The 54,188-nt window shown below is 68.7% G+C and carries 55 protein-coding genes and 1 pseudogene (2 of these 56 cut by a window edge); 38 read left to right on the forward strand and 18 right to left on the reverse strand.

The features are described from left to right. The 4 genes from scpB to tatC all read left to right on the forward strand — a co-directional run. Positions 1–583 carry the 3' portion of an SMC-Scp complex subunit ScpB gene (gene scpB, locus AC1DMQ_RS10585; protein ID WP_477033520.1) on the forward strand. 80 nt of this gene lie to the left of the window's left edge, so 583 of the gene's 663 nt are visible here — the last part of the coding sequence; its start codon lies off the left edge, out of view; it ends in the stop codon at positions 581–583. Between the two features lie 142 nt (positions 584–725). Then, on the forward strand, positions 726–950 hold the full coding sequence (locus AC1DMQ_RS10590; protein ID WP_007673643.1) for a twin-arginine translocase TatA/TatE family subunit: 225 nt from the start codon (positions 726–728) through the stop codon (positions 948–950). 98 nt (positions 951–1,048) lie between these two features. Further along, entirely contained in the window at positions 1,049–1,612 is a 564-nt protein-coding gene (gene tatB / locus AC1DMQ_RS10595; RefSeq protein ID WP_477033521.1) for a Sec-independent protein translocase protein TatB, read from the forward strand. Further along, the gene (gene tatC / locus AC1DMQ_RS10600) at positions 1,609–2,511 is read left to right on the forward strand and encodes a twin-arginine translocase subunit TatC (protein WP_477033522.1); all 903 of its coding nucleotides are present in this window, start codon (positions 1,609–1,611) and stop codon (positions 2,509–2,511) included. Before tatB ends, tatC begins: the two co-directional genes overlap by 4 nt. Positions 2,512–2,673: 162 nt before the next feature. On the opposite strand, the gene AC1DMQ_RS10605 is transcribed toward tatC, so the two are convergent. Next, a complete protein-coding gene (locus AC1DMQ_RS10605; RefSeq protein ID WP_477033523.1) occupies positions 2,674–3,138 on the reverse strand; it encodes a hypothetical protein in 465 nt (154 codons plus the stop codon). A gap of 342 nt (positions 3,139–3,480) precedes the next feature. On the opposite strand from AC1DMQ_RS10605, the gene serS reads away from it, so the two are divergent. From serS to dipM, 4 genes are all read left to right on the forward strand, one after another. Continuing rightward, positions 3,481–4,776 (forward strand): serine--tRNA ligase, encoded by a 1,296-nt coding sequence (serS, locus tag AC1DMQ_RS10610; RefSeq protein ID WP_477033524.1) that lies wholly within the window; start codon positions 3,481–3,483, stop codon positions 4,774–4,776. Between the two features lie 160 nt (positions 4,777–4,936). Further along, positions 4,937–5,746, forward strand: coding sequence for a 5'/3'-nucleotidase SurE (surE, locus tag AC1DMQ_RS10615; RefSeq protein ID WP_477033525.1), 810 nt, complete (start codon positions 4,937–4,939; stop codon positions 5,744–5,746). Continuing rightward, on the forward strand, positions 5,746–6,402 hold the full coding sequence (locus AC1DMQ_RS10620) for a protein-L-isoaspartate(D-aspartate) O-methyltransferase (RefSeq protein ID WP_029916533.1): 657 nt from the start codon (positions 5,746–5,748) through the stop codon (positions 6,400–6,402). The genes surE and AC1DMQ_RS10620 overlap by 1 nt, the downstream gene beginning before the upstream one ends. A 101-nt stretch (positions 6,403–6,503) precedes the next feature. Next, positions 6,504–8,423, forward strand: coding sequence for a cell division endopeptidase DipM (gene dipM, locus AC1DMQ_RS10625; protein ID WP_477033526.1), 1,920 nt, complete (start codon positions 6,504–6,506; stop codon positions 8,421–8,423). Between the two features lie 175 nt (positions 8,424–8,598). On the opposite strand, the gene AC1DMQ_RS10630 is transcribed toward dipM, so the two are convergent. Together AC1DMQ_RS10630 and AC1DMQ_RS10635 are read right to left on the reverse strand one after the other, a co-directional pair. Continuing rightward, positions 8,599–8,838 (reverse strand): hypothetical protein, encoded by a 240-nt coding sequence (locus tag AC1DMQ_RS10630; protein WP_477033527.1) that lies wholly within the window; start codon positions 8,836–8,838, stop codon positions 8,599–8,601. Between the two features lie 18 nt (positions 8,839–8,856). Beyond that, positions 8,857–9,696, reverse strand: a complete 840-nt coding sequence (locus AC1DMQ_RS10635; RefSeq protein WP_477033528.1) for an ATP-binding protein — start codon at positions 9,694–9,696, stop codon at positions 8,857–8,859. Positions 9,697–9,818: 122 nt separating this feature from the next. Here AC1DMQ_RS10635 and yajC point away from each other — a divergent pair, with 122 nt between their 5' ends. The 6 genes from yajC (at position 9,819) to AC1DMQ_RS10665 (ending at position 14,635) form a co-directional block, all read left to right on the forward strand. Continuing rightward, positions 9,819–10,130 (forward strand): preprotein translocase subunit YajC, encoded by a 312-nt coding sequence (yajC, locus tag AC1DMQ_RS10640; RefSeq protein ID WP_477033529.1) that lies wholly within the window; start codon positions 9,819–9,821, stop codon positions 10,128–10,130. A 56-nt stretch (positions 10,131–10,186) separates the two neighbouring features. Then, positions 10,187–11,785, forward strand: coding sequence for a protein translocase subunit SecD (secD, locus tag AC1DMQ_RS10645; RefSeq protein ID WP_477033530.1), 1,599 nt, complete (start codon positions 10,187–10,189; stop codon positions 11,783–11,785). A 9-nt stretch (positions 11,786–11,794) separates the two neighbouring features. Next, positions 11,795–12,745, forward strand: a complete 951-nt coding sequence (secF, locus tag AC1DMQ_RS10650; protein WP_477033531.1) for a protein translocase subunit SecF — start codon at positions 11,795–11,797, stop codon at positions 12,743–12,745. A gap of 2 nt (positions 12,746–12,747) precedes the next feature. Beyond that, positions 12,748–13,101 (forward strand): Mth938-like domain-containing protein, encoded by a 354-nt coding sequence (locus AC1DMQ_RS10655; RefSeq protein WP_477033585.1) that lies wholly within the window; start codon positions 12,748–12,750, stop codon positions 13,099–13,101. A 92-nt stretch (positions 13,102–13,193) separates the two neighbouring features. Next, positions 13,194–13,808 carry a urate hydroxylase PuuD gene (locus tag AC1DMQ_RS10660; protein ID WP_477033532.1) on the forward strand — a complete coding sequence of 205 codons (615 nt, stop codon included), beginning with the start codon at positions 13,194–13,196 and terminating at the stop codon, positions 13,806–13,808. Positions 13,809–13,891: 83 nt separating this feature from the next. Beyond that, a complete protein-coding gene (locus AC1DMQ_RS10665; RefSeq protein WP_477033533.1) occupies positions 13,892–14,635 on the forward strand; it encodes a squalene/phytoene synthase family protein in 744 nt (247 codons plus the stop codon). Positions 14,636–14,720: 85 nt separating this feature from the next. Here AC1DMQ_RS10665 and AC1DMQ_RS10670 read toward each other — a convergent pair whose 3' ends face one another. Next, positions 14,721–15,782 (reverse strand): hypothetical protein, encoded by a 1,062-nt coding sequence (locus AC1DMQ_RS10670; protein ID WP_477033534.1) that lies wholly within the window; start codon positions 15,780–15,782, stop codon positions 14,721–14,723. 60 nt (positions 15,783–15,842) lie between these two features. Next, positions 15,843–17,945: a S9 family peptidase gene (locus tag AC1DMQ_RS10675; protein ID WP_477033535.1), complete on the reverse strand. Its 2,103-nt coding sequence runs from the start codon at positions 17,943–17,945 to the stop codon at positions 15,843–15,845. A gap of 288 nt (positions 17,946–18,233) precedes the next feature. Here AC1DMQ_RS10675 and lpxC point away from each other — a divergent pair, with 288 nt between their 5' ends. The 4 genes and pseudogenes from lpxC (at position 18,234) to AC1DMQ_RS10695 (ending at position 22,263) form a co-directional block, all read left to right on the forward strand. Beyond that, positions 18,234–19,130 carry a UDP-3-O-acyl-N-acetylglucosamine deacetylase gene (gene lpxC, locus AC1DMQ_RS10680; protein ID WP_477033536.1) on the forward strand — a complete coding sequence of 299 codons (897 nt, stop codon included), beginning with the start codon at positions 18,234–18,236 and terminating at the stop codon, positions 19,128–19,130. Between the two features lie 154 nt (positions 19,131–19,284). Further along, on the forward strand, positions 19,285–20,319 hold the full coding sequence (locus AC1DMQ_RS10685; RefSeq protein ID WP_477033537.1) for an outer membrane protein assembly factor BamD: 1,035 nt from the start codon (positions 19,285–19,287) through the stop codon (positions 20,317–20,319). A gap of 127 nt (positions 20,320–20,446) precedes the next feature. Further along, positions 20,447–22,141, forward strand: a complete 1,695-nt coding sequence (recN, locus tag AC1DMQ_RS10690; RefSeq protein WP_477033538.1) for a DNA repair protein RecN — start codon at positions 20,447–20,449, stop codon at positions 22,139–22,141. 23 nt (positions 22,142–22,164) lie between these two features. Further along, a pseudogene (locus tag AC1DMQ_RS10695) lies at positions 22,165–22,263 on the forward strand (hypothetical protein). On the opposite strand, the gene AC1DMQ_RS10700 reads toward AC1DMQ_RS10695, so the two are convergent. Continuing rightward, on the reverse strand, positions 22,260–23,390 hold the full coding sequence (locus tag AC1DMQ_RS10700; RefSeq protein WP_477033539.1) for an acyltransferase family protein: 1,131 nt from the start codon (positions 23,388–23,390) through the stop codon (positions 22,260–22,262). The pseudogene AC1DMQ_RS10695 and the gene AC1DMQ_RS10700 sit on opposite strands and share 4 nt — an antisense overlap. Before the next feature lie 958 nt (positions 23,391–24,348). On the opposite strand from AC1DMQ_RS10700, the gene ligA reads away from it, so the two are divergent. The 4 genes from ligA to AC1DMQ_RS10720 all read left to right on the forward strand — a co-directional run bounded on the left by ligA (position 24,349) and on the right by AC1DMQ_RS10720 (position 28,306). Next, positions 24,349–26,697, forward strand: coding sequence for an NAD-dependent DNA ligase LigA (ligA, locus tag AC1DMQ_RS10705; protein WP_477033540.1), 2,349 nt, complete (start codon positions 24,349–24,351; stop codon positions 26,695–26,697). A 2-nt stretch (positions 26,698–26,699) separates the two neighbouring features. Next, positions 26,700–27,305, forward strand: a complete 606-nt coding sequence (locus AC1DMQ_RS10710; RefSeq protein WP_477033541.1) for a 3'-5' exonuclease — start codon at positions 26,700–26,702, stop codon at positions 27,303–27,305. A gap of 94 nt (positions 27,306–27,399) precedes the next feature. After that, positions 27,400–27,816, forward strand: coding sequence for a DUF2147 domain-containing protein (locus tag AC1DMQ_RS10715; RefSeq protein WP_477033542.1), 417 nt, complete (start codon positions 27,400–27,402; stop codon positions 27,814–27,816). A 97-nt stretch (positions 27,817–27,913) separates the two neighbouring features. Continuing rightward, on the forward strand, positions 27,914–28,306 hold the full coding sequence (locus AC1DMQ_RS10720; RefSeq protein ID WP_477033543.1) for an iron chaperone: 393 nt from the start codon (positions 27,914–27,916) through the stop codon (positions 28,304–28,306). On the opposite strand, the gene AC1DMQ_RS10725 is transcribed toward AC1DMQ_RS10720, so the two are convergent. From AC1DMQ_RS10725 to AC1DMQ_RS10735, 3 genes are read right to left on the reverse strand one after another with little or no spacing between them, the layout of a single operon-like run. Then, on the reverse strand, positions 28,303–29,094 hold the full coding sequence (locus AC1DMQ_RS10725; protein ID WP_477033544.1) for a TrmH family RNA methyltransferase: 792 nt from the start codon (positions 29,092–29,094) through the stop codon (positions 28,303–28,305). The genes AC1DMQ_RS10720 and AC1DMQ_RS10725 overlap by 4 nt on opposite strands. Positions 29,095–29,099: 5 nt before the next feature. After that, positions 29,100–30,002: an RsmD family RNA methyltransferase gene (locus AC1DMQ_RS10730; RefSeq protein ID WP_477033545.1), complete on the reverse strand. Its 903-nt coding sequence runs from the start codon at positions 30,000–30,002 to the stop codon at positions 29,100–29,102. An 18-nt stretch (positions 30,003–30,020) separates the two neighbouring features. After that, positions 30,021–31,484, reverse strand: a complete 1,464-nt coding sequence (locus AC1DMQ_RS10735; protein ID WP_477033546.1) for a glycosyltransferase — start codon at positions 31,482–31,484, stop codon at positions 30,021–30,023. 165 nt (positions 31,485–31,649) lie between these two features. Between AC1DMQ_RS10735 and AC1DMQ_RS10740 the strand changes: the two genes are divergently transcribed. From AC1DMQ_RS10740 to AC1DMQ_RS10755, 4 genes are read left to right on the forward strand one after another with little or no spacing between them, the layout of a single operon-like run. Then, complete coding sequence (locus AC1DMQ_RS10740; protein WP_477033547.1) at positions 31,650–32,285, forward strand: TetR/AcrR family transcriptional regulator; 636 nt, start codon at positions 31,650–31,652, stop codon at positions 32,283–32,285. 5 nt (positions 32,286–32,290) lie between these two features. Beyond that, positions 32,291–33,115, forward strand: a complete 825-nt coding sequence (locus tag AC1DMQ_RS10745) for an ABC transporter substrate-binding protein (protein ID WP_477033548.1) — start codon at positions 32,291–32,293, stop codon at positions 33,113–33,115. After that, positions 33,058–34,098 carry a FecCD family ABC transporter permease gene (locus AC1DMQ_RS10750; protein WP_477033586.1) on the forward strand — a complete coding sequence of 347 codons (1,041 nt, stop codon included), beginning with the start codon at positions 33,058–33,060 and terminating at the stop codon, positions 34,096–34,098. The genes AC1DMQ_RS10745 and AC1DMQ_RS10750 overlap by 58 nt, the downstream gene beginning before the upstream one ends. Next, positions 34,095–34,862, forward strand: coding sequence for an ABC transporter ATP-binding protein (locus AC1DMQ_RS10755; protein ID WP_477033549.1), 768 nt, complete (start codon positions 34,095–34,097; stop codon positions 34,860–34,862). The genes AC1DMQ_RS10750 and AC1DMQ_RS10755 overlap by 4 nt, the downstream gene beginning before the upstream one ends. A gap of 5 nt (positions 34,863–34,867) precedes the next feature. On the opposite strand, the gene AC1DMQ_RS10760 is transcribed toward AC1DMQ_RS10755, so the two are convergent. After that, positions 34,868–37,060, reverse strand: coding sequence for a transglycosylase SLT domain-containing protein (locus AC1DMQ_RS10760; protein WP_477033550.1), 2,193 nt, complete (start codon positions 37,058–37,060; stop codon positions 34,868–34,870). A gap of 270 nt (positions 37,061–37,330) precedes the next feature. On the opposite strand from AC1DMQ_RS10760, the gene dapA reads away from it, so the two are divergent. The 4 genes from dapA to AC1DMQ_RS10780 all read left to right on the forward strand — a co-directional run bounded on the left by dapA (position 37,331) and on the right by AC1DMQ_RS10780 (position 40,007). Next, the gene (gene dapA, locus AC1DMQ_RS10765) at positions 37,331–38,215 is read left to right on the forward strand and encodes a 4-hydroxy-tetrahydrodipicolinate synthase (RefSeq protein WP_477033551.1); all 885 of its coding nucleotides are present in this window, start codon (positions 37,331–37,333) and stop codon (positions 38,213–38,215) included. After that, positions 38,215–38,673: an SsrA-binding protein SmpB gene (gene smpB / locus AC1DMQ_RS10770; RefSeq protein ID WP_477033552.1), complete on the forward strand. Its 459-nt coding sequence runs from the start codon at positions 38,215–38,217 to the stop codon at positions 38,671–38,673. Before dapA ends, smpB begins: the two co-directional genes overlap by 1 nt. Positions 38,674–38,805: 132 nt before the next feature. Next, on the forward strand, positions 38,806–39,168 hold the full coding sequence (locus AC1DMQ_RS10775; RefSeq protein WP_477033553.1) for a hypothetical protein: 363 nt from the start codon (positions 38,806–38,808) through the stop codon (positions 39,166–39,168). Positions 39,169–39,173: 5 nt separating this feature from the next. Continuing rightward, positions 39,174–40,007, forward strand: a complete 834-nt coding sequence (locus AC1DMQ_RS10780) for a DUF2145 domain-containing protein (RefSeq protein ID WP_477033554.1) — start codon at positions 39,174–39,176, stop codon at positions 40,005–40,007. 10 nt (positions 40,008–40,017) lie between these two features. On the opposite strand, the gene AC1DMQ_RS10785 is transcribed toward AC1DMQ_RS10780, so the two are convergent. Then, positions 40,018–40,692, reverse strand: a complete 675-nt coding sequence (locus AC1DMQ_RS10785; protein ID WP_477033555.1) for a spermidine synthase — start codon at positions 40,690–40,692, stop codon at positions 40,018–40,020. A 129-nt stretch (positions 40,693–40,821) separates the two neighbouring features. On the opposite strand from AC1DMQ_RS10785, the gene AC1DMQ_RS10790 reads away from it, so the two are divergent. The 5 genes from AC1DMQ_RS10790 to AC1DMQ_RS10810 all read left to right on the forward strand — a co-directional run bounded on the left by AC1DMQ_RS10790 (position 40,822) and on the right by AC1DMQ_RS10810 (position 49,135). After that, entirely contained in the window at positions 40,822–41,598 is a 777-nt protein-coding gene (locus AC1DMQ_RS10790) for a class II aldolase/adducin family protein (RefSeq protein WP_477033556.1), read from the forward strand. Between the two features lie 101 nt (positions 41,599–41,699). After that, complete coding sequence (locus AC1DMQ_RS10795) at positions 41,700–42,389, forward strand: hypothetical protein (protein ID WP_477033557.1); 690 nt, start codon at positions 41,700–41,702, stop codon at positions 42,387–42,389. Positions 42,390–42,506: 117 nt separating this feature from the next. Next, positions 42,507–43,628 (forward strand): efflux RND transporter periplasmic adaptor subunit, encoded by a 1,122-nt coding sequence (locus AC1DMQ_RS10800; RefSeq protein WP_477033558.1) that lies wholly within the window; start codon positions 42,507–42,509, stop codon positions 43,626–43,628. After that, the gene (locus AC1DMQ_RS10805) at positions 43,628–46,765 is read left to right on the forward strand and encodes an efflux RND transporter permease subunit (RefSeq protein ID WP_477033559.1); all 3,138 of its coding nucleotides are present in this window, start codon (positions 43,628–43,630) and stop codon (positions 46,763–46,765) included. Before AC1DMQ_RS10800 ends, AC1DMQ_RS10805 begins: the two co-directional genes overlap by 1 nt. A 15-nt stretch (positions 46,766–46,780) precedes the next feature. Continuing rightward, positions 46,781–49,135: a transketolase gene (locus AC1DMQ_RS10810; protein WP_477033560.1), complete on the forward strand. Its 2,355-nt coding sequence runs from the start codon at positions 46,781–46,783 to the stop codon at positions 49,133–49,135. A gap of 13 nt (positions 49,136–49,148) precedes the next feature. Here AC1DMQ_RS10810 and AC1DMQ_RS10815 read toward each other — a convergent pair whose 3' ends face one another. Genes AC1DMQ_RS10815 through AC1DMQ_RS10825 form a run of 3 tightly spaced genes read right to left on the reverse strand, consistent with a single transcriptional unit; the run spans position 49,149 to position 50,379 of the window. Then, positions 49,149–49,502: a nuclear transport factor 2 family protein gene (locus tag AC1DMQ_RS10815; protein ID WP_477033561.1), complete on the reverse strand. Its 354-nt coding sequence runs from the start codon at positions 49,500–49,502 to the stop codon at positions 49,149–49,151. Then, on the reverse strand, positions 49,499–49,867 hold the full coding sequence (locus tag AC1DMQ_RS10820) for a nuclear transport factor 2 family protein (RefSeq protein ID WP_477033562.1): 369 nt from the start codon (positions 49,865–49,867) through the stop codon (positions 49,499–49,501). The genes AC1DMQ_RS10815 and AC1DMQ_RS10820 overlap by 4 nt, the downstream gene beginning before the upstream one ends. A 14-nt stretch (positions 49,868–49,881) precedes the next feature. Further along, positions 49,882–50,379, reverse strand: coding sequence for a c-type cytochrome (locus tag AC1DMQ_RS10825; protein ID WP_477033563.1), 498 nt, complete (start codon positions 50,377–50,379; stop codon positions 49,882–49,884). 292 nt (positions 50,380–50,671) lie between these two features. On the opposite strand from AC1DMQ_RS10825, the gene AC1DMQ_RS10830 reads away from it, so the two are divergent. From AC1DMQ_RS10830 to AC1DMQ_RS10840, 3 genes are all read left to right on the forward strand, one after another. Further along, on the forward strand, positions 50,672–51,163 hold the full coding sequence (locus tag AC1DMQ_RS10830; protein WP_477033564.1) for a GcrA family cell cycle regulator: 492 nt from the start codon (positions 50,672–50,674) through the stop codon (positions 51,161–51,163). Between the two features lie 40 nt (positions 51,164–51,203). Further along, on the forward strand, positions 51,204–51,437 hold the full coding sequence (locus AC1DMQ_RS10835) for a hypothetical protein (RefSeq protein ID WP_477033565.1): 234 nt from the start codon (positions 51,204–51,206) through the stop codon (positions 51,435–51,437). Between the two features lie 258 nt (positions 51,438–51,695). After that, positions 51,696–52,220 (forward strand): MarR family winged helix-turn-helix transcriptional regulator, encoded by a 525-nt coding sequence (locus AC1DMQ_RS10840; RefSeq protein WP_477033566.1) that lies wholly within the window; start codon positions 51,696–51,698, stop codon positions 52,218–52,220. Here AC1DMQ_RS10840 and AC1DMQ_RS10845 read toward each other — a convergent pair. The 4 genes from AC1DMQ_RS10845 to AC1DMQ_RS10860 all read right to left on the reverse strand — a co-directional run. After that, entirely contained in the window at positions 52,217–52,747 is a 531-nt protein-coding gene (locus AC1DMQ_RS10845) for a GNAT family N-acetyltransferase (RefSeq protein WP_477033567.1), read from the reverse strand. The genes AC1DMQ_RS10840 and AC1DMQ_RS10845 overlap by 4 nt on opposite strands. Positions 52,748–52,871: 124 nt before the next feature. Beyond that, positions 52,872–53,294 carry an alternative ribosome rescue aminoacyl-tRNA hydrolase ArfB gene (gene arfB, locus AC1DMQ_RS10850; RefSeq protein WP_477033568.1) on the reverse strand — a complete coding sequence of 141 codons (423 nt, stop codon included), beginning with the start codon at positions 53,292–53,294 and terminating at the stop codon, positions 52,872–52,874. Next, positions 53,291–53,764 (reverse strand): YaiI/YqxD family protein, encoded by a 474-nt coding sequence (locus AC1DMQ_RS10855; RefSeq protein WP_477033569.1) that lies wholly within the window; start codon positions 53,762–53,764, stop codon positions 53,291–53,293. The genes arfB and AC1DMQ_RS10855 overlap by 4 nt, the downstream gene beginning before the upstream one ends. Beyond that, positions 53,761–54,188: the final stretch of an alpha/beta hydrolase gene (locus AC1DMQ_RS10860; protein WP_477033570.1), read on the reverse strand. Its footprint extends 481 nt past the window's final position; the window shows 428 of its 909 coding nt (coding positions 482–909); the start codon falls outside the window, past its right edge — the gene reads right to left on this strand; it ends in the stop codon at positions 53,761–53,763. The genes AC1DMQ_RS10855 and AC1DMQ_RS10860 overlap by 4 nt, the downstream gene beginning before the upstream one ends.

Raw genomic sequence — 54,188 nt, forward strand, 5'->3', positions numbered from 1 at the left:
GGACCTGGCCAAGCGCCTGCCCGAGGGGGCCGATATCGGCGCGGGCCTGGCCGACCTGCACGGCCGCTACGCCGGTCGCGGCATCGAACTGGTGCAGGTGGCCGGCCGCTGGCGGTTCCAGACCTCCGCCGACCTGGCTTTCCTGATGACCGAGGAGCGCGAGGAGCCGCGCCGCCTGTCCAAGGCCGCCCAGGAGACCCTGGCCATCATCGCCTATCACCAGCCCGTCACCCGGGCCGAGATCGAGGCGGTGCGCGGCGTCCAGGCCAGCCGGGGCACGCTGGACGTGCTGCTGGAGCTGGGCCTGGTCAAGATGCGCGGCCGCCGGCGCACGCCGGGGCGCCCCGTGACCTTCGGCACCACCGACGCTTTCCTCGAACACTACGGCCTGGCGACCCTGGGCGACCTGCCGGGAATCGCCGAGATGCGCGCGGCGGGTTTGCTGGCGCTCGACCTGCCGCCGGGCTTTTCCGTTCCCGATCCGATGGGCCTGCGGGCCGGCGAGGACGAGGACCCGCTGGAGGACGGCGACGAGGCCCCGGAATTCGCTCAGGATTTCCTCGGGGACCTCGAAAACCGATAGGCCCTTTACACATCGTCGCAGGCGGCGGCTTATCGTCCGGCGCCGCTTTGCCCCCCGCCTCGCGACCGCCTATATTGTCAGAGATATTGTAACGACACGCCACAGCGGCTAATGGGCCGCTGTCGCAAGGAGCATCGTCGTCATGGGTAGCATGAGCTGGATCCACTGGGTGATCGTGATCGCGGTCGTGGCCCTGCTGTTTGGCGGGCGCGGCAAGCTGTCCGGCATCATGGGCGACGCGGCCAAGGGCATCAAAGCCTTCAAGGACGGCCTGAAGGACGACACCTCCGACGAGGTCTCGGCCAACAAGTCGACGGGCGCGCTGCCGCGCACCGAGGCCGAGAAGGAAGACCTGCGCAAGTCGTAGGAGATTCGTCGCGGCGCGCTTCCTCGAGGGGGAGGGCGGCCGCGACCGTCGTTCACTTCGCGCGCAGGCCTCGAGGCCGCTCGCTCTAAGGCGCGTCTATGCTCGGTTTTGATGTCGGCGGCACGGAACTCCTGGTCATCGCCGCGGTCGCCTTGATCGTGGTGGGGCCCAAGGACCTGCCCGTCCTGCTGCGGAAGCTCGGTCAGTTCGTGGGGCGCATCCGCGGGATGGCCAACGAATTCCGCGCCAGCTTCGATGAAATGGCCCGCCAGTCGGAGCTCGACGAGCTGCGCAAGGAAGTCCAGGCCATGCGCGAGGGGCAGTACACCAACCCGATGCGCGACGCCGCCGCCCAGGCCGCCGACGCCGATGTCGACCAGGTGTTCGCCGACATCGACGCCAGCCTCAACAGCGGCGCGGTCAAGGTTTCTCCGCACGACGCCTATGCGCCGCTGACCTCGACTGTCGAGACCCCGGCGCCGACGATCGAGATCGTCTCCAAGCCCGCCCGCAAGCCCCGCGCGCCGAAGGCCGCTGCGCCCAAGGCCGAGCTGGTGTCCAAGCCGAGGGCCGCCAAGGCCACCAAATCCGACCTGTCGGTCCCGACCAAGGCGCCGCGCAAGCGCGCCGCCAAGCCCAGCGCCACGGACATCACCTCGTGACCAACGCCATCGGACACGATCCGGAAGACGAGATCGAAGCCTCGCGCGCGCCGCTGATGGATCACCTGATCGAGCTGCGCATGCGGCTGATCATCTGCGTGGCGGCCATGTTCATCGGCTTCGGCGTCTGTTTCGCCTTCGCCGACCAGATTTTCCTGTTCCTGGTCAACCCGTTCACGGTGGCCCAGAAGCTGCTGGCCGCCCAGCACGCCGGCGGCCATCACGGGCCGTTCGACCTGTTGCTGGCCCTGGTGGGCCTGAAGGACATCCCGGCGACCGACACCAAGGCCCTGGGCCTGGTCTACACCGCGGCCCTGGAGTTCTTCTTCACCAAGCTGAAGCTGGCCGGGTTCGGGGCGGTGGTCCTGACCTTCCCGGTGCTGGCCTGGCAGCTGTACCGCTTCGTCGCCCCGGGCCTGTACAAGAACGAGCGCGGCGCCTTCCTGCCGTTCCTGATCGCCTCGCCGGTGATGTTCATCCTGGGCGCGGCCCTGGTCTATTACGTGATGCTGCCGTTCGTGCTGTGGTTCTCGCTGAGCCAGCAGATCAGCACCGCCGGCATCTCGATCCAGCTGCTGCCCAAGGTCAGCGACTACCTGACCCTGGTGACGACCCTGCTGCTGGCGTTTGGCCTGTGCTTCCAGCTGCCGGTGGTGGTCTCGCTGCTGGGCATGGCGGGCATCGTCTCCAGCAAGCTGCTGCGCGACGGCCGCCGCTACGCCATCGTCGGCGTGTTCATCGCCGCGGCCATCCTGACCCCGCCCGACCCGATCAGCCAGATGACCTTGGCGATCCCGATGTGCCTGCTCTACGAAATCTCGATCTGGTGCGTGTGGCTGATCGAGCGCCGCAAGGCCAAGGACGAGCGCGAAGCCGGCACCGACGTCGCGACGGTCTAGACTTCCTTCCTTCTCCCCTTGCGGAAGACGGCGTCGGCCGCAGGCTGACGGACGAGGGGTCTCTCAAAAGCAAAAGCCGCGCCCGGTCTTTCGACTGGGCGCGGCTTTTTCGGTCTTCAACCCCTCTCCCGCAAGGGGAGAGAGGCGAGGCCCAGGATGCCCTTAGGCGTCCTGGCGGCCCGAGACGGTCATGGCCTGCAGCTGGGCCTTGGCCGAGCGGATCGTGCCGCCCACGCAGGCGCGGACGTCGGCGCGGTTGTTGTTGGCGGCCTTGCAGACGGTTTCGGCGGCCAGCTTGATGTCGGCGTTGATCTGTTCGGCCGACTTGCCCTTCAGCGACACGCGCATGACGGTCACGGCTTCGCGGCGGGCGACGGTCTTGGTGACGCGGGCCTTGGAGATGGCGTTCAGCTGACGGTTGGCGTCGGCGATCGTGATGGTCACGCACTCGTCCGAGACGACGGCCTTGCGGTCGGTGCAGACGGTGTTGGCGGCGGTGCGGATCTCGGCGTCGATCTGGGCGGTCGACTTGTCGGCCAGCGAGATGCGGACCAGTTGAGCGGCGCTGGCGGGAACGGCGATGGCCGACACGGCGGCGACAGCGGCCAGAATAGCGAACTTGTTCATGGGGAGGCTCCAGGATTTTCTAAAACAAACACGGGTCACTGAATTGCCGCGCTGTTTTTCATCCCTGGATTAAGGGCGAGTGCAGGAACGGACTTAACGGCCGTTATCCATCCAATTATCGCTGCGACATCTCGCCGCGTGTATGAATGACTTCCTGAATATCTTGCCGACGAAATCTATTCCTGGAGACGGCGTTGTCGTCAAGCGCCATGTCGAGCGTGTCGACGCCGCGAGCGGCCGGCGGGCGGTCACGGGTCCGGGAGGGGCTCCCGAAAAGGTTGGCGCCCCCGCCGACGCGCCTTAGAGAGGTCCGTTCTTAACGACTTCTCCCGAGCGCTCCCGATGCACGACATCAAGGCCATCCGCGACAATCCCGAAGCCTTCGAAGCCGCCTGGTCGGCCAAGGGCCGTTCGGGCGCGGCCGCCGAGGCGGTCAAGCTGGACGGCCAGCTGCGCGCGGCCCAGACCGCCCTGCAGGAAGCCCAGGCCAAGCGCAACGAGAGCTCCAAGCTGATCGGCCAGGCCAAGGCCAAGAAGGACGAGGCCGAGGCCGCCCGCCTGATGGCCGAGGTCGAGGCGCTGAAGGGCGTCATGGCCGCCGCTGCCGAGGAAGAGACCCTGGTCGGCGCCAAGCTGAAGGACCTGCTGGCCAGCCTGCCCAACATTCCCGCGCCCGAGGTGCCCAAGGGCGAGGACGAGGCGGGCAATGTCGAGGTCCGCCGCTGGGGCGACGCCTCCAAGCTGCCGGCCGGCCGCCTGAACAATCCCAAGGACCACGTCGACCTGGGCGCGGCCCTCGGCGGCATGGACTTCGAGGTCGCCGCCCGCATGAGCGGCGCGCGCTTCGTGGTGCTGAAGAGCCAGGTCGCCCGGCTGGAGCGGGCCCTGGGCCAGTTCATGCTGGACCTGCAGACCGTGCAGAACGGCTATGTCGAGATCAGCCCGCCGCTGCTGGTCAAGGACGAGGCGCTGTTCGGCACCGGCCAGCTGCCGAAGTTCGCCGAGGATCTGTTCAAGACCACGGTCGATCACTGGCTGATCCCCACCGCCGAGGTCTCGCTGACCAACATCGTGCGCGAGCAGATCACCGACGAGGCCGAGCTGCCGCTGCGGATGACCGCCCTGACGCCCAGCTTCCGCTCGGAAGCCGGCGCCAGCGGCCGCGACACGCGCGGCATGATCCGCCAGCACCAGTTCTACAAGGTCGAGCTGGTCTCGATCACCACGCCCGACCAGTCCGAGGCCGAGCACGAGCGCATGGTCCAGTGCGCCGAGGCCGTGCTGAAGGCGCTGGAGCTGCCGTTCCGCACCATGCTGCTGTGCACCGGCGACATGGGCTTCGGCGCGAAGAAGACCTACGACCTGGAAGTCTGGCTGCCCTCGCAGAACACCTATCGCGAGATCAGCTCCTGCTCGAACTGCGGTGACTTCCAGGCGCGCCGCATGGACGCCCGCTTCAAGAAGGCTGGCGAGAAGGGCACCCAGTACGTCCACACCCTGAACGGCTCGGGCCTGGCCGTCGGCCGCACCCTGGTGGCCGTGCTGGAGAACTATCAGGACGAGACCGGGCGGATCACCATCCCGACCGTATTGATCCCGTACATGGGCGGCGTGACGCACATTGGAGGCGAGGCGTGAGCCGCGCCCGAAATCCTTCTCCCCTTGCGGGAGAAGGTGGCCTGCGCAGCAGGTCGGATGAGGGGTTGAAGGTCGCTTCAACCGCTTTTCTGAACCGGTGGTGCGACCCCTCATCCGTCAGCTTCGCTGACACCTTCTCCCGCAAGGGGAGAAGGGCGTAGTGCGCATCCTCCTCACCAACGACGACGGCATCCACGCCCCGGGGCTCGAAAGCCTGGAGCGCATCGCCCGCACGCTGTCGGACGACATCTGGATCGTGGCGCCGGAATACGAGCAGTCGGGCGCGGGCCGGGCCCTGACCCTGTCGGACCCGATCCGCGTGCGCCGCGTCGACCCGCGTCGCTTCGCCGTCGAGGGCACCCCGACCGATTGCGTGGCCATGGCTGTCCAGCAACTGATCGAGGGCCCGCTTCCGGACCTGGTGCTGTCGGGCGTCAACCGCGGCCAGAACCTGGCCGAGGACGTCACCCTGTCGGGCACGGTGGCCGGCGCGATCGAGGGCATGGCCTTCGGCATCCCGTCGATCGCGCTGTCCCAGGCCATGACCTATTTCCACGACGAGGTCGTCGCCCACTGGGAGACCGCCGAGCACTACGGGCCCGGCATCGTCCAGCGCCTGCTGGAGATCGGCTGGCCCAAGGACGTCATCATGAACGTCAACTTCCCGGCGGTCGCCCCCGAACGGGTCACCGAGGTGGAAGTCACCCGTCAGGGCTTCCGCGACTCGCACATGCGGAGCATGGAAAAGCGGACCGACCTGCGGGGTCGCGACTACTACTGGACCGGCTTCGTGCTCAAGCCGTCCACGCCGGCGGAGGGGACTGATCTGAAAGCCGTCTACGAGGGGCGCATCTCGGTCACGCCGCTGCACATCGACCTGACGCACAACCAGACGGTCGCGGCCATGAAGAGCATGCTCGGCGGCTCGCCGCCGAAGCTGGACGCGGCGAAAGTCGAGGTTGCTTCGTGATGGCGCAGGCCAAGAGCGATACGCCCGAGGCTCGCCTGAAGGCGCTGATGGCCGCCCTGCGCGCCCAGGGCGTCACCGACCCGGCCGTGCTCAGCGCCATCGAGAAGACCCCGCGCGACCTGTTCACGCCCGACCTGTTCAAGGAACGGTCGTGGGAGGACTCGGCCCTGCCGATCGCCTGCGGCCAGACCATCAGCCAGCCGTTCATCGTCGGCCTGATGACCCAGGCCCTGACGCTGGAGCCGCGCTGCCGGGTGCTGGAGATCGGCACGGGCTCAGGCTACCAGACCGCCGTCCTCAGCCGCGTCTCGCGCCTCGTCTACACGATCGAGCGCTACCGGACCCTGATGAAGGAGGCCGAGGCCCGCTTCGCCGTGCTGGGCCTGACCAACGTCATCACGAAATTTGGGGATGGATGGGAAGGCTGGCCCAAACAGGCGCCGTTTGACCGCATTCTGGTCACGGCGGCGGCTCAGGATGAGCCGGAAACTCTGCTTTCGCAGCTCAAGCCCCAGGGCGTGCTCGTCGCGCCGGTGGGCAAGGGGCCGGTGCAGAGCCTTCGCCGCTATGCCGGTGACGGGAAGGGGGGCTTCACCGTTGAAGTCCTGTGCGACGTGCGTTTCGTCCCGATCCTGGACGGCGTCGCCCGCGAGTAGAGCGGGGCGGCGCGGCCGGGTTCCGGAAGCGACGCGAGATGTTTAATGGTTGGTTTACCCTTGCGACGGCGACTGGAGCCTCGCGAGGCAAAGGAGAGGCTATGAGGCAGTTGTGGACGCGCGCGGCGGTGATCGCCCTGACGGCTGGAACGCTCGCGGCCTGCGAGAGCACGGGCGGCGCGCAGTATCCCACCCGCGGCCAGGCCGCCACGCCGAACTTCCCGATCGTCCAGGCGCCGGCCGCCGACCAGCAGCCCGAGGGGCCGACCACGCCGCCGGACGAGCCGCAACCCAGCTTCTCCGCGCCGACGGGCAATGTCGGGGTCTCCAGCCAGACCCTGGCGCCGCCGTCGGCCGCCGCCGAGCCTCCGCCGCCTCCGGCCGCTGAATATCGCCCGGCGCCCGCGGCGCGCCCCGTGGTGGTCACCACCGTCGGCGGCCCCGTCGTGACGATCGCCGGCCCGCCCAAGACCTACAAGGTCAAGGCCGGCGACAATATCGACGCGATCGCCCGCACCCTGGGCACCACCCGCGCGGACCTCGCCAAGGACAACGACCTGAAGTCGCCGTACCGGATCCATCCGGGCCAGGTGCTGAAGGGGCCCGACAGCAAGGACGCCAAAGCCTACGTCGTCCAGTCGGGCGACACGATGTTCGCCATCGCCAAGCGCTTCTCGGTCTCGGCCGCCGCCCTGGCCGAAGAGAACGACCTGAGCACCGGCTCATCCATCCGCAAGGGCCAGAAGCTGCGCCTGCCGGACGGCTACAAGGACAAGGGCCCGAGCCGGACCACGGTGATGCAGCCGGTCGCCCAGGGCCCGGCGCCCAGCGCGCCGTCGACCGGCAATCTGCCGCCGATCGGCTCGACGCCCGGCCGCACGCCGATACCGAACGCCAACTCCGGCTGGCGTCCGCCCCCCGCGGCCGAACGTCCGGTCGAGGAAGAGCCCGAGGCTCCCGCCGCCCGTCCCGTCACCACCACGACGACCAGCGTCACCGGCAAGGTGATCGAGGTCGCCGGCCCGCGCCGCACCTACACCGTCAAGTCGGGCGACGCGATCGACGCCATCGCCCGCGGCATGGACACCACACGCGCCGACCTGGCCAAGGACAACGACCTCAAGGCCCCCTACAACATCCGGCCCGGCCAGAAGCTGAAGGGTCCGGCGACCACGGCCAAGGCCTATGTCGCCAACAGCGGCGACACCGTCAGCGACATCGCCAAGCGCTTCAGCGTCAAGCCGGCCGCCCTGGCCGACGAGAACGACATCAAGGTCTCGGCCACGATCAAGAAGGGCCAGAAGATCCGCCTGCCGTCCGGCTACAAGGACAGGGGCCCGCTGAAGACCACCGTGACGACGACCCCGGCCGCGCCGCGTCCCACGGCCCCGCGCCCGACCACGCCGGCCCCGAGCTACAACCCGCCCGCGGCCACGACGCCGTCGACCCCGACGCCGTACCAGCCGCCGGTCTCGCAGCCGCGCCCCTACACGCCGCCGCCGACCACCAACTATCCGCGTCCCAGCGGCCCGGTCTCGGCCCAGCCGGTGACCCCGCCGCCGGGGCCAGGCCAGATCATCGGCGCCAGCCCGCCGCCGACCGAGGCCGAGATCACCGCCGCCGGCCGCGGCCGCTTCGTGTGGCCGCTGCAGGGCGAGACGCTCTCGGACTTCGGCCCCAAGGGCACCGGCCAGCGCAACGACGGCGTCAACATCCGCGCGGCCGCCGGCACGCCGGTCCGCGCCGCCGCGGCGGGCGAGGTGGTCTATGCCGGCAACCAGGTGCCGGGCTTCGGCAATCTGGTGCTGGTCAAGCACGCCGACGGCTGGGTGACGGCCTACGCCCACCTGTCGACCACCGAAGTGAAGATGCGCCAGCAGGTCGCCCAAGGCGCGACCCTGGGCGCGGTCGGCCAGACCGGCGGCGTCACCGAGCCGCAGCTGCACTTCGAGGTCCGCTACGCCCCGACCCCGAAGGACAAGGCGCGTCCGGTGGATCCCGGCCTGGTGCTGCCGAGGTAGTCCCTATCCCTCTCCCCTTGCGGGAGAGGGTGGCCTCCGAAGGAGGTCGGGTGAGGGGTTGAAGAACGAAAAAGCCGCGCCCAGTCGAAAGACCGGTCGCGGCTTTTGCTTTTGAGAGACCCCTCATCCGTCGGCTTCGCCGACACCTTCTCCCGCAAGGGGAGAAGGATCCGGATCAGTCCTGGCCCCAGCGCCACTTCCACGGTCCGTCGCTCTTGCGCCAACTGACGACGAGCACGATCGCCGTCGAGGCCAGCACGACGCTCCAATGCAGCATCGGATTGCGGTCAACAAGCACCGCGCCGCTGACGATGACGATGATCAGGAAGGCGGCGACCAGCGCCCAGCCTTGCCAACTGCAGGGCACGCCGGCCCCGAATCCGTAGCGCTTCACGCGAAACCAGGGCTTGCCCATGTGGGCCTCCGAGACGGTTTACGCGGGCAAGTTTACACCCAGCTCGCCGGCCAGGTCACGGATGAACTGCCAGGCCACGCGGCCCGAGCGGGCGCCGCGCAACTGCGACCACTGCAGGGCCCGGCGCTCCAGGTTCTCGACCTTCAGGCCGAACCGGTCGGCATAGCCGTGGATCGCCGCCAGATAGGTCGGCTGGTCCATGGGCGGGAAGCCGATCCACAGGCCGAAGCGGTCGGAGACGCTCATCTCCTCCTCGGCGTTCTCGGCGGCGGCGATCGCGCCCTGGCTCTCGACGTGGTCGCGGGGCATCAGGTGGCGGCGGTTGGAGGTGGCCACGAACAGCACGTTCTCGGGCGGACCGGCCACGCCGCCCTCCAAGGCCGATTTCAGCGCCTTGGCGGCCGCCGCGCCGTCCTCGAACGACAGGTCGTCGCACAGCACCACGAAGCGCTCCGAGCGGGCGCGCAGCTGGTCGAACAGCGGGGGCAGGGCGGTGACCTCGTCGCGGTCGACCTCGACCAGCTTCAGGGCGGGGAACTCGGCGGCCAGCACCATGAAGGCCGACTTGGTCAGCGAGCTCTTGCCCGTGCCGCGCACGCCCCACAGCAGGACGTGGTTGCAGGGCAGGCCGACGGCGAAGCGGCGGAGATTCTCGACGAAGCGGTCCTTCTGCCGATCGACGCCGATCAGCAGGTCCAGCGCCATCGGATAGTCGGGAGCCGGTACGAAGCTACTGTTTTTCGGTTCATGCCGGAAAAGCCGCCCCGCATCGAAGTCGGGGGTCGCCGGGGCCGCCGGGGCCAGGCGCTCCAAGGCGTCGGCGATGCGGGCGAGATGAGCTGTCGTGACGTCGTCCATGTGTTGCTCCCTAGCCCCAGTGCGCCGTCATTGCAAAAGCGGAGGTGAACGCATAGCTTCCGCCGACTTGGCGGGCCCCCCATGTGGAGGGGATCCGCCTCATGGCATTTTATGGAGTCGTCATGCCCTCTGGTGGCCTGCAATCCCAACTGATCAGCATGTTGCCCATCCTCGCGATGGTCGTGCTCTTCTACTTCATGCTCATCCGCCCGCAGCAGACGCGCGCCAAGCAGCACGCCGCGGCCATCGCCGCCGTCAAGCGCGGCGACAACGTCGTGCTGTCGAACGGCATGCTGGGCAAGGTCGTCCGCGTCGAGGACGCCGAAGTCGGCGTCGAGATCGCCCAGGGCGTGACCGTGAAGGTGGTCAAGAGCATGATCGCCGAGATCCGCGCCAAGGGCGAACCGGCCCCGGCCAACGATCCCAAGAGCTGATCACCCTTCGCGCTGACCACGAGGCGCCGAAAGGCGTCGTCTAGAGCCTGTAATCCATGCTGACCCTCTCCCGCTGGAAAGTCACCGCCGTCATACTGTCGGTGATCTTCGGCATCGTCTTCTCCCTGCCGAACCTTCTGCCGCAGAAGACGCTCGACGCGCTTCCGGGCTGGGTTCCCCACCAGAAGCTGAACCTCGGCCTAGACCTGCAGGGCGGTTCCTACCTGCTCTACGAGGTCGACACCGACGCGCTGCGCGCCGAACGCCTGACCAACATGGTCGAGGACGTGCGGACCACGCTGCGCAACGACCAGATCGAGTTCGGTGAGCTGGGCGAGGCGGGCGGCGTCGTGCGGGTCCGCATCACCGATCCGGGCAAGGTGGACCAGGCGGTCAGCCTGCTGCGTCGCTCGATCGGCGGGCCTCTGGCCGGCGCGATCGGCGGGCGGGACACTTCGGTGGCCAACAAGGGCGACGGCCGGCTGGAGCTGAGCTTCGTGCCGGAGGCCGCCAAGGCCGACGCCGCCAAGGCCGTGGACCAGTCGATCGAGACGATCCGTCGCCGGATCGACGCCCTGGGCACCAAGGAACCGACGATCACCCGCCAGGGCATCAACCGGATCGTCATCCAGGCGGCCGGCGAAAGCGACCCGGCCCGCCTGCAGGCCGTGATCGGCCAGACCGCCAAGCTGACCTTCCAGATGGTCGACGAGACGGTCACCCAGGAAGACATGATCGCCGGCCGCATCCCGCCCGGCGTCGTGGTCATTCCCGGCACCCAGGCCGGCGAGCCGCCGATCCCGGTCGCCAAGCGCGCCCTGGTGACCGGCGAGGACCTAGTGACCGCCAACCAGGAGTTCGACCAGAACGGCGCGCCCGCGGTCGGCTTCCGCTTCGGCGGTTCGGGCGCCCGCAAGTTCGGCGACGCCACCACCCGCAACGTCGGCAAGCGCTTCGCCATCGTGCTGGACGGCAAGTACATCTCGGCGCCGCGCATCAACCAGCCGCTGCCGGGCGGTTCGGGCATCATCACCGGCAACTTCACGCCGGAAGGCGCCGCCGAGCTGGCCCTGCTGCTGCGCTCGGGCGCTCTGCCCGCCAAGCTGAATCTGGAAGAGCAGCGCACCGTCGGGGCCGAGCTGGGCGCCGACGCCGTCAAGGCCGGCGCCATCTCGCTGGCCATCGGCGCGGCGGCGATGTTCGTCTTCATCATCTTCGCCTACGGCCTGTTCGGCGTGTTCGCCGCCCTGGCGCTGGTGGTCAACGTGCTGCTGATCATCGGCATCATGTCGATGACCCAGGCGACCCTGACGTTCCCCGGCATCGCCGGCCTGATCCTGACCCTCGCGGTCGCGGTCGACGCCAACGTGCTGATCTACGAACGGATGCGCGACGAGGCGGCGGGCGGACGATCGCCCATGTCGGCGGCCGACACCGGCTTCCGCCGGGCGATGGTCTCGATCATGGACGCCAACATCACCAGCCTGATCTCCGCGGCGATCATGTTCGGGTTCGGCTCCGGCCCCATCAAGGGCTTCGCCTGGACCCTGTCGATCGGCGTGTTCACCTCGGTGTTCACCGCCATCATCATCACTCAAGTGCTCATCGGTTGGTGGTTCAAAGTCGCCAAGCCGAAGAAGCTGCCGATCGCTTAGGTTTCCATCATGGCTTGGCCCCTCATCCGCCTGATCCCGCGCGAGACCCACTTCCGCTTCGTGAAGTGGGCTCCGATCGCCGCCGCCATCTCGGCCGTGCTGATCGCCGGCTCGTGCGTCTCGTTCTTCACCCAAGGCCTGAACCTGGGCATCGACTTCAAGGGCGGCGTCGCCATGGAAGCGCGCATGCCCACGCCCATCTCGGGCGACGCCCTGCGCACGGCCGCCCGGGCGACCGGCGCGCACGACGTGCAGGTCCAGGACAACTTCGGCTCGCCCAACGCGGCGATGATCCGCTTCCTGCCCACCGAAGGCGGCAACGCCCTCGAGGAGGCCAATCGGGTCAAGAGCGAGATCATCGCCAAGTTCCCGGGCATGACCATGCCGGCCCCGTCGGTCATCGGCGCCAAGGTGTCGGGCGAATTGCTGATGGGCGGCTTCAAGGCCCTGGGCATCGCCCTGCTGCTGATGCTGGGCTACATCTGGTTCCGCTTCCAGTGGCAGTTCGGCGTCGGCGCCGTGATCGCGGTGTTCCACGACATCATCCTGACGCTGGGCCTGCTGTCGGTGCTGCAGATCGAGTTCTCGATGACCTCGATCGCCGCCCTGCTGACGGTGATCGGCTACTCCATGAACGAGAAGGTCATCACCTTCGACCGTCTCAAGGAGAACCTGCGCAAGTACAAGACCACGCCGCTGCGCGACATCATCGACCTGTCGGAGAACGAGCGTCTGTCGCGGACGATCATCACCGGCTCGACGGCCCTGCTGGCCCTGGGCGGCACGATGATCTTCGGCGGCCCGGTGCTGTTCCCGCTGGTCTTCACCATGACCTTCGGCATCATCATCGGCACCTATTCGTCGATCTACATCGCCCTGCCGTTGATCCTCGTCTGGGGCGTCAAGCGGGGCGACGAGGAAGCCACGCCGATCAAGCTCGGCGCCGGCACCCGTCCCTGATGCTGCGCCAGCCGCCATCGCTGGACGCCTGGGGCGGCGGCGGTTTCCGCGTGTCCGGCGACTGGCGTCCGGGCTCGCTGCTGATCATCGACGATCAGCCGCGAGACTGGGCGGCCGCCAGCCTGGCGACCCTGACGCCCGAGGACTTCGCCGAGGTCTTCGCGGCGGGCGGGGCGGTCGAGTTCGTGCTGCTGGGCGTGGGCCTGGTCAACGCCCTGCCGCCGCGCCCGGTGCGCGACGCGCTGAAGGCCGCGGGCGTGGGGCTGGAGTTCATGAGCACCGAAGCCGCGGCCCGCACCTACAACGTCCTGGCCAGCGAAGGCCGCCGGCTGGCCGCGGCCCTGATCGCCGTCTAACCCGGCCTATAACCCTAGAAATCGTGTCTATTTGCCGACTCCGCGCGGCGCCCTATACCTGACCCCAAGCAGGGGCATTAGGGGGCMACGAGATGACCAGCCTACTTTCGAATTTCCGCAACACCATCATCGTCAGCGTCGTCCTGGCGCTGGTGATCGTGTTTGGCTTCGGGCACAGCCCGCAGGGCTTCGACGCGGCCTATTTCCAGGCGATCTTCCGCCTGATGCACGTGTTCTTCGGCATCCTGTGGATCGGGCTGCTGTACTATTTCAACTTCGTGCAGATCCGCGTCATGCCGCAGATCCCGGCCGAGCTGAAGCCGGCCGTCTCCAAGTACATCGCCCCCGAGGCGCTGTTCTGGTTCCGCTGGGCGGCGCTGGCGACCTGGGTGATGGGCGTGATCCTGGCGATCGCCCGCGGCTACTTCGCCGAGGCGGCGACCTTCGGCCTGTGGAACGGCTACGAGCGCGGCGTCGACATGGGCTTCACGTTCATCGGCCTGGGCATGTGGCTGGCGACGATCATGTTCATCAACGTCTGGGGCGTGATCTGGCCGAACCAGAAGCGCGCCCTGGGCATCGTCGAGGCCGACGCCGACACCAAGGCCAAGGCGGCGAAGATGGCCATGCTGTTCTCGCGCATCAACACGCTGCTCAGCATCCCGATGCTGGCGACGATGACGATGTACCAGACGCTGTTCGGCTGATCACCGGATCAACGAGATTGGAGAAGGCCCGCCGGCTCGGCGGGCCTTTTTCTTTTGGAGGATGCAGCGCATAAGCCGCGCCCATGACGAGCTTGGACATCGCCCACCGCAATGACGCCCCGGACACCGATCTGGACGCCCTGGTGCGCCGGGTCGATCCCGACCGCTGGCTGGCCAGCCGCTTCATCGCCGACGCCAAGGCGCGGGCCGACGTCATCGCGCTCTACGCCTTCAACTACGAGCTGGCCCGGGTGGCCGGCGGGGTCAGCAACGCCCTGATGGGCGAGATCCGCCTGACCTGGTGGCGCGAGGCCATGGAAGAGATCGCCGCCGGCCAGCCGGCCCGCAAGCACCCCACCGTCGAGGCCGTGGCCGCCGCCGGTTATCCCCTGAGCGCCCTGGCCGAGATGGCCGAGGCCCGCATGGCCGACCTCGAGGCCGCGCCGTTCGAGACGGAGGGCGAGGTCCTGGCCTATGTCGACGCCACGGCCGGGGCGGTGATGATGCTGGCCGCCTGGCGGCTGGACCCGAAGGCCGATCTCCACGCCGTCCAGGACGCCGCCCGGGCCTATGGCCTGGCCGGCCTGTGGCGGCTGAAACGGGCAGGGGTCCAGCGTCTGCCGGCAGACTGGACGCAAGGCCAGGTCCGCCGCCGGGTGGACGCGGCGCGGACCAAGGCCAACGGGGCCCTGAAGGATTTGCCGGTGGCCGCGTTCCCGGCCGCTGCTCCGGCAGCGTTGGCGCGGGCCCAGACGGGGGCGCGGGAACTGGGCATGTTGGAGAGCCAACTACGGCTGACCTGGGCGGTGGCGACGGGGCGGGTCTGAGCCGGGGACATGCCCTTGGGCGTGTCCCCAATGACAGGCGCGGGGCTTGCTGAAGGGGACACGCCGCAAGGGCATGTCCCCGTTCCTAAGCCGCCTCGGACGGCTTCTTCGTCTGTCTCGCCGCCTTGGTCAGCCGATCCAGCACGTCCGGCACCAGCTGTTCGGAAAAGCCGCCGATGAAGGCCCAGACCATCATCTTGGCGGCGTCGAGGGCGGCCGGGAACATCAGTCCGCGATTGACCAGGGTGATCGGGCAGTCGTAGCGGCAGGGCACGATCTGCGGGAATAGCGTCGCCGCTCCCTTGCCGACGATGTCGCCGCTCTGCACCAGGCCGCTGGCGAAGAAGGCCACCAGTACGAACGACACCGACATGCCAACGAAGGCGGCGATGAACACCGCCGTCAGGCCCTGGCTGAGGGCGCTGACCTGGCGAACGGGATCGATCTCGGACGACGCCGAGGCCATGGCCGACTCCGTGCGGCGCAACACCGACACCATGGCCCCGGCCGCGCCGACGAAGGCGATCAGCGAGAAGTTGGAGATCACCGTCACCGACTCGCGGATCGTGCCGGGCGGGGTGATGTTGGGCAGCACCCGGGTGACCATCAAGGCCAGGAACAGCCAGCACAGCAGGCCCAGGGCCCAGCGCCGCATCCGGCCGGTCAGGATCTCGCGCTCGCTGCTCAGCGTGTAGAGCAGCTTCAGGCGCTCCAGCAGGCTCAGGGCCTCGGCCTCCAGCTCCGCCCGGCTGTCATCGGGCGCGTAGGCGATCGGCTCCAGCTTGGCCGCCTTGGGTCCGACCGCCTGAGTGTAACGTTCGCGCAATTGGGGCACGAACCATTTCAGCCGCTCCAGCCCGTAGTCGCGCACCATCCATTTGCGCAAATCCACGGCCGCCGCGATCTGCTCGCTGGGGTAGGGGCTGTTGAAGCCCGCGGTCAGGCGCTTGAACTTCTCCTCGCGCTCGGCCTGGCTGTTGCCCTCGTCGACATCGCTTTCGGAGTGGCCCTGGCTGCCGTGGCGCAGGGCGATCTCGGTGAGGTCGAGGTCCAGTTCCGCCGCCAGCACCCGGGCCTCGGCGTAACGTCCGCCCAGTCGTGATTGCAGCGTGAAGCGGTTCGAGATCGCGCGGAACAGTTGGACCATGAGCGCCCCTTCCGTGGTCAAACTAACGGAAGGGGCGAATGGCTGCAATTTATAAGCGTATTACTTGGCGGGCTCGCCCTTGGTCCATTGATCGAGCCACTTCTGGACCTCGTCGTGCCATTGCACCGAGTTCTGGGCCTTCAGCACCCAGTGGTTCTCGTTGGGGAAGTACAGGAGCTTGCTGGGGATTCCCTTGCGCTGCAGGGCCGTGAAGGTCCCGATGCCTTCTTCCAGCGGCACGCGGAAATCCTGGCCGCCCTGGACGACCAGGGTCGGCACGCTCCACTCGGCCACGTGATCGGCCGGGTTGAACTTGGCGTAAGTGGTGTTGGGCGCGAAGGGCGGGCCGCCGTTCTCCCACTCGCTGAACCACAGCTCCTCGGTGGAATAGCCCATGAAGCGGCTGTCGAAGATGCCGTCGTGGTTCACCAGGCACTTCCACGGCTCCTTCCACTGGCTGGCGATCCAGTTGACCATGAAGCCGCCGTACGAGCCGCCCAGGGCGCAGGCGCGGTCCTTGTCGAGGAAGCCGTACTTGCTGGTCGCGAACGCCCAGCCCTTCTGCAGGTCCTCCAGCGGGCGGTCGCCCCAGTGCTGGCTGATCGCGTCGGTGAAGGCCTGGCCGTAGCCGGTCGAGCCGTGGAAATCGATCATCACCACGGCGTAGCCGGCCCCGGCGTAGGTCTGGGCGTTCCAGCGATAGTGGAAGAGGTTGCCGAAGCTGCCCTGCGGGCCGCCGTGGATCAGGAAGGCGACCGGATACGTCTTGGCCGGATCGAAATTGGCCGGCTTGACCACGTAGCCATGCACGGTCTCGCCGTTCCAGCCGGGGAAGCTGAACTGCTCGGCCTCGCCCATGGCCACGCCGGCCAGGGCCTCGGCGTTGTTATTGGTCAGCTTGATGGGCGCGCCGGCCTTCTTGCCCGTCGACAGAGCGTAGAGCTGGGCCGGGCCCTTCAGGTTGTCCTGGGCGTAGACCAGGGTCCCGCCGCCCAGGCTGACGGCGCTGACATGGCCTTCGCCGGTCAGGGCCGTGACCTTGCCGGACTTCACGTCGACCGCGAACAGCTTGGTCTGACCGATGTCCTCGGCGGTCGTGTAGATCGTCTTGCCGTCGGCGCTCCAGGTGATCGACTGGGCCGAGCGATCCCAGGCGGGCGAGAGCTCGCGAACCGCGTCGCCCTCGCGGATCATGATCGCCATGCGGTCGGCCTCGAAGCCCGGGCGTTTCATGGCCAGCCAGGCCGTGGCCTTGCCGTCCGGCGAGACGGTGGGCTGGGAGTCCATGGCCTTGTTGGCCGTGGTCTGGTTGGCCGGAGCCGCCGAGCCGTCCAGCGGCGCGCGCCACAGGTCGTAGTTGGTGCTCCAGGCCTCCTCGCGATCGGCCGGCTTGGCCGAGAACACCACCGATTTGCCGTCGGGCGTGATCGTGAAGTCCTCGTCGCCGCCGAACGGCTTGGTCGGCGTGTCGCCGTTGAAGCCGTTCATCAGCGCCACCGGCGCGCCCGTCGCCACGCCGGTCTCGTCCAGCTTCAGGGCGTAGAGGTGGTTCTGCAGGCCGTCGTTCCAGGTGTCCCAGTGGCGGATGAGCAGCTTGTCGTAGACCACGCCGGTCGTCTTCTGCCCGCCCTTGGCGGCCAGCTTGTCCTTGGTGCAGTCCAGGGTGTCGCAGTCGGGGAACACGGCTTGGGAAATGACGATGGTCTTGCCGTCCGGCGCGATCTTGAAGGCGCCGACGTCGAACGGGGCCCTGGTCACCTGGACGGCGGTCTCACCGGCCGCGTCGGTGCGGTAGACCTGGTCCAGGCCGCCGGTCCGTCCCGAGATGAAGTACAGGCCCTTGCCGTCGGGCGACCAGCGGGCGCTGCTCGCGCCGCCCTCTGAAACCGCTAGCCGGCGCGGCGCCATCTTCGCCTTCAGGTCGGCGATCCACAGCGACATCGAGGCCTTGTTGGCCGGCAGGTCCATCGTCCGTACGCTGTAGACCACGAAGCGGCCGTCCGGCGACACGCGCGGGTCGCTGATCCGCTCCAGCTGCACCATGTCCTTGGCGGTGAAGCCGCGGCCCGCTTGAGTCCCCTGGGCAAGGGCGGCCGGCGCGACGGCGAACGCAGCCATGGACAAGGCGAGGGCGGAAGCGGCTATGCGCAAGGTCTTGGTCATCGAAACGGGATCCGGGAGATGTTGGCGCCGATAAAGCGGCTGGAGCCTAGCGACGACGTGCCGGCTAGGCCAGGGGAGGGGGCAAGATTGCGCTGTTGGCCCTCAAGCTTTGCAATGCGACAAAATAATGACCGTGAGATGGCCAAAAAAGTCATTAAAAACAGTTCATTAGGAAGGTAACAATCGGAAACAGGACTTGCTTTGCCGCGACGCAGCATTGTCCCTAAATGGTACGTGGGGCGAGAAGGCGGTCGGTGAACCGCCCCGCTGGTAAGATAAGGGTTTCTAGTGTCGGCTTCGGCATATTTTCAGCATACGGTCGCCGGACCGGTGATCTTCGCCGGGGTGGGCCTGCACACGGGCTCGCACGTGCGGGTCGCCGTGCGCCCCGCGCCGGTCGACGCCGGCGTCGTCTTCGTGCGCACCGACATCCATGACCGCGACAACCGCGTGCCGGTCAAGCCGGACGCCGTCTGCCAGACCCAGCTGGGCACCGTCATCAACAACGCCGCCGACGTGCGCGTCTCGACCATCGAACACCTGATGGCCGCCCTGGCCGCCCTGGCCATCGACAACTGCGTGGTCGAGCTGGACGGGCCCGAAGTGCCGATCATGGACGGCTCGTCCGAGCCCTTCGTCCAGATCCTGGACCGCGCCGGCCGCCGCAAGCAGGAAGCCGCCCGCCGCTACATCGAAATCCTCGACACCGTGACGGTCGTCGAAGGCGACAAGCTGGCCAGCCTGTCGCCGAGCGACCGCTTCGAGGTGGCCTTCGAGATCGCCTTCGCCAGCAAGGCCATCGGCCGCCAGCGCGTCGACCTGACGATCGACGAAGAATCATTCCGCGCCGAACTGTCCGACTGCCGCACCTTCGGCTTCGTCCGCGACGTCGAGGCCCTGCGCGCCATCGGCCTGGCCCGCGGCGGCTCGATGGAGAACGCCGTGGTCATCGACGGCGACCGCGTGCTGAACCCCGAAGGCCTGCGCCGTCCCGACGAATTCGTGCGCCACAAGGCGCTGGACGCGGTGGGCGACCTCTATGTGCTGGGCGCGCCGATCATCGGCCGTTTCGAAGGCGTTCTGGCCGGCCACGGCCTGAACAACGCCATCGTCCGGGCCCTGATGGCCAACCCCGCCGCCTGGCGCATGCGCGCCCATTCGGTGGAATTGGCCGAGGCCGTCTGACAATCTGATACCAAGGCGTTGGTCTTCGACCTGATTTGGTCAAAAAGCCGATGTCTGTAGCGTTTGGACGGATTCCCTGGGGGGTGCGTCTTGGGGCGTATCCTCGTCACGGCTCGGCTTCCATTTGCGCCCGCATCGGCGTGGTGTAGAAGCCTTGCACGGCGCAGGGGCGCACGTTTGCTTCGAGGGTGAAAAGTCCGTGCTTCGTAATTTCTCGGGACGCAAGGTCGCTGTCGTCGCGACCGCCGTGCTGGTCGCCCTGTCGGTCTCCGCCTGCGCCGGTAAGCGCAAGAAGCCGACCCTGGCGTACGAAGAGCGCCCGGTGGAGCTGCTCTATTCGACCGGCGCCAATCGCCTGGACCGCGGCAGCTGGAACGAGGCCGTCGACTACTTCCGCGAAGTCGAGCGTCAGCACCCCTATTCGGAATGGTCGCGCCGCTCGATCCTGATGACCGGCTACGCCCACTACATGGGCAACCAGTACAACGAGGCGATCTCCGACGCCGACCGCTTCATCGGCCTGTACCCGGGCAACCCGTCGGCCTCGTACGCCTACTATCTGAAGGCCATCTGCTATTTCGAGCAGATCGTCGACGTGAACCGCGACCAGGCCGCGACCGAGCAGGCCATGGCCTCGCTGCGCGACGTGGTCCAGCGCTATCCCAACTCGGAATACGCCCAGGACGCCCGCCTGAAGATCGACATGGTCAGCGACCAGCTGGCCGGCAAGGAAATGACGATCGGCCGCTACTATCTGAAGAACGGCCAGACCCTGGCGGCCATCGGCCGCTTCCGCACCGTGGTCGACCGCCACCAGACCACCTCGCACACGCCCGAGGCCCTCTACCGCCTGGTCGAGAGCTACCTGACCCTGGGCCTGCTGGACGAGGCCAAGCGCAACGGCGCGGTGCTGGGCTACAACTTCCCGGGCGATCCCTGGTACGCCGAGGCCTACAAGCTGCTGACCGCCAACAACCTCAAGCCGGCCGTCGAGCCGCTGAAGGCGGGCAACAAGAAGAACGTGCTGGATCGCCTGATCCACGACAAGGACACCACCCTGCCGCCGCCGGCCGCCACGGCGCCGGAACCGGCCAAGGCGCCGGGCGAGACCACGACCACGACGCCGGCCGAGGCCAAGCCGCCGGCCAAGCCCAAGAAGGGCGGCGTCATGGGCATCCTGGGGATGTAGATTTCAAGCGGGCCGATCCTCCAGGATCGGCCCGTTTTCCGTTCCGGAGGGGCCTTCCGGGCCCGCGAGAACGTCCCGAGAACAAGCCCCCTTTGAAAAACCCTGATTCCCGGCGATCCTGCGCGTCATGCTGATCGGCCTTTCCATCCGCGACGTCGTGCTCATCGAAAGCCTGGACCTGGCCATAGGTCCGGGCCTGACCGCGCTCACCGGCGAGACCGGGGCGGGCAAGTCGATCATCCTGGACGCCCTGGGCCTGGCCACCGGCGCCCGGGCCGACGCCGGGCTCGTTCGTCGGGGGGCTGCGGGCCACGCCAGCGCCACCGCGATCTTCGCCCTGCCGGCCGACCACGCCGCCTTCGCCTATCTGGACGACAAGGGCCTGGACTACGCCCGCGACGAGGACCTGGTCCTGCGCCGCCAGCTGTCGGCCGACGGCCGCAGCCGCGCCTTCGTCAACGACCAGGCCACCAGCGTCGGGGTGCTCAAGGACCTGGGCGCGCTGCTGCTGGAAGTCCACGGCCAGCACGAAACCGTCGGCCTGCTGGACGTGCGCACCCACCGCAATCTGCTGGACGCCTTCGGGCAGGTCCGCGTCGCGACCGTGGCCTCGGCCTGGAGCGCCTGGCGCGCCGCCCGCGAAAAGGCCGCCGCCCTGCGCGACCTGGCCGACCGCGCCGCCGTCGAGACCGAGGAACTGACCCTGCGCCTGTCCGAGCTGGACCGGCTGGACCCGCGCGAGGGCGAGGAGACCCAGCTGGCCGAGGAGCGGGCCCTGCTGGGCTCGGCCGAGAAGGCCCTGGCCGACATCGCCGCCGCGTCGGACGCCCTGGGCGGCGACGCCTTGTCGGGCAAGCTGGCCAGCGCCTTCCGCGCCCTGGAACGGGCCCGCGAGCGCGCCATCCACGCCGGCGCCCCCGCCGACGGTCCGGCCGTCAGCCGCCTGGCAGCCGCGTGCGAGGCGGTCGACCGCGCCCTGGTCGAGGCCCAGGAGGCCGCCGCCGCCATCGACGCCGCCGCCGAGAGCTTCGAGTTCGAGCCCGACCGCCTGGAAAAGGCCGAGGAGCGATTGTTCGCCCTGCGCGGCATGGCCCGCAAGCTGAACGTCGCCGTCGAGCTGCTGCCCGACAAGCGCGCCGAGTTCGCGGCCCAGCTGCAGGCCATCGAGACCTCCGGCGAGGCCCTGAAGGCGGCCGAGCAGGAGGCCGCCGACGCCCGCGACGGCTATCTCTACGCGGCCCAGGCCCTGTCGGCCGAACGTCGCGCCGCCGGCGACCGCCTGGCCGCCGCCGTCGAGAGCGAGCTGGCGCCGCTGAAGCTGGAAAAGGCCCGGTTCCGCGTCGCCGTCGAGGCGCTGGACGAGGACCGCGCCGGCCCGACCGGGATCGACCGCGTGGCCTTCGAGATCTCGACCAATCCCGGCGCGCCGTTCGGCCCGATGGAGGCCATCGCCTCGGGCGGCGAACTGGCCCGTTTCGCCCTGGCCCTGAAGGCCGCCCTGGCGGGCCGCGAAGGGCCCCAGCCGCTGATGATCTTCGACGAAGTCGACCAGGGCGTCGGTGGGGCCGTGGCCGACGCCGTCGGCCTGCGCCTCAAGCGCCTGGCGGCGAATGCGCAGGTGCTGGTCGTCACCCACTCGGCCCAGGTCGCCGCCCGGGCCGACGCCCACTGGCGGATCGCCAAGTCCGGCGACGACACCTCGACCCGCACCCAGGTCGAGCCGCTGTCGGCCGCTCAGCGCCAGGAAGAGATCGCGCGGATGCTGTCGGGGGCGGAAGTCACCGAAGCGGCGCGGGCGGCGGCCAAGGCGCTGATCGGGTAGCCCGTGCGTCCTTCGAGGCTCGCCTGCGGCTCGCACCTCAGGATGAGGGACTCTCGTAATGAATTCCTCATCCTGAGGCGCCCGCGCAGCGGGCCTCGAAGGACGCAGGGCGGTTCAGCTAAGCGACGGCCAGCTCGGCCTTCGGCGCAGCGTCCTTGCGCGACCAGCCCTTGATCCACACCTGCAGCGGGGCGTCGACGAAGCGTTCGAACAGCCAGGCGGCGGCGACGCAGGCGGGCAGGGCCATGGCCCAGGTCAGCCACAGCGCCGGGCCTTCGAAGCCCAGCTTGCCGGCCACGGCGCGCAGCAGGCCGAACCAGACCACGGCGACCAGCTGGTTGGTCAGGAACAGCGCGAACGACAGGCGGCCCGCCAGGCCGGCCCAACCCCAGCCTTTCGCGCCAGAGGCGCCGGCGGCGTAGATCAGCAGGCCCAGCAGGGCCAGGCTGGCGTGGTCGAAGCGTCCCACGACCTGCAGGGCCAGGACGCCGACGCCGGCCAGGATCGCCAGGCCGTCGGCCAGCTTGGGGGCGATGGTGGTCGGCAGGCGGGCGATCAGCATGCCCAGGATGAACAGCGGGACGCCGCGCACCAGGCCGAAGCGCAGCGCCAACTGGTGGGCCGGGACGCCCGTCACCGCCTTGGCCGCGTAGTCGACGACCAGGAAGATCGCCACGCCGATCGCCAGGGTGGTCCAGGGCGAGGCGATCCTGGCGGTGGCGCGCCAGGCGGCCGGGAAGCCGGCGTAGCAGACGATCAGGGCCGACAGGGTCCAGGTCGGCATGTTCCAGCCCGACGGGCCGGGCACGAACCAGGCCTGCATCAGGAAGACCTGCGGCAACAGCTGGCTCCACTGGAACCACTGCGGGTTCTGCGGGGCCAGGCCGACGGCGCTGGTGGCCAGGACGAAGGCCACGAACAGCGCCAGCATGACCAGGTGGGCGGGCCAGATGCGCAGCAGGCGGCGCTTGAGGAACTCGCCGGTGGTCACGCCGTGCTGGAGGACGCCCCCTTGCAAGATTTTGGCGCCGTAGGTCTTGGCCAGGACGTAGCCCGACAGCATCAGGAAGAAGTCGGTGGCCAGGTAGCCGCGCCCGAAGGCCGGATGGATCGCGAACAGCGACACCGGGGCCCGCTCGGCCACGTGATAGAGCACGATGAACAGCGCCGCGACGAACCGCAGGAGGTCCAGGGCGCCGCCACGGGACAGCGTGGAACCGTTCTGGGACATCGTGGCGGTTTGGGACATGCGGCGGGCTCCTTTGGCCTGTCGGAGCAAGGGATGGGCCAGCTTTCCTTCACCCTCTCCCAAAGGGAGAGGGCGGGGCCCGCGCCGCAGGCGTGGGAGGGTGAGGGGTGACACGCTCACCGATTTCTCACCGAGGCCCTGCCGGCACGCCGTCTGGCGGTGAAACCTCTCACCCTCCCACCGCTTCGCGGCGGGCCCCTCCCTCTCTCCAAGAGAGAGGGTACAAGAGGCGTCCATGCTCGGCGTTCAGCGAGCAAAGCCCAGGGTTTTCAACGCCTTGAACTTTCTCGACCCCAATCTGTCCTCCCCCTTCCAGACCGCCCGTATCCTGATCCCACCTGAGAGCATGGGGAGGGCGCACGTACGGCGACCGATGCGGCTTTCGGGGGTGGTCGAGCGGGAGGCGTTTGTCGGTGGTCTTTAGATGGACGCCTTCGCGACGGCCCTGGGCAGGTTCCTTGCAACACAGGACGAAACCCAGGCGGCGAAGGATCGGCTGACGCGGCAGGCATGGGCTGAAATCGCCCATGCGGTCCAGGGAACGCCAACTCCCTGCCCGTCGGAGGCCTCTATCGGAGCGGGTTAAAAATCCGCGATCCGAAGGCTTCCGGATAACGGCCGCGCGAAGCGCTCGTCTTCGTCGAAACGGTACTCACAACTGCAAATCATCCGGGCGAGGCCCGGGCGCTTCGCACCCTTCCCATCCAGCTCAGCGGGTTTCCTGCGTGAGATCACACCCACTTGCCCCCACCTGACCGCTTCGCGGTCTGTCCGCCCCCATAGGGGGCGGAGGACGTGCGCACGCGCCGGGGGCGGGTCCTCTTCCCCCCGTAGGGAAGACGACCGCGAAGCGGTCCGTAGGGGGCAAGTGTTCACCGCACGGCGTCGCACAAAACGCCTCCCCGGATCATCCACCCCCGGCTAGTCTGCCCCCGTTCTCCAGCCTCCGGATTCGCCCGTGTCCCAGATCGCCGTCGCCGACCTCACCGAAGCCCAGGCCGTCGAGGAACTGGAGCGCCTGGCCGATGACCTGGTCGAGCACGACCTGCGCTACCACCAGCAGGACGCGCCGACGATCAGCGACGGCGAATACGACGCCCTCAAGCGCCGCAACCTCGACATCGAGGAACGCTTCCCGCACCTGGTGCGCGACAACTCGCCGTCGATGCGGGTCGGCGCGGCGCGGGCCGAACAGTTCTCGCCGGTCGAGCACGGCGTGCCGATGCTGAGCCTCGACAACGCGTTCTCCAACGACGAGGCGACCGAGTTCGACGCCCGCATCCGCCGCTTCCTGCGGCTCGGAAGCGAGCCGGTGTTCTATACCGCCGAGCCGAAGATCGACGGGCTGTCGGCCTCGCTGCGCTACGAGAAGGGCGTGCTGGTCCAGGGCGCGACCCGGGGCGACGGCCGGGTGGGCGAGGACGTCACCGCCAACCTGCGGACCATCGCCGACATCCCGCACAAGCTGAAGGGCTCCGGCTGGCCCGACGTGATCGAGATCCGCGGCGAGGTCTATGTCGAGCTGGAGGCCTTCGCCGCCTTCAACGCCGCCGCCCTCGAGGCCGGCCAACGCACCTACGCCAATCCCCGTAACTTCGCCGCCGGCTCGCTGCGCCAGATCGACCCGAAGATCAGCGCCCAGCGCCCGCTGCGGTTCTTCGCCTACGCCTGGGGCCTGACCAGCGGACCGTTCGCGGCGGGTCAGTGGGAAGCGCTGGAGAAGCTTCATGCGTGGGGCTTCGTGACCACCGCCCCGCCGGCCAAGCGTGTCCAGGACGCCCAGGGCCTGCTGGACGCCTATGCCGAGTTCGAGGTCCTGCGGCCCAAGCTGGCCTTCGACATCGACGGCGTCGTCTACAAGGTCGACGACCTGGAACAGCAGCGCCGCCTGGGCTTCGTGTCGCGCTCGCCGCGCTGGGCCGTCGCCCGCAAGTTCCCGGCCCAGCAGGCCCGCACCATCCTGGAGGCCATCGACCTGCAGGTGGGCCGCACCGGCGCGATCACCCCGGTGGCGCGGCTCAAGCCCGTGACCGTCGGCGGGGTCTCGGTGACCAACGCCACCCTGCACAACGCCGACGAGATCGCCCGCAAGGACGTGCGGGTCGGCGACACCGTGATCCTGCAGCGGGCCGGCGACGTGATCCCGCAGATCGTCGGCTCGGTGGCCGAGGAGCGGCCGGCGGACTCCGTGCCGTTCGAGTTCCCGACCCACTGCCCGTGTCCGCTGCACACGCCGATCGTCAAGGAGACCACGGCCTCGGGGGCCGAGACCGTGGTGCGTCGGTGCAGCGGCGAGTTCGCCTGTCCGTTCCAGCGCATCGAGCACCTGCGCCACTTCGTCTCCCGCCGCGCCTTCGACATCGAGGGCCTGGGCGAGAAGCAGCTGGCGGCCTTTTTCGAGGCCGGCTGGATCAAGGAGCCGGCCGACATCTTCAAGCTGGCCAAGGACGAGGCCAAGCTGGCCGAGCTGCGCGAGCGCGACGGCTATGGCGAGACTTCGGTCGCCAACCTGGTCAAGGGCATCGAGGCGCGGCGCGCCATCGGCCTGGACCGGGTGATCTACGGCCTGGGCATGCGCGACATCGGCGAGACCACCTCGACGGTGCTGGCCCGCAACTTCGACCGCTTCGAGGACCTGCAGGCGGCGGCCGAGCGCGCGGCGGGGCAACTGCCGGGCGCGGTCTATCTGGAGCTGTCGGGCGCGGCCGGCGTCGGTCCCAAGGCGCGCGACGAACTGGTCGAGGCCGGCAAGGGCGGTCTGAAGGCCGACCCGTGGCCCGAGGCCGACAGCCTGGAGGTCAAGATCGGCCACGCCGTGCCCAAGCTGAACAAGCCGGCCCGGGCGGCCCTGGCCGAACGCTACGGCGACTGGAACGGCTTCGCCCAGGCCTTGGCCGAGGCCGGGCAGGGCGCGCCGGGCGACGACTATCTGCAGCTGGCGGCCATCGACGGGATCGGCCCGGTGGCGGCCCAGTCGATCGCCCGGTTCTTCGCCGAGGAACACAATCGCGAGAAGGTGGCCAATCTGGTCGCCGAGCTCGACATCCAGGCCGTGGCCAAGCCCAAGACCGACACCGCCGTGGCCGGCAAGACCATCGTCTTCACCGGCTCGCTGGAGAAGATGACCCGCGACGAGGCCAAGGCCCAGGCGGAGGGATTGGGAGCGAAGGTCGCCTCGTCGGTGTCCAAGAAGACCGACCTGGTCGTGGCCGGTCCCGGCGCGGGCTCCAAGCTGAAGACCGCCACCGAGCTGGGCATCCAGGTGATGACAGAGGACGAGTGGCTGGACATGGTCGGGGGCGGCTGAGCATGCCCGTCGTCGCCATCGACTTCGAGACCGCCAACGAGCAACGCTCCAGCCCCTGCGCCATCGGCCTGGCCTGGATCGAAGACGGGCGGATCACGCAGGTGGAGCACCACTACATCCGCCCGGCCGAGATGCGGTTCTCGGGCTGGAACATCGCGGTGCACGGCATCAAGCCGGCCGACGTCGAGGACGCCGACGAGTTCCCGGCCGTGCTGTCACGGCTGCGGAACCGGATCGAGACGGCGACGGTGATCGCCCATAACGCCGCGTTCGACATCAGCGTGATGCGCCGCACCTGCGAGCTCTACGGCCTGCCGTTTCCGCGCTTCGACTACATCTGCACGGTGCAGGTGGCCAAGAACACCTGGCCCGACCTGCCGTCGGCCAAGCTGAACGCGGTCTGCGACTTCCTGGGCGTGGACTTCAAGCACCACGACGCGGCGCAGGACGCCTATGCCTGCGGCAGCGTTGCCCTGGCGGCGGTCGAGGCCACCCGGGCGTCGCACATCCGAGACCTGCCGGACAAGCTGGGCATGACGGCCGGTCGGCTGACCGCGACCGGCTACACGACCTGTTCCAGCGCGGGCCCGAAGCGGCGTTCCGTCTAGGGATCGGCCAGGCTTGTTCGAACTCGGCCATCAATTCATGGGCGGTTCAGCCGAACACGCGTTAGAAAGGGGCAACAACTAGGGAGACGACCCCATGAAACTGCCGATCCTCGCCGCCGCCCTGGCGCTCTCGGTTTCCGCCCCGGCCTTCGCCCAGGACGTCACGGGCCTGTGGCAGACCCAGACCAACGGCGGCCAGGTCGAGATCAGCCGTTGCGGCAACAGCCTGTGCGGCAAGCTGGTCAGTTCGGATCACATCAAGAAGGATCCGACGGTCAAGGACGAGAAGAACAAGGACGCGTCCCTGCGCAACCGGACCCTGAAGAACATGCAGATGCTGTACGACTTCACCGGCGGTCCGACCAAGTGGACCGGCGGCAAGGTCTACAACGCCGCTGACGGCGGCACCTATTCGGGGACGATCACCATGATCTCGGCCAACGAGCTGAAGCTCAAGGGCTGCATCGTGGCCCCCCTGTGCAAGACCGAGAAGTGGTCGCGGATCAAATAGGCCACGGAGCGGGGACAGGCCCATGGGGCCTGTCCCGCCGATGTCGGATTCGCGCTTCGCCATCCGTCCTCCGGGCGCGGACTGACGGAGGACGACGATGAAAGACGCACCGGCCACCATCGACGACTATCTGGCGCGTCTGCCGGACGACCAGCGCGCCGCCCTGGAAGACCTGCGCGGCCAGATCCTGGCCATCGCGCCGGACGCTCGGGAGGTGATCAGCTACGGCATGCCGGGCTTTCGCCTGCACGGCGTGCTGGTCTGGATGGGCGCGGCCAAGAAGCACTGCGCGCTCTATCCTCACGGCCTCGTCGAGGACTTCGCCGACCGGCTGAAGGACTTCGAGACCAGCAAGGGCGCGATCCGTTTCCAGCCTGACAGGCCGCTGCCCAAAGCGCTGGTCGAGGCGATCGTCCGGCGACGGGTGGAAGAGGATCGCGAGGAAGCCGCGTCGCGGGCGGCCAGGAAGGCCTCGCGACGGAAAGCCTAGCCCGTCACCGTGTAGATCATGATCCCCGTGGCCACCGACAGGTTCAGGCTGTCGGCCCGGCCGCGCATGGGGATCTTGACGTTGACGTCGCAGGCGGCGGCCAGCTCGGGCGGCAGGCCCTGCTGCTCGTTGCCCATCAGGATCAGCGAGGGCTTCACATAGTCGGCGTGCTTGTGGTCGACCGTGGCGGTCAGCAGGGTGCCGATCACGCTGCCGGGCCAAGTCTCGCGCCAGGCCAGGAACTCGGCCACCGAGGCCTTAGCGATCTTGACCGCGAAGATCGAACCCATGGTGGCCCGCACGCCTTCGACCGAATAGGGGTCCACGCAGTCGCCGACCAGGATCACCCCGCCGCAGCCGGCCGCGTCGGCGGTGCGGATCACGGTGCCCAGGTTGCCCGGATCGCGCACGGCCTGCATGGCCACCCAGCAGGGGGCGCTCTCGGGCACGATGGCGCTGAGCGGGGTGTAGACCTGCTTGAAGACGCCCACGACCGCCTGCGGATTGTCGCGGCGTGAGACCTTTTCGAGGATCTCGCGATTGACCTCGATGATTTCGCCGCCGGCCTTCAGACAGGCCTGCGAGGCTTTCTGCAGCATCGGATGGTCGGCGGCGTCGCGGCCGTACATCAGGATCTTGGGCGCGTGGCCGCAGTCGATCGCCTCGATGACGATCTTCAGCCCCTCGGCCAGGAACAGGCCGCTCTCCTCGCGTTCCTTGCGCATATGCAGGGCGCGGACGGCCTTGACGGTGTTGTTGGACAGGGAGGTGACGGTCTTGGCGTTCATGTCGCTCACCCCTCCGAGGCCCAGCGGGCGAAGAACGACAGGCCGATCTGGCGGTCGCCCTTGTCCTCGACCAGCGACAGCTCGCCCCAGTCGATGACCCCGCCGCGACCTTGAAGCTCCTGGGCCAGCAGGCCCGACATCGCCGCGCCCGAGACCCGGGCGGCATAGGCGTTCATCAGCAGGAACGAGGCGTCGGGGGCCAGGATCTGGGCGCAGTTCGTGGTCAGCTCCGCCAGGTCCTCGAACAGGCGCCAGACCTCGCCGTCGGCCCCGCGACCGAACTTCGGCGGGTCCAGGATGATGCCGTCATATTGCGAGCCGCGCCGCACTTCGCGGGCCACGAAGCGGCGGGCATCCTCAACGATCCAGCGGATCGGCTTGTCGGCCAGGCCGGAGAAGGCGGCGTTCTCGCGGGCGAAACCGACCGACTTCTTGGAGGCGTCCACATGGGTGACGGCCGCGCCGGCGGCGGCGCAGACCAGGCTGGCGACGCCGGTGTAGCCGAACAGGTTCAGCACCTTGGGCTGGCGGGCCGTGAAGGCGCGGACCCGGGCGTCCTGCCAAGCCCAGTTGGCGGCCTGCTCGGGGAAGAAGGCCAGGTGGCGGAACGGCGTGAACTGGCCGTGGAACTTCGCCTCGCCCCAGGCCAGGTCGAACTTCTCCAGGGGCTTGCCCTTGAAGCGCCAGCGGCCGGCCTCGTCCTCGTCGGAGGGATCGAAGACGGCGTCGGCGTTGTCCCAGACCTTCTGGTCCAGGCGCGGGGCCCAGAAACACTGCGGCTCGGGACGCACGACGGTGTAGCGGCCGTAGCGCTCCAGCTTCTTGCCATGGCCGCTGTCCAGCAGGGCGTAGTCGGCCCAGCCGGTGGTGCGCATGACGAGCGGAGCGGCGGCGATGGTCGGATTCATGCCCCCGCCAATACGCGCTCAGGGCAAGGCCCGTCCAGTCCGGGCCAACAGGCGAGGCAGCAAAGGGTTCGCGGCGCGGGGCGTATGCGGGGTCTTGTCCCAGTGAAACGGCGCGACGACGAACTGGCGAAGGGCCTCGGCGGCGGCCAGGCTCTGGAGCGGCCAATAGAAGATCGCGCCCAGCAGCGGCAGGACCCTTTGGCGATGTCCGGCCCGCCGCTGGGCCTGGGTTCCGGCGATCGCGATGCAGGTCCAACCGAAGAACATCAGCATCCAGTCCATGGCCGGGACCGCCGGGCAGAGATCGAGCATGGCGCCCATGCCCTGCACCATCAGCCAGGCGAACAGCGGGCCGTGGAGATGGGACGACATCACCGGCAGGGCCAGGGTGAGGACCAGCGCGGCGAGACCGCGCGGGGTGTGCACGGCGGGACCCCGGGCATGGACGGCCAGGGTCTGGAGGTGGCCCTTGATCCAGCGCGCCCGCTGCGGCGTCCAGACCTTCAGCGTGGCGGGCGAGGTCTCGAAGGTCGGGCTGGCCAGCACGTCGAGCTTGTGGCCCCGCGCCGCCAGGCGAAAGCCGATGTCGGCGTCTTCGGTGACGTTGTAGGGATCCCAACCGCCGGCGGCCCTCAGGGCGCCGGCCCGGAAGTGATTGCTTGTGCCGCCCAGCGGGAAGGCCAGGCCCCAGCGGGCCAGGGCCGGCAGGAAGACCTCGAACAGCACGGCATATTCCAGCGCGAACTGGTCGGGCAGGAAGCGCGGATCGGGCTCGATCCGCAGCGGGGCCTGCAGGCAGGCCAGGCTCTCGTCGGCCTGGGCGAAGCGCGCGGCGGCTTCGCGCAGTTGGCCGGGATGCGGCGCGTCCTCGGCGTCATAGATCACCACCAGCTCGCCATGCGCCCGCTTCAGGGCGACGTTGCAGGCGCGGGGCTTGGTCTGGGGCGATCCGGGCGGAGCGATCAGGACCTGGAACCCGGCCGGCAGGTCCAGGGCCCCGAACGCGGCCTGGGTCTCGTGGTCCTTGGCTTCCAGGACGATCAGCACCTGGAGGCGATCGCGCGGATAGTCCAGCCGGGCCAGGTTGGCGACCAGCTCCGCCGCCACCGCGGCTTCGCGATAGAGGGGCGCGATGATCGTGTAGGCGGGCAGGGCCTCGTCTGGGAGGGGCGGCGCCGTCGTCGCGGCGCGAGGCGTGAAGGCGGCGACCAGCTTGATCCCCGAGTGGCCGAGGAAGCCGGCGAAGAACAGCAGATGGAGCCCCTCCAGCATCGGCTGGGGCCATAAGGCGGTGAGCAGCGCCATCATCAGGATCGAGAGCGCCAGCCCGGCGACCTGGCCTTGCGACAGCCGCCGATGGGCTCCATCCTCAAGCGGCTCGGCCGTCGAAGCCGGACCGTCGGGCAGGGCCTCGACCCAGCTTCCGTCGGCCGCTTCGGTCCCGAACGCGCGCCGCTGCTGGTCTCTTTCCTCTCGCGCCATCGCCCCCGCCGCGCCTAATCGGATCCAGCGAGTAGATAACGAATCCTCAACTATAGAGCGTCAAACGAAAAAACACGCGTTTCACGTAAATCCTTGAGAGTTGCGACGTTTGGGTGATTCCCGTTTAGTGTCGGATTTGGGGACTAGGTAGGGGAACGCCATATCGTGACGGTCGCGTTGAAGAAGCCGCACAAGTCGGCCCGCAAGCCCAAGGGCGACGGCCATTTGCGCCGCGGAGAAATCCTGGCCGCGGCCGAGAGGATCTTCATCGCCGAGGGCTACGCCGGGGCGACGATCCGCAAGATCGCCGACGCCGTGGGCGTGTCGTCGACCGCGCTCTACATGCACTTCCGCGACAAGGACCAGATCCTGCTGGAGATCAGCGACGACGCGATCGGCCAACTGCTGGCGGTCAATGTCGACATCGCCCATCGGCCGATCGACGCGGTGGCGCGGGTCAAGCTGATGCTCGAGGCCTACATGAAGTTCGCCCTCGACAATCCCAACACCTATCAACTGGTGTTCTGCGGTTCGCGCGACGTTATCTCCAAGGAAAAGCAGGCCGCCACCGCCGAGCTGGGCGACCGCTGCTTCGCCGAGTTCAGCGGGCCGATCCACGAGATCGCCGCCGCCGGCCGCCTGCGCACGGGATCGGGCGACAGCGCGGCCCAGGTGCTGTGGGCCGCCTGCCACGGGCTGGTGGCGCTGCTGATCACCATGCCGGACCGCAACTGGGCGCCACGCGAGGAACTGATGAAGGTCACCCTCGAAGGGCTGCTGCACGGCCTGGTCACGGACTGACGTCCATGCGCGCCGCCTTGCTCGCCGGCCTCGTCGCCGGCCTGGCGGCCATCGCGGGATCCGCCGTCGCTCAAGGCGCGGTCCAGACCGCCTCCAAGCGCGTGATGTCGCTGGACTCCTGCGCCGACCAGTACGTCCTGGCCTTGGCCCCGCGCGAGACCGTGGTCGGCGTCTCGCCGCGAGCCGACGCGCCGGATTCCTTCCTCCGCGCCAAGGCGGCCGGCTTGCCGCAACGGCGGACCACGCTGGAGGCCGTGCTGGGGGCGCGTCCCGACGTGGTGGTCCGCCAGTGGGGCGGCGACGCCCGGCTGACGGCCGCCATCGCCCGGCGCGGCGTTCACACGGTCAGTCTCGGCGACGCCACCGATTTCGACGGCGTGCGGGCCAATGTCCGCCAGGTCGCCCAGGCCTTGAACCGTCAAGCCGCGGGCGAGACGCTGCTGGCGCGCATGGACGCCGACCTGGCGCGGGCGGCCGGAGCGGGCAGGGGGCGGAGCGCCTTCTACCTGACGCCCGGCGGCTATACGGCCGGCCCCAACACGATGATCGACGCCATGCTGCGGGCCGCGGGCTTCGCCAACGCCTCGACCCAGCCCTACTTCTCGCCCGCGCCGCTGGAGCGACTGGTGCTCGATCCGCCCAAGGCGGTGGTGCTGGGCTTCTTCGACCTGACCCGGGCCGGTGCCGATCGCTGGGGACCCGGACGCCACGCGGCGCTGCGCAAGGCCACGCGAGGGCGAGTGATCGCCTCGCTGCCCGGCGGCATGCTGGGCTGCTCGGCCTGGTTCGCCGCCGACGGCGCGCGGGTCCTGGCGGAGGCGGCGCGATGAGCCCGCGTCGCCTGGAGCTCCTGCTGTTGCTGGCCCTGGTCGCGGCCGCCGTCGTCGCCGTCAGCCTGGGCGAGAGCGCGCTGAGCCTGGCGCAATATCACCAGGCCCTGATCGACCCGGGCTCGCCGCCGGGCGAGGTGCTGTGGACCATCCGTCTGCCGCGCGTGCTGATGGCCGCCCTGGTCGGCGCGGGCCTGGGCCTGGCCGGAGCGACGATGCAGGGGCTGCTGCGCAATCCCCTGGCCGAGCCCGGCGTGCTGGGCGTCTCGGCCACGGCCGGCCTGGGCGCGTCCCTGGCCATCGCCGGCGGACTGGCGGCCTTGCCCGGTGCGATCGAGCTGGCCGCTCTGGCCGGCGCTCTGTTGGCCGGAGCAGTGGTCGTCGGCCTGGCGGCGCGGTTCCGCGAGCCGGAGGTGCTGATCCTGTTCGGCGTGGCCCTGTCGGCCTTCGCCGGCGCCCTGACGGCCCTGGTGTTCAATCTGTCGCCGTCGCCCGTGGCCACCGCCGAGGTGCTGGCCTGGCTGATGGGCTCGGTCGAGAACCGCGACTTCACCGACATCCTGCGCGCCATGGCGCCGATGATCGTCGGGGGCGGACTGTGTCTCTACGCGGCCCGGGGCCTGCGGATGCTGACCCTGGGCGAGGAGGCCGCCCAGATGTCGGGCCTGCCGATGGCGCGGTTACGGGTGGCGGCGGTGGCGGGCTCGGCCCTGCTGGCCGGAGCCTCGGTCGCGGCGGCGGGGGTGATCGGCTTCGTTGGCCTGGCCGCGCCGCACCTGGTGCGGGCGGCCGTGCGCGACGATCCGGCCAGGCTTCTGCGCCCATCGGCCTTGGCCGGAGCACTGCTGCTGGTCGCCGCCGACCTGGCCGCCCGACTGATCCCGACCGAGCAGGAACTGAAGCTGGGCGTGGTCACCGCCCTGTTCGGCGCGCCGGTCTTCGCCCTGTTGGCCTGGCGCGCGGCGCGGAGCTGGCGGTCGTGACGGCGGCCTGGACCCTCACCGGCCTCAAGGCCCGGCGCGGCAAGGCCTTGGTGCTGGACGGCGCGTCCCTGAGCGTCGCTCCTGGCGAGGTGCTGGGCGTGGTCGGCCCCAACGGCGCGGGCAAGACCAGCCTGCTGCGGGCGGGCCTGGGCCTGATGCCGGTCGAGGCCGGCGGGGCGCGGCTCGGCGGCCGCCCGGTCGGTGACCTGAATCCCGTCGAGCGGGCCCGCCTGGTCGGCTACCTGCCGCAGGAGCGCCGCCTGGCCTGGAACCTGCCGGCTTTGGATGTCGCCGCTCTCGGCGCGCCGGATCTGCCGCCCGCCCAGGCGGTCGCCGTGGCCCGCGAGCGGCTGGAGCGCGTCGGCGTCGCCGATCTGGCCGATCGCGGCGTGCTCGACATGTCGGGCGGCGAGCGGGCCCGGGTGTTGCTGGCCAGGCTGCTGGCGACACGCGCTCCGCTGCTGGTCGCCGACGAACCGGTGGCGGGCCTGGACCCCGACGCCCAGCTATTGACCCTGGACCTGCTGCGCGCCGAAGCGACGGCCGGAGCAGCGGTGGTCGTCACCCTGCACGACCTGGGCCTGGCGGCGCGATCTTGCGACCGGGTCCTGGTGCTGGACCATGGCCGCGTGGCGGCGGAGGGCGCGCCGATCGAGGCGCTGTCGCCCGCGGTTCTGGCGTCCGTGTTCCGGCTGGACGGCGCGCTGATCGAGACGTCGGCCGGACTGGTCGTGGCGGCTCGGCGTTCGGCAGGCCCGCGCTAGACCTCCTAGCGCGTGCCCGGCACATAACCGCCCTGCGGAATGGCGGTCGGCGCGCTCGAAGCGGTGGTCCCGCCGATCGGCGGCAGGCCGCCAATGGGCGCGCTGGCCGGTCCCGCATAGCTGTAGCCGCCGCGCTTCAGGTCGCTGGACAGGGTCAGCGGGGCCACGCCGCCGTTCAGGCGGGCGCGGTAGACCATGGTCGTCTCGATGGTCCGCATCACGTAGTTGCGGGTCTCGGAGAACGGGATGCACTCGATGAAGTCGAGCGGATCGGTGGTCGCGCCGCGCGGGTCGCCGCACAGGGTGACCCACTGGGCTGGACGGCCGGGACCGGCGTTGTAGGCGGCCGAGGCCATGACGTACGAGCCGCTGAAGTTGCTGACCATGCTGCCCAGATAGGTCGAGCCCAGGCGCATGTTGTAGAACGGGTCCGACAGGCGATCGACGCTGTGGTTCTCGCCCAGTTGCCGCGCGACGATGGCGGCGGTGGCCGGCATCAGTTGCATCATGCCGCGCGCCCCGACCCCTGAACGGGCGTTGGGGTCGAAATTGCTTTCCTGGCGCGAGATCGAATAGACGAACGCCGTCTCGGCCGCGCCCGGTCCCGGGGTGAACAGATGGTCCAGCAGCGGATAGCCGCGCTCGGGCAGGGTGAAGCCGCGCTGGGCGGCGGTGCGGACCGCGCGCATGGCCAGGTCCTGATCGCCGTAGCTTCTAGCCAGGTCGACCAGCAGGGCCTCTTCCTCGGCGGTCGGCAACTGGTCGTCGATGTAGAGCACGAAGACCCGCACCTGATCGCGGGCGCCGGCCGCCATCAGGGTGCGCACCGCGCGGACCAGCTCGCGGCCCTCGAAGCGGGCGCGGTCGGCCTGGGTGATCGTCGGATCCTTCTCGAGGCGGATTTCCTTGATCCCGGCCTTCTCGGCGGCCAACTGGCCGTAGAAGGTGGTGATGTAGCGCGCGCCCTCGGCGTAGAAGGCCTGGGCGGCGATGCGGTCGCCCTGGGCCTCGGCGGCCCGGCCCTGCCAGTAGAGAGCGCGGCCGCGGGTGATCGGCGAGGCGCCGATCTCGGCGATGCGGGCGAAGTGATTGGCGGCGGCGTCGGGGTTCTTCAGCCGGCTCAGGGCGATCCAGCCGGCGTAGAACTCGCTCTCGGCCGCGTCGGAACCGGCCTTCAGATGGGCGTTGGCGGCCGCATAGGCGCCGGCGCTGTCGCCGGCCCTGAGAGCCGACACCACCAGTTGCTTGCGCTCGCGCCAGATGGCGGCCGCCGCGTCTTCGGTCGGGGGCGGGGCGGGGAACTGCCTGACCAACGGCAGGGCCAGGGTGTCCAGCCCCTTGCGGCGCAGATAGGACGCGCGCTCGAAGACCACGCCCGGCTGGGCTTGCAGGGTCGGCGACAGCGCGGCGTAGAGGTCGTTGGCGTTGCTGGCGTTCGAGCGGAAGGCGATGCGGGCCTGGGCCGCCGCCTGCTGGTCGTAGGGCAGCAACGTGACCATGTCGCGGGCGGCGGGGCCTTGCGGGCCGTACAGCAGGATATCGGCGCGGCGGACGTGGTCGTCGGGCGTCAGCAGCGTGCCGTAACGGGCCAGGATGCCGCGTTGGGCGTCCAGTTCGAAGACCTGGTCGCGCCACCAGCGGCGAATCAGGTTGCTGGCGTCGGCGGTGCGGCCGGCGGCCTGGTAGGCGGCGGCCAGGGACATCGCGCCCTCGGCGGTCTGCGGATCGCGACCGCCGAACCAGGCGATCATCCGCTGGGCGTCGAGGCCCGAGACGACCAGGGCCTTTTCGGCGGCGTTCTCTCGGCGTTGGGCGCGCGGCCAGCCAGCCAGGTCGCGGCGCGCCTGATCCAGCTCGAAGAAGCTCATGCTCTCGGCCCCGGCGTCGACCAGGGCCCACAGGGCGATCTTGCGCGACAGCGGATCCTGGATGCTCGACATCGCCATGCGGATGGTCGACGGGTCGCGGCTGGTGACCGCCATGCGCAGGTTGGCGGCGTCGGCCTCGGCGGGCGTGGCGTAGGTCGCGGTCTGGGGCGTGGTGATCAGGCCCTGCGGGGTGGCACCGCCGGTATAGGGCTGGGGCGCGCGGGGCAGGTCGACGTCGTCCTGAGCCAGCGCCACGCCGAACAGCGCGACTCCGCACAGCACCAGGGGGGCGGCTCCGCCCAGCAAGACCTTACCCAACCCTGAGGCCAAAACGCCGTCTCCTTCGATTCTATGGCCCTGGCGGGCGGTAGTCTCGCCGTTTTCGGACGCCCGAGGGGCCGATTTGCGGCGATCGGACCCCGATCAGGGCCCCGTTGGGTCGGTATAGACCGCTTCGCGGCGATTTGACCTCCGCCGAAACCCCCAAATCATCGCAAAGCGTTACGGGCGGTTGCGGGACATGGGGGGAGGGACATATTGTCCGCCCCCATCCTCAGGCCGCAACTGTCGCGGCGCGTTTCTCACGGCAAATTGCAAGTCATGGCTCATTCTCCGTTCAAAGGCGTCATTCCGGCGCTGGTCACGCCATTCCGCGACGGCGCGGTGGACGAGAAAGCCTTCGTGGCCCTGGTCGAGCGCCAGATCGCCGGCGGCGTGCACGGGCTGGTGCCCGTCGGCACCACGGGCGAGACCGCCACGCTCAGCCACGAAGAACACAAGCGCGTGGTCGAGCTGTGCGTGCAGACCGCGCGCGGCCGCGTGCCGGTGATCGCCGGGGCCGGCTCCAACTCGACCGCCGAGGCGATCGAACTGGTCGCCCACGCCAAGGCCGTCGGCGCCGACGCCGCCCTGGTGGTGTCGCCCTACTACGTGCGTCCCAGCCAGGAAGGCGTCTACCAGCACTACAAGGCGATCAACGACGCCGTGCAGTTGCCGGTGCTGGTCTACAACGTGCCGAGCCGCACGGGTTCGGACGTCAGCAACGAGACCCTGGAGCGGCTGTCCAAGCTGCCCAACATCGTCGGCATCAAGGACGCCACGGGCGACCTCGTGCGGGCCAGCATGCAGCGGGTCCTGTGCGGTTCGGACTGGGTGATGCTGTCGGGCGACGATCCGACCGCGCTCGGCTACGTGGCCCATGGCGGCCACGGGGTGATCTCGGTGACCTCGAACGTCGCGCCCGACGCCTGCGCCACCTTCATCAACGCCTGCCTGGGCGGCGAGTGGGAAACCGCGCGCTACTGGCAGGACCGCCTGGTGCGGCTGCACAAGGCGCTGTTCCTCGACGCCTCGCCGTCGCCGACCAAGTTCGCCATGGCTCATCTGGGTCTCTGCGAGGCCGACGTGCGCCTGCCGATCGCGCCCTGCAGCGAGGCGGTGAAGCCGGCGATCCTCGAGGCCATGCACGAGGCGGGTCTGGTCTGATGACCAAGCCGATCGCCGAGAACCGCCGCGCGCGGTACGACTACTTCATCGAGGAGACCATGGAGGCCGGGCTGATGCTGACCGGCACCGAGGTGAAGTCGTTGCGCGTGGGGCGGGCGAACATCGCCGAGTCCTACGCCTCGGTGGAAGGCCGCCAGATCAAGCTGATCAACGCCGACATCCCGCCCTACGGCCACGCCAACCGCTTCAACCACGAGCCGCGCCGGCACCGGACGCTGCTGCTGCACCGCAAGCAGATCGACAAGCTGATCGGCGCGGTCCAGCGCGACGGCCGCACCCTGATCCCGCTCAAGCTCTATTGGAACGAGAAGGGCCTGGCCAAGCTGGAGATCGGCTTGGCCAAGGGCAAGAAGAACCACGACAAGCGCGAGACCGAGGCCGCCCGCGACTGGCAGCGCGACAAGGCGCGGCTGATGAAGGGCGACCGAGGGGACTGACCTTTTTCAGCCGAGCCATCACGGCCTTGTGACGCCCGCGCATGAGTGATCACTCACTTTTTTCTTGATGACCCCGTCGCGCGTGGCACAGTCACGTTCAAGGGCCCGATGGGCCGTGCGACGGAGGTTCCCATGCGTTCTCGTCTCGCCGCTGCCTTGGTGTTCGCCGTCATCGCGGTTCCAGCCGCAGCCCTTGCCCAGGACAGTTTCCAGAACGGCTCGAACGCCGTCGGGGCCTCTGCCGAGGCGATAGGTGATCTCGGGCTTTCCGGCGTGCAGACGGCCTCGGCCGTGAGCGTAGTTCCCGTGTCGGTCGCCGCCGCGGGATCGGTGGTCGTCGGAGCCGGCCTGACCGAAGCGGGCGGCGACTCCAGCGTGGCCTCCCGAGACTCCGCCGCCTTCGCCTCAACGCCCTTGCCCGTGACCAGGAAGGTGATCGTGGCTCAGCCCGCGCCCACGGCGCCCTACGACGTGCAGCCAGCGAAGAAGCCCTGACCGCCATGAGCGCCCGTCGACTTCAGGCGGGTTCTCTCGCCGCCGCCCTGATCGCCGCGACGCTGGCAGGGCCGGTCCTGGTCACGCCGGCGCGGGCCCAGGACAGCGTCTCCACCTCCGCGAAGTCGCGCCATTTCACACCCGAAGAGGTCGCCCGGTTCTCCAAGCAGATCGAGAACGACCTGGCCGGACGGGGCGCGCGGGTGGCGATCGTGTTCCGGGCGGGGAGGGCGCGGGAGACCTTGCCCAAGGGCATCGCCTATACGCACGGCGCCTTCTGGGTCTATCGCGACGTGCGGACCGCCGAAGGGGCGGTCGAGCCAGGCTACGCCGTCTACAATCTCTATGCCGGCGACGGGAAGGCCTGGCCGACGACCACCTCGCGCCTGGTGCAGGACTTTCCCTTCAACTTCACCAACGGTTCGTCCGTGGACGACGTCGCGGTCATCATTCCCTCGCCGGAGATGCAGCGCCGCATCCTGGGCGTCATCGATTCCCCCACCTACGCGGCCCTGCACAATCCGTCCTACACCCTGATCGCCAACCCCCTGTCGTCCAAGCACCAGAACTGCAACGGCTTCATGCTGGACGTGATCGCCTCCGCCGTCTGGCAGACCCCTGACAGAGAGCAGATCCGCGCCAATCTGAAGGCGCACTACACGCCGACAACGGTGCAGGCGGGCGCGGTCATGCGGCTGTTCGCGCCGCTGGCCGACCCGCGGCTGAAGACGGACGATCAGTCGGGCCCGCTGCGCACCGCGACCTACGAGAGCATGGCTGCCTTCATGCGCGACAACGGGCTGCTGCAGGCCACCTACAGCGTGACCTTCGCGCGGTGAGCCAAGGAGACTAGCCGGCCTTCGTCGCCATCCAGATCACATGCCGCGCGCCACGGCCCTTGTGGGCTCGCACGCCGATCTCCTCGACCGCGTAGCCGGCCTGTTTCAGGCGGCGCGTGAAGTCGCTGTCACGGGTCGAGGACCAGACCTCCAGCACGCCGCCGGGGCGCAGCGCCTGGCGCGCCTCGGCCAGGCCGCTTCGGCTGTAGAGGCCGTCGTTCTCCTTGCGGGAAAGACCACCGGGGCCGTTGTCCACGTCCAGCAGGATGGCGTCATAGCCGGCCGCCTCGGCGCGGATCGCTTCGCCGACGTCGCCCTGGTGCAGCGCCATGCGCGGGTCGTCGAGGCTGGTGCCGTGCAGTTCGCTCAGGGGGCCCCGGGCCCAGGCGATGACGGCCGGAACCAGTTCGGCGACCACGATCCGAGCGTCGGGACCGAAGGCGGCGAGCGCGGCGCGCAGGGTGAAGCCCATGCCCAGCCCGCCGATCAGCACTCGCGCCTTGGGACGTTGGCCGATGCGCTCGAAGGCCAGGGTGGCCATGGCCTCTTCCGACCCGCTGAGCCGGCTGTTCATCAGCTCGATCGGGCCGGCCATGATCGAATACTCAGTCCCGCGCCGCATCAGCTTCAGCTCCGTGCCGTCGCCGGGGACCTTGGCGGTGTCCAGGTGCTGCCAGGGGATCATGGGAAGTCTCGAGCCGGAGTGGGGCGCACGGGCTAACACAGGGCCGACGGCGGGGCCATCGCCGCTTGACGCCGCGTTCCAGCGGCGCGACCCTCAAGCTAACAATGATAACCTATGGAGGATCCGCTCATGGCCGACGGTGCTACGCAGATCACGACGTCGCTCAAGGATCAGGTCAGCGAGGCCGAATGGAAGGCCCGGGTCGACCTGGCCGCGCTCTATCGCCTGGTCGCCGTCCACGGTTGGGACGACATGATCTTCACCCACATCTCGGCCCGTATCCCGGGACCCGAGCATCATTTCCTGATCAATCCCTACGGCATGTTCTTCGGCGAGATGACCGCCTCCATGCTGGTCAAGGTCGATCTGGACGGCAACGTGATCGACAAGACGCCGTACTTCATCAATCCGGCGGGCTTCACGATCCACTCGGCGATCCATGCGGCTCGCGAGGACGCTCATTTCGTCATGCACCTGCACACCGATCAGGGCGTGGGGGTGTCGGCCAACAAGGAAGGCCTGCTGCCGCTGTCGCAGCAGTCGCTAATTGTCTTGCCTCAACTCGCCTATCACGACTATGAAGGTATAGCGCTCAACCTTGACGAACGGGAACGCTTGGTGGCCGACCTTGGCGAGAAGAAGCTGATGATGCTGCGCAACCACGGCACGCTGTCGGTGGGGATGACGGCGGCCGAGTGCTGGCTGGGCATGTTCTTCCTCGAACGCGCCTGCGCCCAGCAGGTGATGGCGCTCAGCGCCGGTCGCGGCAACGTGCTGGAAGCGCCGGAAAACGCCCAGGCCGAGGTCCGCAGCCAGACCGGCATGGGCATGGGCATGATCGCGGGCCTGGCCTGGCCCGGCTGCCTGCGCAAACTCGACCGGGAATCCCCCGGTTACGCTGATTGACGCCCAAACCGCGAAAACGAAACGCCGCCGGGATCCTCGGAGTCGCGGCGGCTTTCTTTTGCGCGCTGCTCGGGTCGCCAGCCTGGGCCGGCGCCTGGCCGATGAAGGACGGCGAGGGCCTGGCCATCCTGAAGTACGAGGGGCAGAAGGCCGACACAGGCCTTGATCCCGACGGCGTGGAGGTCGCGATCGATCCGCGCCGCGACGAGACCCTGTCGCTCTACAGCGAATATGGGCTGACCGACCGCTTGACCCTGCAGACCAAGGTCGCGCTGACCCGGGGGCACGACAACTTCGTCGACTACCAGGGGCGTGGTCCGATCGAGCTGGGTGTGCGCTACGCCCTGCTGCATACGGATCGATCAGTGGTCAGCCTTTATCTGGGCGCCACCAAGGACGGAGTGGGGCGCAATGCGGGCTACGCGGCGCCCGGCCAAGGCGACACGGACCTGGAGGCGCGCCTTCTGGTGGGGACGTCGAGGCAGTGGCGCAGGGCTCAGGGCTTCGCCGAGGTGCAGGTCGCGCGGCTCAAGCGCAGCGGCCTGGCGGACGAGACCCGGGTCGACCTCACGGCGGGCGTGAGGCCTACGCCCCGTTGGCTCCTGATGGTCCAGGCCTACACCGGCCAGGCCGAATCCGAGCCGGTTCAGTCACGCTGGCGCAAGCGCGAGGTCTCGGTCACCCACGACCTGGGCGCGTGGAGTTTGCAGGCCGGATGGCGGCGAACGGTGTCGGGTCGGGAGACCCCCGTCGATCAAGGTCTCGTCCTGGCGGTCTGGCGGCGTTTCTGATATTTCAGGGCTGTAATATTTGGTCATCCGTGTGTCACTGGACGCAGGCTAGGGCTGACGGCTAATGAGCCGCCTACTGCTAGCTAAGCCGACTCTTCTCGGCGCCCGGAGCTTTTCGTGATCCGCAGACACTTCTTCCTCGTCGCGGCGGTTGTCGCTGTGCTGCTGATGCTGTTGGTCGGCGGGCTGAAACTGGCCTTCGGCGGCAAGGCGCAGGGCCCCGGCGGTCCGGGCGCCGGCGGACGCGCCACCGCCGTGTCGCAGCTCGTGGTCCAACAACGCACCTTCACCGATCGCGTCGAGGTACTGGGCGTGGCCAAGGGCCGCCAGTCGGTGACCATCACCTCGAACACGGCGGAGCTGATCACCGCGGTGCATTTCAGCGACGGCCAATATGTGTCGAAGGGGCAAATCCTGGTTGAACTGAAGGCTGACCAGGAGAACGCGGGCATCGCCCAGCAGCAGGCGCAACTGGCCCAGGCTGAACGCGAGTACCAGCGTTGGAAGACCCTGGCAGACAAGGGCATCGCCCCCCGCGCCACGGTCGAGCAGTACATGGCCGCGCGCGACACCGCCAAGGCGGTCCTGGCCTCGGCCAGCGCCCAGAAGCTGGACAAGGTGATCCGCGCCCCGTTCTCCGGCCGGGTCGGCATTTCCGACATCGCGCCGGGCGCCCTGATCAGCCCCGGAACCCCGATCGTCAGCCTGGACGACGTCTCCCTGATCCGTGTCGACTTCTCTGTGCCTGACCGCTATCTGCCGATCCTGCGCGAAGGCTTGACCATCAGCGCCCAGCCGGACGCCCTGCCGGGCGAGGTGTTCACCGGTCGCATCGCCCAGATCGACACCCGCATCGATCCAGCCACCCGCGCGCTCAAGGCCAGGGCAGAGTTTCCGAACGCCGACGGTCGCCTCAAGCCCGGCATGCTGATCAAGGTCGGCATCGACCAGGGCCAACGCCAGGCCGTGGCCGTGCCCGAAGCCGCCATCCAATTCGAGGGCACGCAAGCCTCGGTCTTCCTGATCGCCCAGGGGCCCAAGGGGCAGATCGCGCGTCGCACCACGGTGCAGACCGGCCTGTCGTCGGGCGGCTATGTCGAGATCGTTTCGGGCCTGAAACCCGGTGACAAGATCGTCGCCGACGGCCTCAACCGCGTCCAGGACGGCGCTTCCGTCGGCGGCGGTGGCGGCAAGGGCGGCGCTGGTCAGAAAGACGGCGCCCAGAAGAAGGCCGGCTGATGCTTTCCGACCTTTCCGTCCGTCGTCCGGTCTTCGCGGCCGTCGTCGCCATCATCCTTTGCGTCATCGGCCTGGCCGCCTTCAGCAGCCTGCCCATCCGCGAACTGCCGAACGTCGACCCGCCGGTGGTGTCGATCTCGACCACCTATACCGGGGCCTCGGCCGAGGTCATCGAGGAGCGCATCACCCAGGTGATCGAGCGCCAGGTGGCCGGCATCCAGGGCATCGACCGGGTCAACAGCTCCTCACGCGACGGCCGCTCGCAGATCACGATCACCTTCACCCTGGATCGCGACCTGGACGCGGCGGCCAACGACGTGCGTGACGCCGTCAGCCGGGTGACCTCGAACCTGCCCGACCAGGCCGACCCGCCGCAGATCGCCAAGGCCCAGGCCGACAGCTCGCCAATCGTCATCCTCAACCTGACCTCGACCAGCCTGTCGCCGCTGGAGCTGGCCGACTACGCCGACCGCTATCTGGTCGAGCGCCTCTCGACCGTGCCGGGCGTGGCCCAGGCCGGCCTCAACGGCCAGCTCTACGCCATGCGCATTTGGCTGAACCCCGACGCCATGGCCGCGCGCAACATCACCGTCGACGACGTCGAGAACGCGCTCAACAATCAGAACGTCGAGCTGCCGGCCGGGGCCCTGGAAAGCGACGCCAAGGACTTCACCATCCGCGTGGCCCGCAGCTATTCGCGGCCCGAGGACTTCGTGAAGCTGCCGCTGCGCCCCGCCGACGCCAACGGCTACGTCGTTCGCCTGGGCGACGTGGCGCGTGTTGAGGAGGGCTCCAACGAACGCCGCAAGATCTTCCGCGGCAATGGCGTCAATCAGGTCGGCATCTTCCTGACCCGCCAGTCGCAGGCCAACGACGTCGCCATCTCCAAGGTGGTCGACAGCGAACTAGTGGAAATCAACAAGACGCTGCCGCCCGGCACCCAGCTGATCAAGGCCGTCGACAACTCGATCTTCACCGCCGAGGCGATCCACGAGGTGTGGGTCACCATGGGCATCTCGATCGCGCTGGTGGCTCTGGTGAACCTGGTGTTCCTGGGCAGCTGGCGTTCGGCCCTGATCCCTTCGATCATCGCGCCGATCTGCATCCTGTCGACGTTCATCGTGCTGGCGCCGCTGGGCTTCTCGCTGAACCTGCTGACCCTGCTGGCCCTGGTGCTGGCCGTCGGCCTGGTGGTTGACGACGCCATCGTCGTGGTCGAGAACATCCAGCGCCGGGTCGACGAAGGCGAGCCGGCCAATGTCGCCGCCCTGCGCGGCACCCGGCAGGTGTTCTTCGCCGTCGTCGCCACCACCATCGTGCTGATCTCGGTGTTCGCGCCGCTGATGTTCCTTCCCGGCTATATCGGCCGCCTGTTCGTCGAGCTAGCCGTGGCCATCGCGGCGGCCGTGGGCTTCTCAGCCCTGCTGGCGCTAAGCCTGTCGCCTATGCTGGCCTCCAAGCTGCTGAAGCCGGCCAGCGGCGGCAGCTGGTTCAACCGCAAGGTCGACCATGCGATGGACCGGTTGAAGGACAGCTATCGCCATTCGCTGGAACGCCTGCTGGCCGCGCGCTCGGCCTCCATCGGCACCGGCCTGGTCGTGCTGGTCCTGGCCACGGTGGCGGGCGGGCTGTTCGTCGTCCTGCCGCAGGAGCTGGTGCCGGCCGAGGATCGCGGCCGCGTCGACATCGCCATCAACGGCCCCGAGGGCGCGGGCTTCGACTACACCGTCAAGGCGGCCGGCGCCGTCGAGAAGCAGCTGGAGAAGTATCGGGCCGACGGCGTCGCCGCCCGGACCATCATCTCGGTGCCGCGCTTCGGCCAGAGCCAGTTCAACACCGGCAACGGCGTGCTGGTGCTCAAGGACTGGGGCGAGCGCGACAAGACCGCCGATGAAGTGGCCGCCGAACTGAACAAGACGCTCAGCAAGATCACCGGCGTGCGGGCCGTGGCCAGCGTGCGCGGCGCCTTCCAGCGTGGCGGCGGCGGTGGCGGCGGGACGAACGTCGACCTGATCGCCACCGGCAACGACTATGTCGAGCTGGCCAATTGGCTGAAGCCCATCCTGGCCGACGCCCAGGACAATCCGGGTCTGTCGCGTCCGCGCATCGACTACGAGCCGACCTCGCCGCGCCTGTCGGTGCAGATCGATCGCGACAAGGCCGCCAGCCTGGGCATCTCGGCCCAGTCGATCGGCCGGGCCCTGGAGACCATGTTCGGCTCGCGCCGGGCGACGACCTACATCAAGAACGGCCAGGAATACGACGTCATCCTGCAGTCCACGCTCGAGCAGCGCCGCAGCCTGGCCGACCTGGACCAGCTGCAGGTGCGCACCCAGTCGGGGACCCTGGTGCCGTTGTCGACGGTGGTGACCACCGAACTGCGGGGCGACGCGCCCGATCGCCCGCGCGTCGACCGTCTGCGTTCGGTGACCCTGACCGCCCAGCTGTCGCCCGGCTATACGGTCGGCGACGCGGTGAAGTTCTTCCAGGACGAGGCCGCCGCTCGTCCGAGCCCCGGCGTCAGCGTCAAGTGGGGCGGACAGGCCAAGGACTTCCTGGAAGCTTCGGGCGCCGTCGGCATCGCCTTCGGCCTGGCCCTGCTGCTGGTCTTTCTGGTGCTGGCCGCCCAGTTCGAAAGCTGGATCCACCCGGCCGTGATCATGCTGACCGTGCCCCTGGCGGTGCTGGGGGGGCTGTTCGGTCTGCTGATGACCGGCTCGACCATCAACACCTACAGCCAGATCGGCCTGATCATCCTGGTCGGCATCGCCGCCAAGAACGGCATCCTGATCGTCGAGTTCGCCAACCAGCTGCGCGACGAAGGCCTGAAGGTGAAGGAGGCGGTGATCGAAGCCGCCGCCCTGCGCCTGCGGCCGATCATCATGACCTCGATCGCCACCGCCATGGGCGCCTTGCCGCTGATGCTGTGGACCGGGGCGGGGGCGGGCAGCCGCAAGACGATCGGGGCGGTGATCTTCACCGGCGCGATCTTCTCGACCCTGCTGACGCTGTTCATCGTGCCGGTGTTCTACAACCTGCTGGCCCGCTTCACGAAGTCACCGGAGTGGACGGCGCGGCAGATCGAAGAGTATGAAGCCCGCGAGAAGAGTGGTGAGGGGCAAGCCTCACCCGTCTGACCCGGGTGAGGAAGCATGGCTGAAGCCGTATTGGCGGCGAAGCGGCAGGAGCTTGCGCTCCTGCGACGCATCGAGGAACGCATTCTCTGGTTGGCGTCGTGGACGATCCACAACGCCAACCACCTGCGCGAAAGCCGCGACGGGCTGAAGGTCGGCGGTCACCAGGCGTCCTGCGCCTCGATGACCACCCTGATGACCGCGCTCTACATGAAGGCGCTGCGGCCGCAGGATCGCGTGGCGGTCAAGCCGCACGCCAGCCCGGTGTTCCACGCCATCCAGCATCTGTTCGGCCGCCAGAGCCTGGAGAAGCTCAAGGCCTTCCGCGCCCTAGGCGGTGCGCAGTCCTATCCCTCGCGGACCAAGGACACCGACGACGTCGACTTCTCGACCGGTTCGGTCGGCCTGGGCGTGGCCATGACCGCCTTCGCCTCGCTGACCCAGGACTATCTGGCGGCGCGCGGGGCGGTGAAGCCCGAGCGGATGGGGCGGATGATCTCGCTGCTGGGCGACGCCGAGCTGGACGAGGGCAACATCTACGAGGCCCTGATTGAGGCCTGCAAGCACGACATCCGCAACACCTGGTGGATCGTCGACTACAACCGCCAGAGCCTGGACGCGACCACCCAGGACCGGATGTTCACCCGCTATGGCGAGATCTTCGAGGCCGCCGGCTGGACGGTCGAGACGCTGAAATGGTCCAAGCGGCAGCGCGAGGCCTTCGCCAAGCCGGGCGGCCAGGCGTTGCAGTCCTGGATCGAGACGGCCCCCAACGACCTCTATGCGGCCCTTAGCTACCAGGGCGGAGCGGCCTGGCGCGAACGGCTGAACGCGGACCTGGCCGGCGACGCCAATGCGTTGAAGCTGATCGGCGCCTACAAGGACGTCGATCTCGGCGAGCTGATGACCGAGCTGGGCGGCCACTGCATGGAGACCATCCTGGAGGCCTTCGAACGGGCGAGCCAGGACGACGCTCCGCGGTTTTTCATCGCCTACACCGTCAAGGGCCTGCGCCTACCGTTCCAGGGGCACAAGGACAACCACGCCGGCTTGATGACCGAGACCCAGATCGCCGAGCTGCGCACCCGGCTGGGCGTGGTCGAGGGCGAGGAATGGGACGCCCTGTCGGGCCTGTCGGCCGCCGAGCACACGGCGTTGAAGGGCCTGGTCGCCCGCGCGCCGTTCGCCGCCCAAGTGGAGCGCGAGCACGTCGCGCCGGCGATTGTCCTTCCGACGGCCGACGAGTTGCTGGCGCCTGTCGCGGGCGGCGGCGAGCAGTCGACCCAGGCCGCCTTCGGCAAGGTGATGTTCGAGATCGCCCGCCGCGACGACGAATTCGCCGGCCGGGTGGTGACCACCTCGCCGGACGTCACGGTCTCGACCAATCTCGGCGGCTTCGTGAACCGTCGGGGCGTCTTCCAGCGGCGCGCGCACGAGGACGTCTTCAAACGCCGGCGCATCCCTTCGGCCCAGGTCTGGTCCAAGGCCGAGACCGGGCAGCACGTCGAGTTGGGCATCGCCGAGAACAACCTGTTCATCGCCCTGGCGGCCCTGGGCCTGACCGCGCCGCTGTTCGGCGAACGGCTGTTCCCGGTCGGCACGCTGTATGACCCCTTCATCGCCCGCGGGCTCGATGCGCTGAACTACGCCTGCTACCAGGACGCCCGCTTCCTGCTGGTCGCCACGCCTTCGGGGCTGACGCTGGCGCCCGAAGGCGGCGCGCACCAGTCGATCGGCTCGCCGCTGATCGGCATGAGCCAGCCGGGTCTGGACAGCTACGAACCGGCCTTCGCCGACGAGACCGCGGTGCTGATGGCCCACGCCTTCGGCCAGATCCAGGCCGAGCACGGGGCTTCGACCTATCTGCGCCTGTCGACCCGGGTGATCGCCCAGCCCGAACGCGTCGACGACGCCTGGCGCCAGGGCGTGGTCGACGGCGCCTACTGGCTGCGGCCGCCGGCCCCTGGAGCGCGCCTGGCCATCGTCTATGCCGGAGCCCTGGCTCCCGAGGCCCTGGCCGCCTTCGAGGCGGTGCTGGAGGACGAACCGGGCGCGGGCCTGCTGGCGGTGACCTCGGCCGACGTCCTGCACCGGGACTGGACCGCCGCGGGGCGTTCGCGCTGGACCAACGGCGGGCCGCGCGCCTCGACCATCGAGACGCTCCTGGCCCCGCTGGCGCGGGACGCGGGATTGGTCGCCGTGATCGACGGCGCGCCGTCGACCCTGTCGTGGCTGGGCTCGGTGCGCGGCATGCGGCTGCGGGCCCTGGGGTTGGAGACCTTCGGCCAGTCGGGCGACCTGCCGGACCTCTACGCCAAGTACCGTCTCGACGCCGACGCCATCCTGGACGCCTGCGCCGACCTGCTGATCTGACGAAGGCGAAGACCTAGGAGATCGGGCCGAGCAGTTCGACGCCTTGGATCAACCCGTCGACCAGCGTGTAGATCGCCGCCTGCCGGGTGTCGGACCACAGGTGTCCCGAGGACGAATGGACCGAGGACTGGAACTCGGCGCGCACCCTTCCGTCCGGCAGGGTCTCGGTCGTGATCAGGTCGAGGTCCGGCGCGAGTTCGAACATCCGTCGATAGAAGTCGCGGGCGGCGGCCAGGCCCTCGACCTCGCCGCTGTCGAGGAAATCGTGGAAACGCACCTGCGCGTGGGTCACGGCCATAACCGCCTCGAGATCGCGGCGTTCGATCGCGTCGTAATAGCGGACGATCAGGTCGGTCGCCGCGCTCATTCCGACCGTCCCTTGTCGCGAAACTCGATGTCCATTCGCGAGATCTTGCCGTCGCGCAAGGTGAAGATGTGCCGCACGCAGCTGTCGGACCAGATCTGACCGGCAAGGTTGCGGACGATCTGGTTGACGTCGACGGCGATCCGGCCGTCCGGCAGGGTCGTGAACGAGACCGGCGCGCTGTCGACCTTGATCACCTTGTCGTTCGCGGCCCAGTAGGCGGCCACGGCGTCATGGCCGACCAGCCGCCCGCCCTCGATCTGGTTGGGCCAGTCGACGTCGAGCGCCAGCAGCGCCGAAAAGGCGGCGAAGTCCCTGCGGTTATAGGCTTCGTAGACCCTGGTCAGCAGCGCGTGCGCGTCTTCCATGGCTTGAGCCCTCATCAGCCTTTGGGAGGCTTGTAGCCGGTCTCGACCTTCAGATAGGCGATCAGATCGATGCGGTCCTTGGGGTCGTGCAGACCCGCGAAGGTCATCTTGGTGCCCGGCATGAAGCCGCGCGGATTGTCCAGCCACTTGTCCAGGTGCTCGGCGTCCCAATCGAAGCCGGCCGCGGCGACGGCGGGGGAGTACTTGTAGTCGGGCTTGCTGCCCGCCTTGCGCCCGAAGACGCCATAGAGGTTGGGGCCGGTCATGTTGGGGCCGCCCTCGGCGATGGTGTGGCAGGACCGGCAGAGGGCGAACTTGCTCTGGCCGTTCATCAGGTCGCCGGTGTTGTACGGAGCGGGGAGGGCGGCCAGCAGGGCCTGCTTTTCGACGTCGGTCGGCGGCGCGGCGGCGGGCGAACTCGCCGATCCGCCGTCGGAGCTTCTCGGCGACTTGGAGCAGCCCGCCAAAAGGACGCAGACGATCGCCGCCGCGGCGAGGTGAAACTGACGCATTTACTAGTCCCCGACTGACATTATGCCGCAAGCTGTGCGGCGCGGCGCCGCATTCATTTTCTGGCCCAACTATGGGTCGTGCATCCAATATATAACGCCGTTATGCGGTCAAGGTCTTGCCACCTTTCGATGAGCGCCCTGCGACAACGCGCGTTATCCCACAGAATGTAAAAGCAAAATGCCCGATTACAAACCGTGGGTATGCACATAAAAAATTGACCAGAATTAACCATAAACGTACCCAGAAAGCCGTCGGAGGGGCTGCTCCGGCGACGGGTAGGAAAACAAGATCATGGACTGGAACGAAGAGCGGACCGCCACACTTCGCAAGCTGTGGCTTGAGGGGATGAGCGCCAGTCAGGTGGCGCGCCAATTGGGCGGCGTCAGCCGCAGCGCGGTGATCGGCAAGGTGCACCGTCTGGGCATCACCGTTCGAGACATTCCCACCCGTCAGCGCACCACGGTGCGCACCGCCGTCCGAGCCCAACCCCGCGCCCGCGTCGTTCGCGACGCCTCCGCCGCTCCGGTCCGCCCCGCCATTCGCCTGATCGAGATCGCCGAGATGGCTCCGACCGCGAACATCCTCGGCCTGGAGACCCATTCCTGCCGCTGGCCGATCGGCAATCCCGACTCCCACGACTTCGGCTTCTGCGGCCGCGAAAAGACCGCCCGCGGCTCCTACTGCGACGACCACGCCCGCGGCGCCTTCCGCAAGCTGAGCTCGCCGTCCGAGCTCAAGGCCTGGGTCCGCCAACCGGCCCAGATCGAACGCTACACCGCCTGATCGCCCTCATCGCCTGAACCCAAGCTCCAGGACGACCCCAATGAACATGGTCTTGATCGAAAACACCGCGGGCAGCAGCCAGGTGATCACCATCATCGAAGAGTTCGCCGGCCATTCGGTGTCGCGCGATCTCAATCCCGGCGAGAACACCCGCATCCCTGTCGGCCAGTTCAAGTCGATCGTGGTGCGCGAGACCTATCCCGACGACTGGTTGGCCCGGGCCCGCGCGCGCAACGCCGCGACCCCGGACGCGATCGCCAACCGCGCCGCCTGATCGCCTTTCGACCCCTCGACGGGTGAGAAATACACGGCCCCCGCGAACTTGTTCGCGGGGGCCGTTTCGTCTGGAACCGTATGGTTAGCGTGACGTTAGCCACGATCGAACGGCGTTCGCTGTCGTTCACGCCAGGGGGAACGGCGTTGCGTTCCAAATGCATGCAACCGCGCGCATTCGCGCGCTGCAAGCGGGGCCTTGATTGTGTGTGGCTTCCGCGTGTGAGATGAAGACGCGCCATTTGGCGTGGGGGGAACCATGTCAGAGCAGAAGCAAGGGGAGGGCCGCGGTTTGCCGTTGCCGACCTATGTCAGCTACCTGATGTACCAGACCGAGCAGCATCGGCGCGCCTTGGCGGCCGACTGCATAGCGCAACACGGATTGAGCTTCGCCAAATGGGTGGCGCTCGCCTCCCTGGCGCGGTTCGGCGAATGCTCGATGACGCGCCTGGCGCGCCTGTCGGCCGCCGACCGTACGACCTTGACCCGGTCGATCGATGGCCTGATCCGCGACGGCCTCGTCGAACGCGGGACCCAGGCTTCGGACCGCCGCAAGGTGGTGGTTCGTCTGACCCCGGAAGGTCAGGAGATCCTGGGGCGGATCCGCGAGGACATCCATCCCATCAACCAGGAAGTCTGCGCCGAGCTCACCGTGGAGGAGCAGACCAACCTGGCGACCTATCTCCAGAAGATCCTTGGCGGCCTGATCACCGAGCCGGAGTGGAAGCACGAGGTCCTGTCCTATGGACCGGGACCCGTCGAGCCGGCCTGGAAGCGCGTCTAGGAGTCCAGCTTCGCGGGCCGGGTGATCACCCATCGGGTGACAGGCTGGCGGAAGTTCAGCGGCCCGGGCACGGTGATGTGGGTCTTCAGATATCTGAACCCGGCCGATCTCAGCGCGCGGTTGGGCGCGGCGTTGAAGGCGTGGGGTTCGCAGAACAATCGCTTCAACCGAAGCTGTTCGAAATAGAGCTCCACGCTGCGGCGCACCGCCTCGACACCCAGGCCGCGTCGGCGATCTTCGGGGGTGGTTACGTGCAGGTGCATGTGCGCCTGTTGGCCGAACGCGATCTTGTCGGCGCTGGAGAAGCCGACGGGCCGCTCGTCATCCAGCCAGGTCAGAAGCAGGGTTTCCCGATTTTCCAGCGGCTGTTGGAAGACGGCCTCGTAATAGGCGCGCCAGTCCTCGCGCCTGGGCAGACGCTCCGGGTCCACGCCGATCATTTCCAGATGCTCCGGAGTCGATGCGTGGAAATAGTCGATGACCAGATCGACCTCGGATTCCGCCATTTCTCGAACCACCAGGCTCATGGGCCGCCCCGCCGCTAGCGCTTGGCGGAATGTGGCCAACATCCGTAAAAATTGTCCAGTTCTATATACTTACGCTTTGGTTGTGTCGCCGCGCGCGGACTCAACGCGCTGTGAAGGTCGGGCCTCAGTCGTCGCCTTTCGGACGGCCGCGAAGCGCTTTGACGCCCGCCCGCTTGCCCTTGGTCTCCAGCCGCTTGAGCTTGCTGGAATAGGTGGGCTTGGTCGGTCGCCGGGGCTTGGGCTTCTCGGTTGCGCGGCGGATCAGCTCGACCAGCCGATCGCGGGCTTCCTGGCGGTTCATCTCCTGGGACCGGCTGCCCTGGGCGAACAGGACGATCACGCCGTCCTGGGTCAGACGACTGCCGGCCAGGGCTTCCAGCCGCGTCTTCACGTCCTCGGGCAGGGTGGGGGAGTTGCGCACGTCGAAGCGCAGTTCGATCGCCGTCGAGGTCTTGTTGACGTGCTGGCCGCCGGGGCCCGAGGCGCGGGTGGCCTTCTCGACGATCTCGTCGTCCTCGATCCGCAGCCAGGAGGTGATCTCGATCATCGGGCCACGCGCCGGGCCTTGACCACGGCGGTGTCCAGCGCCTGCAGGAACTTGGAGCGGTCGGCGGGGCCGAAGGCCTTGGGGCCGCTGGTGACCTCGCCCATCGAGCGCAGGTGCTCGCCGATCATCCGCGACGCCAGGGCCGAGCCGATGGTGTCGACGGTGAACAACCGCCCGGTCGTGCCCAACGCTTGGCCGCCGGCCTTCAGCACGCGGTCGGCCAGGGGGATGTCGTTGGTGATCACCACGTCGCCGGGGCCGGCCCGCTCGGCGATCCAGTCGTCGGCGATGTCCGGACCGGCGTCGACCACGATCTGCTCGATCGCCGGGGTCAGCGGTACACGGATCCAGCTGTTGGAGACCACGAAGGTCTTCAGGCCGTAGCGAGCGGCGACCTTGTAGACCTCGTCCTTCACGGGGCAGGCGTCGGCGTCGATGTAGAGAGTCGTTTTGGAAGGGACGGGGGTCATGCGCCGTCTCGTAGCGCCTTCCCCAGCCGGGCGCCAAGCGTCGCGACGGCCTCGACCGCCACGGGCAGGACATGGGTGAAGTTGACGAAGCCATGGGCCTGGCCCGGATATTCCTGCAGCTCGACCGTCACGCCCGCCGCCGTCAGGGCCGCGGCGTAGCGCACGGCGTCCGGATGAACGGGGTCCAGCAGCGTGCCGGTGACCAGGAAGGTCGGCGGCGTGGCCGGGCCGGCCGCGTCCAGCAGGGATGGGGCGTGGGCGTTGGCCAGCTGGGCGTTGATGTAGGCCACGGCCAGGCGGCCGATCAACCGAGCGTCGCGCAGCAGGGTCTGGGCCCAGACCTTGTCATCCAGATGGATCAACGGAGAGAAGAAGCCCTGGGCCTTCACCGCGCCGGCCCGCCGGGCGTTGGCGTCGTTGGCCA

This window comes from Caulobacter sp. 05L422, assembly GCF_056397765.1.

What these genes read in the sequence shown, in the direction of transcription:
- recN (WP_477033538.1), top strand. Translation starts at nt 20,447, where the DNA reads ATGCTGATCGGCCTTTCCATCCGCGACGTCGTGCTCATCGAAAGCCTG.
- AC1DMQ_RS10795 (WP_477033557.1), top strand. Translation starts at nt 41,700, where the DNA reads ATGAAGGACGGCGAGGGCCTGGCCATCCTGAAGTACGAGGGGCAGAAG.
- secD (WP_477033530.1), top strand. Translation starts at nt 10,187, where the DNA reads ATGCTGACCCTCTCCCGCTGGAAAGTCACCGCCGTCATACTGTCGGTG.
- AC1DMQ_RS10785 (WP_477033555.1), bottom strand. Translation starts at nt 40,692, where the DNA reads ATGATCCCCTGGCAGCACCTGGACACCGCCAAGGTCCCCGGCGACGGC.
- AC1DMQ_RS10710 (WP_477033541.1), top strand. Translation starts at nt 26,700, where the DNA reads ATGCCCGTCGTCGCCATCGACTTCGAGACCGCCAACGAGCAACGCTCC.
- AC1DMQ_RS10635 (WP_477033528.1), bottom strand. Translation starts at nt 9,696, where the DNA reads ATGGACGACGTCACGACAGCTCATCTCGCCCGCATCGCCGACGCCTTG.
- yajC (WP_477033529.1), top strand. Translation starts at nt 9,819, where the DNA reads ATGCCCTCTGGTGGCCTGCAATCCCAACTGATCAGCATGTTGCCCATC.
- smpB (WP_477033552.1), top strand. Translation starts at nt 38,215, where the DNA reads ATGACCAAGCCGATCGCCGAGAACCGCCGCGCGCGGTACGACTACTTC.
- serS (WP_477033524.1), top strand. Translation starts at nt 3,481, where the DNA reads ATGCACGACATCAAGGCCATCCGCGACAATCCCGAAGCCTTCGAAGCC.
- AC1DMQ_RS10700 (WP_477033539.1), bottom strand. Translation starts at nt 23,390, where the DNA reads ATGTCCCAAACCGCCACGATGTCCCAGAACGGTTCCACGCTGTCCCGT.
- AC1DMQ_RS10715 (WP_477033542.1), top strand. Translation starts at nt 27,400, where the DNA reads ATGAAACTGCCGATCCTCGCCGCCGCCCTGGCGCTCTCGGTTTCCGCC.
- AC1DMQ_RS10780 (WP_477033554.1), top strand. Translation starts at nt 39,174, where the DNA reads ATGAGCGCCCGTCGACTTCAGGCGGGTTCTCTCGCCGCCGCCCTGATC.
- AC1DMQ_RS10670 (WP_477033534.1), bottom strand. Translation starts at nt 15,782, where the DNA reads ATGGTCCAACTGTTCCGCGCGATCTCGAACCGCTTCACGCTGCAATCA.
- AC1DMQ_RS10815 (WP_477033561.1), bottom strand. Translation starts at nt 49,502, where the DNA reads ATGAGCGCGGCGACCGACCTGATCGTCCGCTATTACGACGCGATCGAA.
- AC1DMQ_RS10605 (WP_477033523.1), bottom strand. Translation starts at nt 3,138, where the DNA reads ATGAACAAGTTCGCTATTCTGGCCGCTGTCGCCGCCGTGTCGGCCATC.
- AC1DMQ_RS10840 (WP_477033566.1), top strand. Translation starts at nt 51,696, where the DNA reads ATGTCAGAGCAGAAGCAAGGGGAGGGCCGCGGTTTGCCGTTGCCGACC.
- tatB (WP_477033521.1), top strand. Translation starts at nt 1,049, where the DNA reads ATGCTCGGTTTTGATGTCGGCGGCACGGAACTCCTGGTCATCGCCGCG.
- AC1DMQ_RS10855 (WP_477033569.1), bottom strand. Translation starts at nt 53,764, where the DNA reads ATGACCCCCGTCCCTTCCAAAACGACTCTCTACATCGACGCCGACGCC.
- AC1DMQ_RS10630 (WP_477033527.1), bottom strand. Translation starts at nt 8,838, where the DNA reads ATGGGCAAGCCCTGGTTTCGCGTGAAGCGCTACGGATTCGGGGCCGGC.
- AC1DMQ_RS10735 (WP_477033546.1), bottom strand. Translation starts at nt 31,484, where the DNA reads ATGGCGCGAGAGGAAAGAGACCAGCAGCGGCGCGCGTTCGGGACCGAA.
- dapA (WP_477033551.1), top strand. Translation starts at nt 37,331, where the DNA reads ATGGCTCATTCTCCGTTCAAAGGCGTCATTCCGGCGCTGGTCACGCCA.
- AC1DMQ_RS10845 (WP_477033567.1), bottom strand. Translation starts at nt 52,747, where the DNA reads ATGAGCCTGGTGGTTCGAGAAATGGCGGAATCCGAGGTCGATCTGGTC.
- AC1DMQ_RS10665 (WP_477033533.1), top strand. Translation starts at nt 13,892, where the DNA reads ATGACGAGCTTGGACATCGCCCACCGCAATGACGCCCCGGACACCGAT.
- AC1DMQ_RS10790 (WP_477033556.1), top strand. Translation starts at nt 40,822, where the DNA reads ATGGCCGACGGTGCTACGCAGATCACGACGTCGCTCAAGGATCAGGTC.
- secF (WP_477033531.1), top strand. Translation starts at nt 11,795, where the DNA reads ATGGCTTGGCCCCTCATCCGCCTGATCCCGCGCGAGACCCACTTCCGC.
- AC1DMQ_RS10745 (WP_477033548.1), top strand. Translation starts at nt 32,291, where the DNA reads ATGCGCGCCGCCTTGCTCGCCGGCCTCGTCGCCGGCCTGGCGGCCATC.
- AC1DMQ_RS10830 (WP_477033564.1), top strand. Translation starts at nt 50,672, where the DNA reads ATGGACTGGAACGAAGAGCGGACCGCCACACTTCGCAAGCTGTGGCTT.
- AC1DMQ_RS10590 (WP_007673643.1), top strand. Translation starts at nt 726, where the DNA reads ATGGGTAGCATGAGCTGGATCCACTGGGTGATCGTGATCGCGGTCGTG.
- AC1DMQ_RS10835 (WP_477033565.1), top strand. Translation starts at nt 51,204, where the DNA reads ATGAACATGGTCTTGATCGAAAACACCGCGGGCAGCAGCCAGGTGATC.
- AC1DMQ_RS10660 (WP_477033532.1), top strand. Translation starts at nt 13,194, where the DNA reads ATGACCAGCCTACTTTCGAATTTCCGCAACACCATCATCGTCAGCGTC.
- AC1DMQ_RS10620 (WP_029916533.1), top strand. Translation starts at nt 5,746, where the DNA reads ATGGCGCAGGCCAAGAGCGATACGCCCGAGGCTCGCCTGAAGGCGCTG.
- AC1DMQ_RS10720 (WP_477033543.1), top strand. Translation starts at nt 27,914, where the DNA reads ATGAAAGACGCACCGGCCACCATCGACGACTATCTGGCGCGTCTGCCG.
- AC1DMQ_RS10820 (WP_477033562.1), bottom strand. Translation starts at nt 49,867, where the DNA reads ATGGAAGACGCGCACGCGCTGCTGACCAGGGTCTACGAAGCCTATAAC.
- AC1DMQ_RS10805 (WP_477033559.1), top strand. Translation starts at nt 43,628, where the DNA reads ATGCTTTCCGACCTTTCCGTCCGTCGTCCGGTCTTCGCGGCCGTCGTC.
- AC1DMQ_RS10775 (WP_477033553.1), top strand. Translation starts at nt 38,806, where the DNA reads ATGCGTTCTCGTCTCGCCGCTGCCTTGGTGTTCGCCGTCATCGCGGTT.
- AC1DMQ_RS10825 (WP_477033563.1), bottom strand. Translation starts at nt 50,379, where the DNA reads ATGCGTCAGTTTCACCTCGCCGCGGCGGCGATCGTCTGCGTCCTTTTG.
- arfB (WP_477033568.1), bottom strand. Translation starts at nt 53,294, where the DNA reads ATGATCGAGATCACCTCCTGGCTGCGGATCGAGGACGACGAGATCGTC.
- AC1DMQ_RS10730 (WP_477033545.1), bottom strand. Translation starts at nt 30,002, where the DNA reads ATGAATCCGACCATCGCCGCCGCTCCGCTCGTCATGCGCACCACCGGC.
- AC1DMQ_RS10810 (WP_477033560.1), top strand. Translation starts at nt 46,781, where the DNA reads ATGGCTGAAGCCGTATTGGCGGCGAAGCGGCAGGAGCTTGCGCTCCTG.
- dipM (WP_477033526.1), top strand. Translation starts at nt 6,504, where the DNA reads ATGAGGCAGTTGTGGACGCGCGCGGCGGTGATCGCCCTGACGGCTGGA.
- AC1DMQ_RS10725 (WP_477033544.1), bottom strand. Translation starts at nt 29,094, where the DNA reads ATGAACGCCAAGACCGTCACCTCCCTGTCCAACAACACCGTCAAGGCC.
- AC1DMQ_RS10675 (WP_477033535.1), bottom strand. Translation starts at nt 17,945, where the DNA reads ATGACCAAGACCTTGCGCATAGCCGCTTCCGCCCTCGCCTTGTCCATG.